Annotated in this window: 65 protein-coding genes and 1 pseudogene (2 of these 66 running past the window's edge); 18 read left to right on the top strand and 48 right to left on the bottom strand. The window is 53.0% G+C overall.

Features of this window, described 5'->3' with window-relative positions; translation table 11 throughout:
• Window positions 1-330, top strand: partial view of a pyrimidine (deoxy)nucleoside triphosphate diphosphatase gene (locus NWV12_RS08745; RefSeq protein ID WP_033145251.1) — the 3' portion only. 87 nt of this gene lie to the left of the window's left edge; 330 of the gene's 417 nt are visible here — the last part of the coding sequence; its start codon lies off the left edge, out of view; the stop codon is at window positions 328-330.
• Here NWV12_RS08745 and NWV12_RS08740 read toward each other — a convergent pair.
• Entirely contained in the window at window positions 290-568 is a 279-nt protein-coding gene (locus NWV12_RS08740) for a DUF1496 domain-containing protein (RefSeq protein WP_029742006.1), read from the bottom strand. The genes NWV12_RS08745 and NWV12_RS08740 overlap by 41 nt on opposite strands.
• Before the next feature lie 228 nt (window positions 569-796).
• Between NWV12_RS08740 and gdhA the strand changes: the two genes are divergently transcribed.
• Complete coding sequence (gene gdhA / locus NWV12_RS08735; RefSeq protein ID WP_048979437.1) at window positions 797-2140, top strand: NADP-specific glutamate dehydrogenase; 1344 nt, start codon at window positions 797-799, stop codon at window positions 2138-2140.
• Window positions 2141-2268: 128 nt separating this feature from the next.
• Here the strand turns inward: gdhA and NWV12_RS08730 are convergent, their stop codons facing one another.
• The 3 genes from NWV12_RS08730 to NWV12_RS08720 form a co-directional block, all read right to left on the bottom strand.
• Window positions 2269-4182: a DNA topoisomerase III gene (locus NWV12_RS08730; protein WP_048979435.1), complete on the bottom strand. Its 1914-nt coding sequence runs from the start codon at window positions 4180-4182 to the stop codon at window positions 2269-2271.
• A gap of 4 nt (window positions 4183-4186) precedes the next feature.
• Window positions 4187-5230 (bottom strand): selenide, water dikinase SelD, encoded by a 1044-nt coding sequence (gene selD / locus NWV12_RS08725; RefSeq protein ID WP_048979433.1) that lies wholly within the window; start codon window positions 5228-5230, stop codon window positions 4187-4189.
• 115 nt (window positions 5231-5345) lie between these two features.
• Complete coding sequence (locus NWV12_RS08720) at window positions 5346-5897, bottom strand: NAD(P)H nitroreductase (protein ID WP_048979432.1); 552 nt, start codon at window positions 5895-5897, stop codon at window positions 5346-5348.
• Window positions 5898-6064: 167 nt separating this feature from the next.
• Between NWV12_RS08720 and sppA the strand changes: the two genes are divergently transcribed.
• The 3 genes from sppA to pncA all read left to right on the top strand — a co-directional run bounded on the left by sppA (window position 6065) and on the right by pncA (window position 9652).
• The gene (gene sppA / locus NWV12_RS08715) at window positions 6065-7921 is read left to right on the top strand and encodes a signal peptide peptidase SppA (protein ID WP_039262030.1); all 1857 of its coding nucleotides are present in this window, start codon (window positions 6065-6067) and stop codon (window positions 7919-7921) included.
• Between the two features lie 63 nt (window positions 7922-7984).
• Window positions 7985-9001 carry an asparaginase gene (gene ansA / locus NWV12_RS08710; RefSeq protein WP_008500705.1) on the top strand — a complete coding sequence of 339 codons (1017 nt, stop codon included), beginning with the start codon at window positions 7985-7987 and terminating at the stop codon, window positions 8999-9001.
• Window positions 9002-9010: 9 nt separating this feature from the next.
• Window positions 9011-9652, top strand: a complete 642-nt coding sequence (gene pncA, locus NWV12_RS08705) for a bifunctional nicotinamidase/pyrazinamidase (RefSeq protein WP_048979430.1) — start codon at window positions 9011-9013, stop codon at window positions 9650-9652.
• Between the two features lie 45 nt (window positions 9653-9697).
• On the opposite strand, the gene NWV12_RS08700 is transcribed toward pncA, so the two are convergent.
• Both NWV12_RS08700 and msrB read right to left on the bottom strand, forming a co-directional pair.
• Window positions 9698-9976, bottom strand: a complete 279-nt coding sequence (locus NWV12_RS08700; protein ID WP_048979428.1) for a YeaC family protein — start codon at window positions 9974-9976, stop codon at window positions 9698-9700.
• 41 nt (window positions 9977-10017) lie between these two features.
• Window positions 10018-10431, bottom strand: a complete 414-nt coding sequence (gene msrB / locus NWV12_RS08695; RefSeq protein ID WP_008500710.1) for a peptide-methionine (R)-S-oxide reductase MsrB — start codon at window positions 10429-10431, stop codon at window positions 10018-10020.
• A gap of 339 nt (window positions 10432-10770) precedes the next feature.
• On the opposite strand from msrB, the gene gapA reads away from it, so the two are divergent.
• Together gapA and NWV12_RS08685 are read left to right on the top strand one after the other, a co-directional pair.
• On the top strand, window positions 10771-11766 hold the full coding sequence (gapA, locus tag NWV12_RS08690) for a glyceraldehyde-3-phosphate dehydrogenase (RefSeq protein ID WP_023311257.1): 996 nt from the start codon (window positions 10771-10773) through the stop codon (window positions 11764-11766).
• Between the two features lie 73 nt (window positions 11767-11839).
• Entirely contained in the window at window positions 11840-12724 is an 885-nt protein-coding gene (locus NWV12_RS08685) for a D-hexose-6-phosphate mutarotase (protein WP_048979427.1), read from the top strand.
• 78 nt (window positions 12725-12802) lie between these two features.
• Here the strand turns inward: NWV12_RS08685 and NWV12_RS08680 are convergent, their stop codons facing one another.
• Complete coding sequence (locus NWV12_RS08680; protein ID WP_048979424.1) at window positions 12803-13549, bottom strand: MipA/OmpV family protein; 747 nt, start codon at window positions 13547-13549, stop codon at window positions 12803-12805.
• Between the two features lie 431 nt (window positions 13550-13980).
• Between NWV12_RS08680 and yeaG the strand changes: the two genes are divergently transcribed.
• Window positions 13981-15915, top strand: a complete 1935-nt coding sequence (gene yeaG / locus NWV12_RS08675; RefSeq protein WP_008500713.1) for a protein kinase YeaG — start codon at window positions 13981-13983, stop codon at window positions 15913-15915.
• Between the two features lie 75 nt (window positions 15916-15990).
• Window positions 15991-17274 (top strand): YeaH/YhbH family protein, encoded by a 1284-nt coding sequence (locus tag NWV12_RS08670; RefSeq protein WP_059445231.1) that lies wholly within the window; start codon window positions 15991-15993, stop codon window positions 17272-17274.
• A gap of 559 nt (window positions 17275-17833) precedes the next feature.
• Here NWV12_RS08670 and NWV12_RS08665 read toward each other — a convergent pair.
• Both NWV12_RS08665 and NWV12_RS08660 read right to left on the bottom strand, forming a co-directional pair.
• Complete coding sequence (locus NWV12_RS08665) at window positions 17834-18154, bottom strand: hypothetical protein (RefSeq protein WP_063618145.1); 321 nt, start codon at window positions 18152-18154, stop codon at window positions 17834-17836.
• Window positions 18154-18393, bottom strand: a complete 240-nt coding sequence (locus tag NWV12_RS08660; protein ID WP_101744511.1) for a hypothetical protein — start codon at window positions 18391-18393, stop codon at window positions 18154-18156. The genes NWV12_RS08665 and NWV12_RS08660 overlap by 1 nt, the downstream gene beginning before the upstream one ends.
• Before the next feature lie 88 nt (window positions 18394-18481).
• On the opposite strand from NWV12_RS08660, the gene NWV12_RS08655 reads away from it, so the two are divergent.
• Window positions 18482-18748, top strand: a complete 267-nt coding sequence (locus tag NWV12_RS08655; RefSeq protein ID WP_101744510.1) for a DinI family protein — start codon at window positions 18482-18484, stop codon at window positions 18746-18748.
• 95 nt (window positions 18749-18843) lie between these two features.
• Here the strand turns inward: NWV12_RS08655 and NWV12_RS08650 are convergent, their stop codons facing one another.
• The 24 genes from NWV12_RS08650 to NWV12_RS08535 all read right to left on the bottom strand — a co-directional run bounded on the left by NWV12_RS08650 (window position 18844) and on the right by NWV12_RS08535 (window position 40235).
• Complete coding sequence (locus tag NWV12_RS08650) at window positions 18844-20148, bottom strand: phage tail protein (RefSeq protein ID WP_101744509.1); 1305 nt, start codon at window positions 20146-20148, stop codon at window positions 18844-18846.
• A gap of 47 nt (window positions 20149-20195) precedes the next feature.
• A complete protein-coding gene (locus NWV12_RS08645) occupies window positions 20196-21149 on the bottom strand; it encodes a DUF6453 family protein (RefSeq protein ID WP_101744508.1) in 954 nt (317 codons plus the stop codon).
• A gap of 2 nt (window positions 21150-21151) precedes the next feature.
• The gene (locus NWV12_RS08640; RefSeq protein WP_101744507.1) at window positions 21152-23860 is read right to left on the bottom strand and encodes a DUF1983 domain-containing protein; all 2709 of its coding nucleotides are present in this window, start codon (window positions 23858-23860) and stop codon (window positions 21152-21154) included.
• The gene (locus NWV12_RS08635) at window positions 23860-24258 is read right to left on the bottom strand and encodes a DUF6950 family protein (protein ID WP_045337533.1); all 399 of its coding nucleotides are present in this window, start codon (window positions 24256-24258) and stop codon (window positions 23860-23862) included. The genes NWV12_RS08640 and NWV12_RS08635 overlap by 1 nt, the downstream gene beginning before the upstream one ends.
• Window positions 24259-24264: 6 nt before the next feature.
• On the bottom strand, window positions 24265-24849 hold the full coding sequence (locus tag NWV12_RS08630) for a hypothetical protein (RefSeq protein WP_063144001.1): 585 nt from the start codon (window positions 24847-24849) through the stop codon (window positions 24265-24267).
• Window positions 24849-25442: a hypothetical protein gene (locus NWV12_RS08625; protein WP_101744506.1), complete on the bottom strand. Its 594-nt coding sequence runs from the start codon at window positions 25440-25442 to the stop codon at window positions 24849-24851. The genes NWV12_RS08630 and NWV12_RS08625 overlap by 1 nt, the downstream gene beginning before the upstream one ends.
• A gap of 13 nt (window positions 25443-25455) precedes the next feature.
• Entirely contained in the window at window positions 25456-28716 is a 3261-nt protein-coding gene (locus tag NWV12_RS08620; protein WP_101744505.1) for a phage tail tape measure protein, read from the bottom strand.
• A 41-nt stretch (window positions 28717-28757) separates the two neighbouring features.
• Window positions 28758-29099, bottom strand: a complete 342-nt coding sequence (locus NWV12_RS08615; RefSeq protein ID WP_101744504.1) for a hypothetical protein — start codon at window positions 29097-29099, stop codon at window positions 28758-28760.
• A 72-nt stretch (window positions 29100-29171) separates the two neighbouring features.
• Window positions 29172-29435, bottom strand: a complete 264-nt coding sequence (locus NWV12_RS08610) for a DUF4035 domain-containing protein (protein WP_101744710.1) — start codon at window positions 29433-29435, stop codon at window positions 29172-29174.
• Between the two features lie 23 nt (window positions 29436-29458).
• Window positions 29459-29860, bottom strand: a complete 402-nt coding sequence (locus tag NWV12_RS08605) for a phage tail assembly chaperone (RefSeq protein ID WP_063144004.1) — start codon at window positions 29858-29860, stop codon at window positions 29459-29461.
• 54 nt (window positions 29861-29914) lie between these two features.
• Window positions 29915-30385 (bottom strand): phage tail tube protein, encoded by a 471-nt coding sequence (locus NWV12_RS08600; RefSeq protein ID WP_000202242.1) that lies wholly within the window; start codon window positions 30383-30385, stop codon window positions 29915-29917.
• 53 nt (window positions 30386-30438) lie between these two features.
• Entirely contained in the window at window positions 30439-30786 is a 348-nt protein-coding gene (locus NWV12_RS08595) for a DUF3168 domain-containing protein (RefSeq protein WP_101744503.1), read from the bottom strand.
• Complete coding sequence (locus NWV12_RS08590; RefSeq protein ID WP_101744502.1) at window positions 30783-31232, bottom strand: HK97-gp10 family putative phage morphogenesis protein; 450 nt, start codon at window positions 31230-31232, stop codon at window positions 30783-30785. The genes NWV12_RS08595 and NWV12_RS08590 overlap by 4 nt, the downstream gene beginning before the upstream one ends.
• Window positions 31229-31567, bottom strand: a complete 339-nt coding sequence (locus tag NWV12_RS08585) for a phage head closure protein (protein ID WP_028019706.1) — start codon at window positions 31565-31567, stop codon at window positions 31229-31231. Before NWV12_RS08585 ends, NWV12_RS08590 begins: the two co-directional genes overlap by 4 nt.
• Window positions 31568-31575: 8 nt before the next feature.
• Entirely contained in the window at window positions 31576-31902 is a 327-nt protein-coding gene (locus NWV12_RS08580) for a head-tail connector protein (RefSeq protein WP_101744501.1), read from the bottom strand.
• Complete coding sequence (locus NWV12_RS08575; RefSeq protein WP_158641725.1) at window positions 31902-32150, bottom strand: hypothetical protein; 249 nt, start codon at window positions 32148-32150, stop codon at window positions 31902-31904. Before NWV12_RS08575 ends, NWV12_RS08580 begins: the two co-directional genes overlap by 1 nt.
• A 40-nt stretch (window positions 32151-32190) precedes the next feature.
• A complete protein-coding gene (locus tag NWV12_RS08570; RefSeq protein ID WP_101744500.1) occupies window positions 32191-33402 on the bottom strand; it encodes a phage major capsid protein in 1212 nt (403 codons plus the stop codon).
• Between the two features lie 9 nt (window positions 33403-33411).
• Entirely contained in the window at window positions 33412-34260 is an 849-nt protein-coding gene (locus tag NWV12_RS08565; RefSeq protein ID WP_077064164.1) for a head maturation protease, ClpP-related, read from the bottom strand.
• A gap of 13 nt (window positions 34261-34273) precedes the next feature.
• Entirely contained in the window at window positions 34274-35578 is a 1305-nt protein-coding gene (locus NWV12_RS08560) for a phage portal protein (protein ID WP_101744499.1), read from the bottom strand.
• Entirely contained in the window at window positions 35578-37320 is a 1743-nt protein-coding gene (locus NWV12_RS08555) for a terminase large subunit (RefSeq protein ID WP_101744498.1), read from the bottom strand. The genes NWV12_RS08560 and NWV12_RS08555 overlap by 1 nt, the downstream gene beginning before the upstream one ends.
• Complete coding sequence (locus tag NWV12_RS08550) at window positions 37274-37738, bottom strand: phage terminase small subunit P27 family (RefSeq protein WP_063666291.1); 465 nt, start codon at window positions 37736-37738, stop codon at window positions 37274-37276. Before NWV12_RS08550 ends, NWV12_RS08555 begins: the two co-directional genes overlap by 47 nt.
• Before the next feature lie 126 nt (window positions 37739-37864).
• Entirely contained in the window at window positions 37865-38209 is a 345-nt protein-coding gene (locus NWV12_RS08545) for an HNH endonuclease signature motif containing protein (protein WP_101744497.1), read from the bottom strand.
• Window positions 38206-38796 (bottom strand): hypothetical protein, encoded by a 591-nt coding sequence (locus NWV12_RS08540; protein ID WP_101744496.1) that lies wholly within the window; start codon window positions 38794-38796, stop codon window positions 38206-38208. Before NWV12_RS08540 ends, NWV12_RS08545 begins: the two co-directional genes overlap by 4 nt.
• Entirely contained in the window at window positions 38778-40235 is a 1458-nt protein-coding gene (locus NWV12_RS08535; RefSeq protein ID WP_101744495.1) for a glycosyltransferase family 2 protein, read from the bottom strand. The genes NWV12_RS08540 and NWV12_RS08535 overlap by 19 nt, the downstream gene beginning before the upstream one ends.
• A 50-nt stretch (window positions 40236-40285) precedes the next feature.
• Here NWV12_RS08535 and NWV12_RS08530 point away from each other — a divergent pair, with 50 nt between their 5' ends.
• Window positions 40286-40798: a hypothetical protein gene (locus NWV12_RS08530; RefSeq protein ID WP_101744494.1), complete on the top strand. Its 513-nt coding sequence runs from the start codon at window positions 40286-40288 to the stop codon at window positions 40796-40798.
• A gap of 176 nt (window positions 40799-40974) precedes the next feature.
• Here the strand turns inward: NWV12_RS08530 and NWV12_RS08525 are convergent, their stop codons facing one another.
• The 4 genes from NWV12_RS08525 to NWV12_RS08510 are packed head-to-tail and all read right to left on the bottom strand — an operon-like array spanning window position 40975 to window position 42550.
• Window positions 40975-41250 carry a hypothetical protein gene (locus NWV12_RS08525; protein ID WP_101744493.1) on the bottom strand — a complete coding sequence of 92 codons (276 nt, stop codon included), beginning with the start codon at window positions 41248-41250 and terminating at the stop codon, window positions 40975-40977.
• 7 nt (window positions 41251-41257) lie between these two features.
• Window positions 41258-41887: a glycoside hydrolase family 19 protein gene (locus NWV12_RS08520; RefSeq protein WP_101744492.1), complete on the bottom strand. Its 630-nt coding sequence runs from the start codon at window positions 41885-41887 to the stop codon at window positions 41258-41260.
• A complete protein-coding gene (locus NWV12_RS08515; protein ID WP_063161553.1) occupies window positions 41887-42168 on the bottom strand; it encodes a phage holin family protein in 282 nt (93 codons plus the stop codon). Before NWV12_RS08515 ends, NWV12_RS08520 begins: the two co-directional genes overlap by 1 nt.
• Entirely contained in the window at window positions 42155-42550 is a 396-nt protein-coding gene (locus tag NWV12_RS08510; protein WP_022648767.1) for a phage holin family protein, read from the bottom strand. The genes NWV12_RS08515 and NWV12_RS08510 overlap by 14 nt, the downstream gene beginning before the upstream one ends.
• 244 nt (window positions 42551-42794) lie before the next feature.
• Between NWV12_RS08510 and NWV12_RS08505 the strand changes: the two genes are divergently transcribed.
• Together NWV12_RS08505 and NWV12_RS08500 are read left to right on the top strand one after the other, a co-directional pair.
• Window positions 42795-43658: a hypothetical protein gene (locus NWV12_RS08505; protein WP_101744708.1), complete on the top strand. Its 864-nt coding sequence runs from the start codon at window positions 42795-42797 to the stop codon at window positions 43656-43658.
• Between the two features lie 262 nt (window positions 43659-43920).
• Window positions 43921-44334, top strand: a complete 414-nt coding sequence (locus NWV12_RS08500; protein ID WP_158641724.1) for a hypothetical protein — start codon at window positions 43921-43923, stop codon at window positions 44332-44334.
• 19 nt (window positions 44335-44353) lie between these two features.
• On the opposite strand, the gene NWV12_RS08495 is transcribed toward NWV12_RS08500, so the two are convergent.
• The 11 genes from NWV12_RS08495 to NWV12_RS08445 form a co-directional block, all read right to left on the bottom strand.
• Complete coding sequence (locus NWV12_RS08495; RefSeq protein ID WP_101744707.1) at window positions 44354-44716, bottom strand: antiterminator Q family protein; 363 nt, start codon at window positions 44714-44716, stop codon at window positions 44354-44356.
• 14 nt (window positions 44717-44730) lie between these two features.
• Window positions 44731-45720: a DUF968 domain-containing protein gene (locus NWV12_RS08490; protein ID WP_101744490.1), complete on the bottom strand. Its 990-nt coding sequence runs from the start codon at window positions 45718-45720 to the stop codon at window positions 44731-44733.
• Window positions 45717-46106, bottom strand: coding sequence for a RusA family crossover junction endodeoxyribonuclease (locus NWV12_RS08485; RefSeq protein WP_016063600.1), 390 nt, complete (start codon window positions 46104-46106; stop codon window positions 45717-45719). The genes NWV12_RS08490 and NWV12_RS08485 overlap by 4 nt, the downstream gene beginning before the upstream one ends.
• A complete protein-coding gene (locus tag NWV12_RS08480; protein ID WP_101744489.1) occupies window positions 46103-46423 on the bottom strand; it encodes a LexA family transcriptional regulator in 321 nt (106 codons plus the stop codon). The genes NWV12_RS08485 and NWV12_RS08480 overlap by 4 nt, the downstream gene beginning before the upstream one ends.
• Complete coding sequence (locus NWV12_RS08475) at window positions 46420-46668, bottom strand: hypothetical protein (protein ID WP_101744488.1); 249 nt, start codon at window positions 46666-46668, stop codon at window positions 46420-46422. Before NWV12_RS08475 ends, NWV12_RS08480 begins: the two co-directional genes overlap by 4 nt.
• Window positions 46665-47324: an MT-A70 family methyltransferase gene (locus NWV12_RS08470; protein WP_101744487.1), complete on the bottom strand. Its 660-nt coding sequence runs from the start codon at window positions 47322-47324 to the stop codon at window positions 46665-46667. Before NWV12_RS08470 ends, NWV12_RS08475 begins: the two co-directional genes overlap by 4 nt.
• Window positions 47324-47818, bottom strand: coding sequence for a hypothetical protein (locus NWV12_RS08465; RefSeq protein WP_101744486.1), 495 nt, complete (start codon window positions 47816-47818; stop codon window positions 47324-47326). Before NWV12_RS08465 ends, NWV12_RS08470 begins: the two co-directional genes overlap by 1 nt.
• The gene (locus NWV12_RS08460) at window positions 47815-48741 is read right to left on the bottom strand and encodes a conserved phage C-terminal domain-containing protein (RefSeq protein WP_101744485.1); all 927 of its coding nucleotides are present in this window, start codon (window positions 48739-48741) and stop codon (window positions 47815-47817) included. The genes NWV12_RS08465 and NWV12_RS08460 overlap by 4 nt, the downstream gene beginning before the upstream one ends.
• Window positions 48698-48910: a DUF4222 domain-containing protein gene (locus tag NWV12_RS08455; RefSeq protein WP_073961580.1), complete on the bottom strand. Its 213-nt coding sequence runs from the start codon at window positions 48908-48910 to the stop codon at window positions 48698-48700. Before NWV12_RS08455 ends, NWV12_RS08460 begins: the two co-directional genes overlap by 44 nt.
• A 240-nt stretch (window positions 48911-49150) precedes the next feature.
• On the bottom strand, window positions 49151-49621 hold the full coding sequence (locus tag NWV12_RS08450) for a YmfL family putative regulatory protein (protein WP_101744484.1): 471 nt from the start codon (window positions 49619-49621) through the stop codon (window positions 49151-49153).
• Window positions 49622-49662: 41 nt separating this feature from the next.
• Window positions 49663-49881 (bottom strand): Cro/CI family transcriptional regulator, encoded by a 219-nt coding sequence (locus NWV12_RS08445; protein WP_023337114.1) that lies wholly within the window; start codon window positions 49879-49881, stop codon window positions 49663-49665.
• A 98-nt stretch (window positions 49882-49979) separates the two neighbouring features.
• Between NWV12_RS08445 and NWV12_RS08440 the strand changes: the two genes are divergently transcribed.
• The 5 genes and pseudogenes from NWV12_RS08440 to NWV12_RS08420 form a co-directional block, all read left to right on the top strand.
• A complete protein-coding gene (locus NWV12_RS08440; protein WP_032624446.1) occupies window positions 49980-50699 on the top strand; it encodes a LexA family transcriptional regulator in 720 nt (239 codons plus the stop codon).
• A gap of 1051 nt (window positions 50700-51750) precedes the next feature.
• Window positions 51751-52110, top strand: coding sequence for a hypothetical protein (locus NWV12_RS08435; protein WP_101744481.1), 360 nt, complete (start codon window positions 51751-51753; stop codon window positions 52108-52110).
• Window positions 52110-52937 carry a chromosome partitioning protein ParB gene (locus NWV12_RS08430; RefSeq protein ID WP_101744480.1) on the top strand — a complete coding sequence of 276 codons (828 nt, stop codon included), beginning with the start codon at window positions 52110-52112 and terminating at the stop codon, window positions 52935-52937. The genes NWV12_RS08435 and NWV12_RS08430 overlap by 1 nt, the downstream gene beginning before the upstream one ends.
• Window positions 52934-53404 (top strand): hypothetical protein, encoded by a 471-nt coding sequence (locus NWV12_RS08425; RefSeq protein ID WP_101744479.1) that lies wholly within the window; start codon window positions 52934-52936, stop codon window positions 53402-53404. Before NWV12_RS08430 ends, NWV12_RS08425 begins: the two co-directional genes overlap by 4 nt.
• 136 nt (window positions 53405-53540) lie before the next feature.
• Window positions 53541-53753 (top strand): annotated as a pseudogene (locus NWV12_RS08420) (ead/Ea22-like family protein) (its annotated part continues 219 nt past the right edge of the window); the annotation flags it as partial.

Raw genomic sequence — 53753 nt, 5'->3', positions numbered from 1 at the left:
CCGGGAATGTGGGAATTTGCAGGCGGTAAAGTCGAGGCCGGAGAAACCCAGCCAGAAGCGCTTATCCGCGAGCTGCGTGAAGAGTTGGGCATTGACGCCCTGCCGGGGCAATACGTGGCAAGCCACCAGCGGGAAGTCTCCCAGCGGTTGATTAACCTGCATGCCTGGCACGTTCCTGCTTTTCGCGGCGAGCTCACGGCGCACTACCACAGCGCGCTCGCGTGGTGTACGCCGGAAGAGGCGTTTGGCTACGCCTTAGCCCCGGCGGATATTCCGCTGCTGGAAGCCTTTATTGTTTTACGCGACGCCAGACCAGCGGGTTCGTGCTGATGGCGCGCTCGTCGCGCTGGCACTGCAGCAGAATGCCGTCCGCTTTCACAACGGCCCCTTCCGAGTAGTTCTGATTCTGATAGATACAGCACTGATTACAGGGCTGCACCGTTTGATTCTGGCCGCTGGAGCTAAACACTTCCGGCGGTACATTCACTTCCACGTCCGGGAGAATGGGGTTGGCCTGCACGCCTGCAGTAAAGATCAGACATAACGCGGTGAGTAGATAACGTTTCATAGACACATCTTCCAGTAGTTCCTTGATAATGACTATAACGGTAAACCAGAGCCGAACCTTTAATTTATCTCTTCATCGCTTTTAGTTATGACGCCCGCCCTCTCATTAATTTCCCTTTCGTCATAAATTTCTGCTTGCCTCACAAAGCGGTACGGGTGGTATAGTCAAAAAAACAACACAAATCGCATAAGTAATAAACATAAAATACGATAAGAGGTTCTTATATCTATGGATCAGACACGCTCTCTGGAAAGTTTCCTTGCCCATGTTCAGCAGCGCGACCCGCACCAAAGCGAGTTCGCGCAGGCCGTGCGTGAAGTTATGACCACCCTGTGGCCCTTCCTTGAACAAAACCCGCGTTATCGCCAGATGTCTCTGCTTGAACGCCTGGTCGAGCCAGAGCGCGTGATCCAGTTCCGCGTGACGTGGGTTGACGATCGCAACCAGGTACAGGTTAACCGCGCGTGGCGCGTTCAGTTTAACTCGGCGATTGGCCCGTTTAAGGGCGGCATGCGTTTTCATCCGTCCGTGAACCTGTCGATTCTGAAATTCCTCGGCTTCGAGCAGACCTTTAAAAACGCCCTCACCACGCTACCGATGGGCGGCGGGAAAGGCGGCAGCGATTTCGACCCGAAAGGCAAAAGCGAAGGCGAAGTGATGCGCTTCTGCCAGGCGCTGATGACCGAACTCTACCGTCACCTCGGCCCGGATACCGACGTTCCTGCAGGTGATATCGGCGTGGGCGGACGTGAAGTGGGCTTTATGGCCGGGATGATGAAAAAGCTCTCCAACAACAGCGCCTGCGTGTTTACCGGCAAGGGTCTGTCGTTTGGCGGCAGCCTGATCCGCCCGGAAGCGACAGGATACGGCCTGGTTTACTTCACCGAGGCGATGCTCAAGCGTCACGGTTTAGGCTTTGAAGGCATGCGCGTCGCGGTGTCCGGCTCCGGTAACGTGGCGCAGTATGCGATTGAGAAAGCGATGCAGTTTGGCGCTCGCGTGGTGACCGCCTCTGACTCCAGCGGCACGGTGGTGGATGAAGCAGGCTTCACGGCAGAGAAGCTGGCGCGCCTGTGTGAAATCAAAGCCAGCCGCGACGGTCGCGTGGCGGATTATGCCCGGGAGCTTGGCCTGACCTATCTGGAAGGGAAACAGCCGTGGGGCGTTCCGGTGGATATCGCCCTGCCGTGCGCCACGCAGAACGAGCTGGATGCAGACGCCGCGCGTACCCTGATTAGCAACGGCGTAAAAGCGGTGGCCGAAGGGGCGAATATGCCGACCACCATCGACGCGACGGATCTATTCCTGGAAGCGGGCGTGCTGTTTGCGCCGGGCAAGGCCGCTAACGCGGGCGGCGTGGCGACCTCCGGCCTCGAGATGGCGCAAAACGCCGCGCGTCTCGGCTGGAAGGCGGAGAAAGTGGATGCGCGCCTGCACCACATCATGCTGGATATTCACCATGCCTGCGTGGAGTACGGCGGCGAGGCGTCGCAAACCAACTACGTGCGCGGGGCGAATATCGCCGGGTTCGTGAAGGTGGCGGATGCGATGATTGGTCAGGGTGTGATTTAAGGTTTATCGCGTGCGGCCGGATGCCCTCACCCCGGCCCTCTCCCACAGGGAGAGGGAGAAAACCGGGCGTATCAGGCCGCAGAGCTGCTTTTCGCCGGGTAGCGGCTGCGCCTTACCCGACCTACGGTTTAAGAGGCTGCCGCGCTCTTTTTCTTCTTGAACGGTTTCTTCGCGCCGCTACCGGGCGCAACCATCCCTCTGAACGTTTTCACCGGCGTGCTGCGCGCCTGATCGATTAGCTGATAAAGCGTCCCGACCAGCGGCTGCATAAAGTCCTGATAGCGGCACTGCTTCTCGCTGATCTGCGTCAGCACCGATTCCCAGTGCGCGGTCATGTCCGGCCTCGCGGCCAGCTCCGGCAGAGAATGAATCAGCGCCCGGCCCGGTTCCGTTGAGTGGATGTAGCGTCCCTTTTTCTCCAGGAAGCCGCGCTTAAAGAGCAGCTCGATGATCCCCGCTCGCGTCGCTTCCGTCCCCAGACCGTCGGTGGCGCGCAGGATCTTCTTCAGATCTTTATCCTGAACGAACCGGGCGATCCCGGTCATCGCCGACAGCAGCGTCGCATCGGTGAAATGGCGCGGCGGCTGGGTCTGACGTTCAACCACTTCGCCCTTCTCGCACAGCAGTTCGTCATCTTTAGCGACCACCGGCAGCGGCGTGCCGTCGTTCTCTTCGTCGCGCTCTTTATTCCCCAGCAGCGTGCGCCAGCCCGCTTCCGCAAGGAAACGCGCTTTAGCGATAAACTTGCCTTTGGCAATCTCAAGCTCAATCACGCACTTACGGAATACCGCGTCCGGGCAGAACTGCATCAGGTACTGACGGGCGATCAGGTTATAGACCTTCGCTTCGTTCTCGGTCAGGTTGACGTTGCTGGCGCGCGCCGTCGGGATAATCGCGTGGTGGGCATCGACTTTTTTGTCGTCCCAGCAGCGGTTATGGGTGTCCGGATTCACCGCCGGCTGCGGGAGCAGATCCGGCGCGTGGACGCTGATGGCGTTCATCACCGAATGGCGTCCGGCAAAGTGCTCTTCCGGCAGATAGCGGCTGTCCGAACGCGGATAGGTGATGAGCTTATGGGTTTCGTAGAGCTTCTGGCAGATGTCCAGCACGTTCTGCGCGCTGAGGCCAAACTTTTTGGCCGCCTCAATCTGAAGTGCAGAAAGCGAGAACGGCAGCGGCGCGGGTTCTGATTCCCGTTTATCGTTATAGCTGGTGACGATAGCCGGCTGGCCGGTAATGCGGTTAACCACATGATCCGCCAGAGGACGATGGAGCAGACGCCCCTCTTCATCCTGATACGATTCACAGGCATCGCTAGGCTGCCAGACGGCGGTAAAGCGTTCGTCCTTAGGCGTGACGATATGCGCTTTCACCTCAAAGAAATCTTTGGCGACGAAGTTCTCAATCTCTTCGTCACGACGCACGACCAGCCCCAGCACCGGCGTCTGCACGCGCCCCACGGAAAGCACGCCTTGATAGCCCGCGTTGCGCCCAAGAATGGTGTAGGCGCGGGTCATGTTGATGCCGTACAGCCAGTCGGCACGCGCACGCGCCAGCGCGGAAACGCACAGCGGAATAAACTCGCTGTTGGCGCGCAGGCGCGAAATCGCCCGCTCGACGGCCTGCGGGTTGAGGTCGTTAATCAGGCAGCGCTGCACCTGCTGGCGCTTTTCCGGCGCCAGCTCCAGGTAGTCCAGCACCTCATCCACCAGCAGCTGTCCTTCCCTGTCCGGGTCACCCGCGTGCACGATTTCAGCGGCGTCATGCAGGAAGCGCTTAATCACGTTGAGCTGTTTGGTGACCGAAGGTCGGGGCTGCAGGCGCCATTTTTCCGGCACGATGGGCAGATCGTTTAAATTCCAGCGGGCGTAGCGGCTGTCGTAGACATCCGGCTGCGCCTGCTCAAGCAGGTGACCAATACACCAGGTGACCACCTGCCCGTTACCGCATTCGATAAAGCCGTCGCCTTTGCGATGCGGTTTAGGCAGCACATCGGCAATGGCACGGGCCAGGCTCGGCTTTTCGGCAATAAACAACCGCATCGAATTAACGGATCTCAATCATCGGTCGGCCACCGCGCGCGGTCACCAGCTCGCCGATCGCCGTCAGGGTGATGCCAAACTCGGCGGCAGTGGCCTGAACCTCGGCTTCAGATTCCGGCGTCACCGCCAGCAGCAGGCCGCCGGAGGTTTGCGGATCGCACAGCAGGTTGCGCCACTCCTCGGGCATTTCGCCCATCAGGTGACCGTAGCTGGCGAAGTTGCGCTGGGTACCGCCCGGGACCGCGCCCTGAGCAATATACTCCTCCACGCCCGGCAGCTTCGGCACGTCCTGATACCAGACCTGTGCCTGCACGCCCGCGCCCTGACACACTTCAGAGAGGTGCCCCAGCAGACCAAAACCGGTGACGTCGGTCATCGCCTTCACGCCGTCGATATTGGCAAACGCCGCACCGGCGAGGTTCATCTGGCACATGACTTCGGTTGCCAGGCCTTTGTGCTCCGGTTTCAGCAGGGATTTTTTCTCGGCTGTGGTCAGCACGCCAATGCCCAGCGGCTTGGTGAGGAACAGTTTGCAGCCCGCCTGCGCGGTGCTGTTGCGCTTCACGCGTGCGGTCGGCACTACGCCGGTAACGGCCAGGCCAAAGATAGGCTCCGGCGCATCAATAGAGTGACCACCGGCCAGCGCAATCCCCGCCTGCTGGCAGGCAAAACGTCCGCCATCAATCACCTCGCGGGCCACTTCCGGCGGGATGGTGTTGATCGGCCAGCCCAGAATGGCAATCGCCATGATCGGCTTACCGCCCATCGCGAAGATATCGCTGATGGCGTTGGTGGCCGCAATGCGCCCGAAGTCGAACGGGTTGTCGACAATCGGCATAAAGAAGTCGGTAGTACTGATAATGCTGGTGCCGTTACCTAAGTCATAAACTGCAGCATCGTCACGCGTTTCATTGCCGACAAGCAGGTTCGGGTCGACAAACTTCGCCTGTTCACTGTGCAGGATGGTCTCCAGCACTTTCGGGGAAATTTTACAACCGCAACCGGCTCCGTGGCTGTACTGCGTTAAACGAATGGTTTGCTCGCTCATGGACGTCTCCTGTCATCTCAATCGCGCTATGGTAGCGCTCATTCCATAAAGAGGTAAGTATGACTGTCTGAATTCTGCGGCAGATGCTCAGAATCCAGACAGTTTAGGTGCGTTATCAGAAATGGCTGACGAAAAGCGTGGTGTCCGGAATGCTGATGGTGCTGGAGGCTTTAAGCTGCGGGGTGCCGAGATAGAGGAAACCGACAATTTTGTCATGCTCACCGCAGCCAAAAACGTCACGGACCGCCGGGCTTTCGGTCAGCGCACCGGTACGCCAGATACCGTTAAAGCCCTGCGCGACGGCGGCCATTTGCATCGCCATGACCGCACAGCCTGCGGACATTTCCTGTTCCCAGACCGGCACCTTATGGTCAGCCTGGCATTTCGCCACGACGGCGATAATCATCGGGGCGCGGAACGGGGCATTGCGCGCCTTGTCGATACCTTTCTCATCCTGCCCGGCGGCAACCGCGCCCTGCTCCAGCAGCTGGCTGAAACGATCGCGGCCTTCGCCTTCAATCACAAAGAAGTGCCACGGCTGCAGCGTGCCGTGATCGGGGGCACGCATGCCGGCACGCAGAATGTTCTCCAGCTGCTCGCCTGCCGGGGCAGGTTCGGCCAGACGGGAAGCGCTACGGCGGTTAACAAGCAGTTCGAGTGCGTCCATTGGTTAACTCCTTTCTTGAAATTTACTCACAAAATTAACACGACGGCAGATTTTGTTACAGCCTGGCAGGCGATTCCTGCTGACAAGTGGCGGTTGGGTCATTACGATAACCCAACATTACCGTCCAGTGGCGACGGAAACAGTCATTTTCTGGTTAGGGAGAATACATGCGAACCCTTTGGCGAATCATTGCCGGTTTCTTTAAATGGACGTGGCGACTGCTCAACTTCGTCCGCAACCTGGTGATGAACATCTTCTTCATCCTGCTGGTTCTGGTTTGCGCGGGCATCTGGATGCATATCAGCAACGCGAATCAGGCGCAGCATTCGACTCGCGGGGCCCTGTTACTCGATATCACCGGCGTTATCGTTGATAAACCGTCCGCCAGCAACCGTCTGGGGGCAATCAGCCGCCAGCTGTTTGGCGCGACATCAGACCGTCTGCAGGAAAACTCCCTGTTCGATATCGTCGATACCATCCGCCAGGCCAAAGACGACCGTAACATCACCGGGATCGTGCTGGATCTGAAAGATTTCGCCGGAGGCGATCAGCCTTCAATGCAGTACATCGGTAAAGCGCTGCGCGAATTCCGCGACAGCGGCAAGCCGGTGATTGCCGTGGGCGACAGCTACAGCCAGGGGCAATATTATCTGGCGAGCTTCGCCAATAAAATCTGGCTCTCCCCGCAGGGGACGGTGGATCTGCACGGTTTTGCCACCAACGGCCTGTACTACAAATCCCTGCTCGACAAACTGAAGGTCACCACCCACGTATTCCGCGTCGGCACGTATAAATCAGCCGTCGAGCCGTTTATCCGCGACGACATGTCTCCGGCCGCCCGTGAAGCGGACAGCCGCTGGATTGGCGAGCTGTGGCAGAACTATCTGGGCACCGTTGCCGCTAACCGCCAGATTACGCCTGAGCAGGCGTTCCCCGGCGCGCAGGGCGTGCTGGATGGCCTGCGTAAGGTTGACGGTGATACCGCGAAATATGCGCTGGATAACAAACTGGTTGATGCCCTGGGCACCAGCGCCGAGATTGAAAAATCCCTGAGCAAGCAGTTTGGCTGGAGCAAAGAGGACAAAAATTACAGCGCCATCAGCATGTATGATTACTCGGCGAAAAAGCCGGATGACAGCGGTGACAGCGTCGCGGTGGTGTTTGCCAACGGCGCCATCATGGACGGCCAGGAGACGCCGGGGAACGTGGGCGGCGATACTACCGCGTCACAAATCCGCGATGCTCGTCTGGATCCGAAAGTTAAAGCGATTGTCCTGCGGGTGAACAGCCCTGGCGGCAGCGTCAGCGCCTCCGAGGTGATCCGCGCTGAACTTGCCGCGGCGCGTGCCGCCGGCAAGCCGGTGGTTGTATCAATGGGCGGAATGGCCGCCTCCGGGGGTTACTGGATCTCAACGCCAGCCAACTACATCGTGGCCAACCCAAGCACGCTGACCGGTTCGATTGGCATCTTCGGGGTGATCAACACCGTGGAAAACAGCCTGGATTCTCTGGGCGTGCATACCGATGGCGTGGCCACCTCTCCGCTGGCGGATGTGTCGGTGACCAAATCCCTGCCGCCGGAAGTCTCTGAGATGATGCAGCTCAGCATTGAGAACGGCTATAAGCGCTTTATCACCCTGGTGGCGGACTCGCGTAAAAAGACGCCAGAGCAGATCGACCAGATTGCGCAAGGCCACGTCTGGACCGGCCAGGATGCCAAGAGCAACGGTCTGGTGGACAGCCTGGGCGACTTCGATGACGCGGTGAAGAAAGCCGCCGAGCTGGCGAAGCTCAAGCAGTGGCATATCGAGTATTACCAGGACGAGCCGTCGTTCTTCGATATGGTCATGGACAGCATGTCCGGCTCTGTACGCGCCATGCTGCCGGAGGCGATGCAGGCTTACCTGCCTGCGCCGGTCGCCACGGCGGCGAAAGCGATGAAGGCGGAAAGCGATAAGCTCGCGGCCTTTAACGATCCACAGAGTCGTTACGCGTTTTGCCTGACCTGCGCTAACGTCCGTTAAAAACCGTCCCCTCTTCCCGCGAAGAGGGGATTTTTTTCTTTTGAAGAACAAGAACTCACTACCATGCAGAAGAAATCGATTTATGTAGCCTACACTGGCGGTACCATCGGTATGCAGCGCTCTGAAAACGGCTATATTCCTGTCTCCGGCCACCTTCAGCGTCAGCTTGCGCTGATGCCGGAATTCCACCGTCCGGAAATGCCTGACTTCACCATCCACGAATACGAGCCGCTGATGGACTCCTCCGACATGACGCCGGAAGACTGGCAGCATATCGCGGATGACATTAAAGCCCATTACGACCAGTACGACGGCTTCGTGATCCTGCACGGAACCGACACCATGGCGTTTACCGCCTCGGCGCTCTCCTTCATGCTGGAGAACCTGAGCAAGCCGGTTATCGTCACCGGGTCGCAAATCCCGCTGGCGGAGCTGCGCTCGGACGGGCAGATCAACCTGCTGAACTCCCTCTACGTGGCGGCGAATTACCCGATCAACGAAGTGTCGCTGTTCTTCAATAACCGTCTGTATCGCGGCAACCGTACCACCAAAGCCCATGCTGACGGTTTTGACGCCTTCGCCTCCCCTAACCTGCAGCCGCTGCTGGAGGCCGGGATTCATATCCGTCGTCTGGGCACTCCGCCTGCGCCGAACACCGCCGGCGAGCTGATCGTGCATCCGATCACTCCGCAGCCGATTGGCGTGGTCACTATCTACCCGGGTATTTCTGCCGACGTGGTGCGTAACTTCCTGCGCCAGCCGGTGAAAGCGCTGATTCTGCGCTCCTATGGCGTCGGCAACGCGCCGCAGAACGGCGAATTCCTGAAAGAGCTTCAGGAAGCCAGCGAGCGCGGAATTGTGGTCGTGAACCTGACCCAGTGTATGTCCGGAAAGGTCAACATGGGTGGCTATGCCACCGGCAACGCGCTGGCGCATGCGGGAGTTATCAGCGGCTTCGATATGACCGTTGAGGCAACGCTGACTAAACTTCACTATTTACTGAGTCAGGATCTGGACATTCAGTCCATTCGCAGCGCGATGATGCAAAACCTGCGCGGCGAGCTGACCCCGGACGAATAAGGAGTGCTCATGAAGCAACGCGCCCTGCTACTGGTCGATTTGCAAAATGATTTCTGCGCGGGCGGTGCGCTGGCCGTCGCCGAAGGTGACAGCACCGTTGACGTGGCAAACACGCTGATTGACTGGAGCAAAGCCCGCGGTGAAGCGGTTGTCGCAAGCCAGGACTGGCATCCGGCGAACCACGGCAGCTTTGCCAGCCAGCACGACGTCGAGCCTTTCACTCAGGGGGAACTCGACGGGCTGGCGCAAACCTTCTGGCCGGATCACTGCGTACAGCAGACGGAAGGCGCGGAACTGCATCCGCTTCTGAATCAGAAAGTCATCGACGCGGTGTTCCATAAAGGTGAAAACCCGGCTATCGACAGCTATAGCGCGTTTTTTGATAACGGGCATCGCCAGAAAACGGCGCTGGACGCGTGGTTACGCCACCATGAAATCACGGAGCTGATCGTGCTGGGCCTGGCGACGGATTACTGCGTGAAGTTTACCGTGCTGGACGCGCTCCAGTTGGGGTATACCGTCAGCGTCATCACCGACGGCTGCCGCGGGGTAAACATTCACCCGCAGGACAGCGCTCAGGCGTTTATGGATATGGCTGCGGAAGGCGCAACGCTGTATACGCTCGAAGACTGGCTGGAAACGCAGGCGTAGTCTTTTACGCCCTCTCCCTGTGGGAGAGGGTATCAACCTGCACCGTTATTGCATTTTCATCGTCGCAATCGGCTTCGGCGCGATGCCAAAGTCTTCTTTCAGCTCGCGCTTGCTCTTCATGACCATCTGGCCTTTGGTGTCGATCGTCATGTGCTGCGCGTCGGTGTTATTGCGCGCCTGCCACAGCATCACCAGCTGCAAACTGTTTTCTTTTTGCTCCGGCGTCAGCGCAACGCCGTCGGGCCATTTTCCCAGTTCTACGGCGGTCACCAGACGCTGATAAATCTCCGGCGTCATGCCGCTAATTATGTCATCAATATTCACTCTCGCGCCCTTTCAAAGGAATAATTTGCTGAATCGTTTTTTCAACCCTTAATCTGGTCACCGTTTTCATCATCGGTGAAGCTCATTGAGGCTGAATTTACGCAGAAACGCTCGCCCGTAGGCTGGGGGCCATCCGGGAAGACGTGCCCAAGGTGCGCATCGCAGTTGCCGCAGCGAATTTCCGTACGCACCATACCGTGCGACGAGTCGGTCAGGTAGCGGATGGCCTCATCGCTCACCGGCTCGTAGAAACTCGGCCAGCCGCAGCCAGAATCAAATTTCGTTTGTGAATTAAACAGGGGCGCATCACAGACCAGGCAGTGGTAGACGCCGTCTCGCTTGTTGTGCAGTAAACGCCCGGTGAACGGCGGTTCCGTTCCGTGATTCTGCGTCACGTAAAACTGCATTTCTGTGAGGTTTTTTTTCAAATCGTCAGGGTTACGTTGGTTCGACATATGCTTACATCTCGCTGTAGAAACAGACATCTTTAACCCGGATTCTAACAAAACATTAACACCCTTGCGTGCACTTTTGATCTAAACTTATGTGTCGCGAATAAGCGGTCAGGCAATTGTGATCACGTTCACATTTTTATCCTGAGAGGACTTTAAAATCCCGGCTCAGCCCCCATATGGGTGCAAGCTCAAAGGGAAAGTGAGGCGAGTCAGTCGCACAAACGTTAGTCACAGGATTGATTTGTCGCAATGATTGACACGATTCCGCTTGACGCTGCGTAAGGTTTTTGTAATTTTACAGGCAACCTTTTATTCACTAACAAATAGCTGGTGGAATATATGACTATCAAAGTAGGTATCAACGGTTTTGGCCGTATCGGCCGTATTGTTTTCCGTGCTGCTCAGAAACGTTCTGACATCGAAATCGTTGGTATCAACGATCTCCTGGACGCTGAATACATGGCGTACATGCTGAAGTACGACTCAACTCACGGTCGTTTCGACGGCACCGTTGAAGTGAAAGACGGCCACCTGGTTGTTAATGGCAAAACCATCCGCGTTACTGCTGAAAAAGACCCAGCTAACCTGAAATGGAACGAAATCGGTGTTGACGTTGTTGCTGAAGCAACCGGTATCTTCCTGACCGACGAAACTGCGCGTAAACACATCACTGCGGGTGCGAAGAAAGTTGTTCTGACTGGTCCTTCCAAAGACAACACCCCAATGTTCGTTCGTGGTGCAAACTTCGAAACTTACGCTGGCCAGGATATCGTGTCTAACGCATCCTGCACCACCAACTGCCTGGCACCACTGGCTAAAGTTATCAACGACAACTTCGGCATCATCGAAGGTCTGATGACTACCGTTCACGCGACTACCGCTACTCAGAAAACCGTTGATGGCCCGTCTCACAAAGACTGGCGCGGCGGCCGTGGCGCGGCTCAGAACATCATCCCATCCTCTACCGGTGCTGCTAAAGCTGTAGGTAAAGTACTGCCAGAACTGAATGGCAAACTGACTGGTATGGCGTTCCGCGTTCCAACTCCTAACGTATCCGTTGTTGACCTGACCGTTCGTCTGGAAAAAGCTGCTTCTTATGAAGAAATTAAGAAAGCAATCAAAGCTGCTTCCGAAGGCGCAATGAAAGGCGTTCTGGGCTACACCGAAGACGACGTTGTATCTACCGATTTCAACGGCGAAATCTGCACTTCAGTATTCGATGCTAAAGCAGGTATCGCACTGAACGACAACTTCGTGAAACTGGTTTCCTGGTACGACAACGAAACTGGCTACTCTAACAAAGTACTGGACCTGATCGCTCACATCTCCAAATAAGTTGAGATGAGTGTTTGATCCAAAAAGGCGACTTCGGTCGCCTTTTTTTATTTATAAGACAGAGGATTGCTTAATGACTAATAAAATTTTTGCACTTCCGGTAGTCGAACAACTTACCCCTGTGCTCTCCCGCCGTCAGATTGACGGTGCTGATGTCATCGTCGTTGACCACCCACGCGTAAAAGCCTCCGTAGCGCTCAACGGCGCCCACCTGCTCTCCTGGAAACCGGAAGGCGAAGCAGAAGGCTTATGGCTGAGCGATGCGACCTCCTTCAAAAAAGGGGCCGCAATCCGCGGTGGCGTACCGATCTGCTGGCCGTGGTTCGGCCCGTCCGCACAGCCGGGTTTGCCGTCTCACGGTTTTGCCCGCAGCCAGCAGTGGACGCTGAAAGCGCATAACGAAGATGACAACGGCGCAGTGCTGACCTTTGAGCTGCAGGCTAATGATGAAACCCGCACCCTCTGGCCGCACGATTTCACCCTGTATGCCCGCTTCAAGCTGGGTAAAACCTGTGAAATCGAACTGGAAGCTCACGGCGAGTTCGAAACCACCTCTGCCCTGCACACCTATTTCAACGTGGGTGATATCAGCGCCGTGAAGGTGAGCGGCCTCGGCGATACCTATATCGACAAAGTGGATAACGCGAAAGAAGGCAAACTGAGCGACGGCGTTCAGGCATTCCCTGACCGTACCGACCGCGTTTACCTGCACCCGGAAGCGTGCAGCGTGATCCACGACGGCGCCCTGAACCGCGGCATTGAAGTGGTCCATCATCATCACAGCGACGTGGTGGGCTGGAACCCGGGCCCTGCGCTGTCCGTCAGCATGGCCGACATGACGGATGATGGCTACAAAACGTTTGTCTGCGTGGAAACCGCTTGCGTGAGCAACCCGCAAAAAGCGAGTGAGGAAAAACCGTCTCGTTTAGGGCAGACGATTCGCATTGTTAAGCGATAAATTCACTGCACCACGCTAAAGCAAACGGGGCGCAAGCGCCCCGTTTTGATGCATAGATTGCACTAAATTAATGCACAATCAGAACTTGTAGCTCACACCCACAGAGAAGATGCCTGCCCAGGACTTATCGACCATCGGGCTATCCTTCACTTCGTCGCTCAGACGCTCATAGCGGCCGGTACCGTACACGCTCCAGTCGCCAAGGAAGTTGTAGCTCGCGGTCAGCTCCAGGTAAGGATCCCAGCCGTCATCTGCACTGTAGCTTTTCAGACCACTACGGCGGGACTCGCTTTTAGAGACGCCGTAGTAGTAGTCGTTGTAGTTCTCGCTGTTGTACTGCACACCGATACCCGGCGTCAGCGTGAGCCCACCGTTGGTATAGCGGTACAACCACGCCAGATCCCAGATAAAGCCGTTGCTGTTATCCAGCGTGTCACCCGCCAGTGCCGTACGCAGGAAGCCATACTCGGTGTTATGTACATAAGAAAGCCCGGCCATCATAGTGCTTTTACGCTTGTCGAGCTGGCGAAGCGCATGGCTGTCGCTGTCACCCGGCTTGAAGTGCGTTGGGTCGTAGTAGGCCATGATGGAGAGCTTATCGGCCTTATCGTTCCAGAGATAGTAGCCGCCGCCGAGCCCGCGGAACCAGACGTTGTCGCCTTCATAGGTGATAACGGGAACAGGATAAACATCACGGTCATACTGTTTATACGGGCTGTTAATGACGCCAACACCCGCGCCAACCGTCCACTGACTTTCCGCCTGCGCGGTGTTCACTGCGGTCGCGGCAAGGATGCCTAATGCCAGAAGTTTGAGTTTGGTCACAATCCATTCTTTCCTGTAGTCAAATAATCAGCGGATGAAGTGTAACCGCCATTCCCGTACATCCCAAAATTTTTTGCCTGCTAATCAGTCTGATTAACCCGTTATTTTTAACTTTTCAGATGACAACACGCTTTCATTTATATGACCACTGAATGAAAAACGTGCATTTGTCTTATAACGACAGTGGAAATTTTTGGATGAGTTATTGATATGTCATTGAAAGTAGATTTTCTGGGCATGCAAGTTTTGCAAATGCCATCTACGCTTTAATTTAAGAAGAGTTTTCCTGAACACCCTGCGGTTCTTAGCGTCTGACCTGGCACACAGGTTGCTGCTCTGGCAGTGAGGTGCGAGAGATTCTCTTCCGGGAGCCTCCACTACTCATACGAACGGCTCTTATCCTGTGCTAAAAAACGAAAGGACGGCATGCCATGAATATATTCGATCACTATCGCCAGCGCTATGAAGCTGCCAAGGACGAAGAGTTCACACTGCAGGAGTTTCTTACCATCTGTCGGCAAGATCGCAGTGCCTATGCCAATGCGGCAGAACGGCTATTGATGGCCATTGGTGAGCCAAACATGGTTGACACTGCCCTGGAGCCTCGGCTTTCCCGTCTCTTTTCGAATCGGGTGGTCGCCCGATATCCGGCGTTTGAAGAGTTCTATGGTATGGAAGATGCCATCGAACAGATTGTCTCCTATCTGAAGCATGCCGCTCAGGGTCTGGAAGAGAAGAAACAGATCCTCTATTTACTCGGCCCGGTGGGGGGCGGTAAATCCTCGCTGGCTGAACGCCTGAAGTCGCTGATGCAGCGCGTTCCTATTTATGTGCTGAGCGCCAACGGTGAACGCAGCCCGGTGAACGACCATCCGCTGTGCCTGTTCAATCCGCAGGAAGACGCGCAGATTCTGGATAAAGAGTATGGCATCCCGCGTCGCTACCTCGGCACCATCATGTCGCCGTGGGCGGCAAAACGCCTGCACGAGTTTGGTGGCGACATCACCAAATTCCGCGTGGTGAAGGTCTGGCCGTCTATCCTTGAGCAAATCGCCATCGCCAAAACAGAACCGGGTGATGAGAACAACCAGGATATCTCGGCGCTGGTGGGTAAAGTCGATATCCGTAAGCTGGAAAACTTCGCGCAAAACGATCCGGATGCCTACGGTTACTCAGGCGCGCTGTGCCGTGCGAACCAGGGGATTATGGAATTCGTCGAGATGTTTAAAGCACCGATTAAAGTGCTGCATCCTCTGCTGACGGCTACCCAGGAAGGCAACTACAACGGGACGGAAGGTATCTCCGCCCTGCCGTTTAACGGGATTATTCTCGCCCACTCGAACGAATCTGAATGGGTGACCTTCCGTAATAACAAAAACAATGAGGCCTTCCTTGACCGCGTGTACATCGTCAAGGTGCCTTATTGCCTGCGGATCTCCGAAGAGATCAAAATTTACGAGAAACTGCTTAACCACAGCGAGCTGGTGCACGCTCCTTGCGCACCGGGAACGCTGGAAACACTGTCGCGCTTCTCCATCCTTTCGCGTCTGAAAGAGCCGGAAAACTCCAGCATCTATTCGAAAATGCGCGTCTATGACGGTGAAAGCCTGAAAGATACCGACCCGAAAGCGAAGTCGTATCAGGAATACCGCGACTATGCCGGGGTTGATGAGGGGATGAACGGTCTGTCCACGCGCTTCGCGTTTAAGATCCTCTCCCGCGTCTTTAACTTCGACCATGCGGAAGTGGCGGCCAACCCGGTTCATCTGTTCTACGTGCTGGAGCAGCAAATCGAACGCGAGCAGTTCCCGCAGGAGCAGGCTGAACGCTACCTTGAGTTCCTCAAAGGTTACCTGATCCCGAAATACGCCGAGTTCATTGGCAAAGAGATCCAGACGGCCTACCTGGAATCCTATTCAGAATACGGGCAGAACATTTTCGACCGTTATGTCACCTATGCTGACTTCTGGATCCAGGATCAGGAGTACCGGGACCCGGATACCGGCCAGCTGTTTGACCGTGAATCCCTGAACGCGGAGCTGGAAAAAATCGAGAAGCCTGCCGGGATCAGCAACCCGAAAGACTTCCGTAACGAGATTGTGAACTTCGTCCTGCGCGCCAGAGCGCATAACAACGGGCGCAATCCGAACTGGACCAGCTACGAGAAACTGCGCACGGTCATTGAGAAGAAAATGTTCTCCAATACCGAAGAGCTGCTGCCGGTGATCTCGTTTAACGCCAAAACCTCAACCGATGAGCAGAAAAAGCACGATGACTTTGTCGACCGTATGATGGAAAAAGGCTACACCCGCAAGCAGGTCCGCCTGCTCTGCGAATGGTATCTGCGCGTGCGTAAATCGTCTTAAAAACAAGTGCCCGGTAGCGGTTAGCGCTGACCGGGCCTACAAAATGCAAGTTGGCAAATGCAGTACGGGGGGTATATGACCTGGTTTATTGACCGGCGTCTTAACGGCAAAAACAAGAGCACGGTGAACCGCCAGCGCTTCTTGCGTCGTTATAAAGCGCAAATTAAACAGTCTATCTCCGAGGCCATCAACAAACGCTCGGTGACCGACGTCGACAGCGGCGAGTCTGTCTCCATCCCCACCGATGACATCAGCGAACCGATGTTTCATCAGGGGCGAGGCGGCCTGCGCCATCGCGTACATCCAGGTAATGACCACTTCGTTCAGAACGACAGAATTGAGCGTCCTCAGGGCGGCGGCGGTGGTTCAGGAAGCGGTCAGGGACAGGCCAGCCAGGACGGTGAAGGTCAGGACGAATTTGTCTTCCAGATTTCGAAAGACGAATATCTCGACCTGCTGTTTGAAGACCTGGCGCTGCCGAATCTGAAAAAGAATCAGCATCGTCAGCTTAATGAATACAAAACCCATCGCGCGGGCTATACCGCCAACGGCGTGCCCGCCAATATCAGCGTCGTGCGTTCGTTGCAGAATTCGCTGGCGCGACGAACGGCCATGACGGCGGGCAAACGGCGCGAACTGCGCGAGCTGGAGAGCAGCCTGAAGGTCGTGGAAAACACGGAACCGGCGCAACTGCTGGAAGAGGAGCGTCTGCGTAAAGAGATTGCGGAACTAAGAGCGAAGATCGAACGGGTACCGTTTATCGACACCTTCGACCTGCGCTACAAGAATTACGAAAAACGCCCTGAGCCCTCCAGCCAGGCGGTGATGTTCTGTCTGATGGACGTTTCCGGCTCGATGGACCAGGCCACGAAGGATATGGCGAAGCGTTTTTATATTCTGCTCTACCTGTTCCTGAGCAGAACCTATAAGAACGTGGAGGTGGTCTATATTCGTCACCATACTCAGGCGAAAGAAGTAGATGAACATGAGTTTTTCTACTCGCAGGAGACCGGCGGGACCATCGTGTCAAGCGCTCTGAAGCTGATGGATGAAGTGGTCAAAGAGCGTTACGACCCGGCGCAGTGGAACATTTATGCCGCGCAGGCGTCCGATGGCGACAACTGGGCCGACGACTCACCGCTGTGTCACGAGATTCTGGCGAAGAAAATTCTGCCGGTGGTGCGTTACTACAGCTATATCGAAATTACCCGTCGCGCGCACCAGACCCTGTGGCGGGAGTATGAACATCTGCAAGCAATGTTCGATAATTTTGCCATGCAGCATATCCGTGACCAGGATGATATTTATCCGGTGTTCAGGGAGCTGTTCCACAAGCAAAGCACATCAACAGCAAATTAAATCATTAAAATCAGCCAGTTAACTATGTTTTCCTGGCTGATTTTCTTTAATGCTCGTTAGAAATTTTAATGCTATTTTTCATTAACTTATGTTTCGTTTTGGGGAATGACTTTTTAAGTTGCAATTGATATGAACACGACATATGCTCATTCGTGAGTGGACTTAGCCAGTGTTACCATAACGCTCAATTTTGCGGTGCTTTTCATCCTTGCCCTTTCACTGACATCACTACTTAGATACGTAGGTATTAAAGCCAGCGATTACAGTAATAAGGAGCCGCTTATGATGAATTTCCCCAGAAAGTCTTTACGATTTGCTTCATGTGTAATAGAAACCGTATGGGCGGGGATTATAAGTGCTATTGTTGGGTTATACGCTGGCGGTACTGCCGCTAAGTCTATTTAAATCAAGCGTCGCTGTAATGGGGTGTCGGGGGTCGGAGGTTCAAATCCTCTTGTGCCGACCAAAATTACATTTAAAACCAGCCTATTACGGCTGGTTTTTGTTTAAGCAAAATCATGATGGCGAAACGATGGTGAAATGATGGTTGAACCCTACTTTAAATTGCCGGGCAATCATCGTTACCCACCCTGTTAAGACTATGTGTTAGCACGCCAAAAACCTCTACGTCATCCAGCGCATCACCTTCTATCGCTTCACCATCTTCAGTTATCAATGCCGCCCCGTATAGCTTTGCAAACTCGTTCCTGTTATCCATTCTTACCAGTAGCGTATCTCCCTGCTCTGGCCTCATGGAAACGTTAATGACAGCCCAGCCGCATGATGTTTCTATTACCCTGCAGTTTCCATCAATTCCGCATAAAAGATCTATGGTTAACCGCTGTTCCTGGTAATCCATAGCAGGTGAAGGAAAGCCCATCAGAACACCCTCCCCATGTTACGCAGAATCCAGTATCGGTTCTCGCTGCCGTTTGTTGTCTTATCGGCGAAGTCGGGCTGGTACCGCTCAATCCATGAATTTGCATCTACCTGGCTGAAATGCCAGTGCCTCTCCTGTAGTTCAGCGATGAATTTGTCTGTATGCAGGCAGAGATAGCCCTTCTGGTTTTGCTGTATGGCTGCAATAAAAGCAGCACGAATATCCGGTTGACGAGGCATTAACGTACCCTCACTCGCTTATTTACTGTATATATATACAGTAGTATTTTTAGATTCACAGATCAAGTCAGCATGAGGATGGAGAGTGATGTTCGTTGAACTGGTTTATGACAAGCGTAATGTTGAGGGTCTCGAAGGGGCCAGAGAGATCATTCTGGCCGAGCTGACGAAGCGCGTGCACCAGATTTTCCCTGATGCCGAAGTGAAGGTGAAGTCGATGCAGGCAAACGGCCTAAATAGCGATGCAAGCAAAAGCGATCGGAAAAAACTGAACCGCATGCTGGAGGAAATGTTTGAAGAGTCAGATATGTGGTTGGTTTCAGAGTTCCCGACTGTTCGCCAGGTTGGCCTTTAAATCTTGTTCGAATAATATTCCCGGCGTTTGCTCGGGCATGAACACTGAGCAATCTACCGCCGCTCATTCTTACACAAAATGGACGGCGGTTTTTCTTAAGATCCCTGTTCCTGCTTTAAAGCCACTTCCGTTTGTTTCTGATTCCAGATGCTACTCGCTGGCATTTCTACACGAACGCTGACGAACTGATCATCCGGGATATCAACTGGCTCGCCATCTGCTAATCCAGCACGCTCATTCCTGGCAAATGCTGGCGCTGAAGGATGTTCGCGGTGATAGGTTTTTACCAGCACAGAACCGTCTGCGTTAACCTCATAGTCCAGCCATATAAGCGGTTGCTTATTCCTGTCAGTAGGAATCTCAAACCCTCCGTCAATACCGCCCCATGCAGCGTCAGAATTGAGCGCCTGACATCCCTCAATGTAGTATTGCCCCACATCCAGACGTGTGACTCTTACCCCTTCTGATTCATCGTTAGTTTCATATCGCCCATCACCATAAACGTTGACTACTGGAGATGCTGATTTAATGAAACCGTTCGAATCGACAGTTGTATTCGATGTGTCCCTTACAAATGCGATTGGGTACCAGGTATTGTTGTTTGGGTTATACGTTGCGTAGGCAAGTGCATTTTTACCCGGGAACATTTGTGAGTTATAGCACCCGTAGAGCTGCATCCTTGCAGCATTATCGAAAGATGTGATGTCCAGAAAAGCGCCGATAGGACCATAGCCCTGCTGTCCTGTTATAAATGCTGATGTGTTTTTAAATGATATTGACGTAGGGTCCATTCCTGAGCCAAATCTATATGGCAGGGATCTAATGGTTTGCAGATTTGTTGCTGCATCAAAAGATGTTGTTGCCCCTGTGCCACCCTGCGCTACAGATAACGCAGTAGTGAGTCCGCGGAGCGAAGTGATATCGTTGTTTGCACCTTTTGCCGCCTTGCCTGAGAGCGATGTGGTAATGCTATCTATCGATTCGTTAATGCTATTTAGCGATGATGTAATGCTATTCCAAGCTGGGCCCGTCCATGTCGTTCCATCCGGCAGAGTTACCGTTACATTTCCGGTTCCAGAAAAAATGCTTTGCCAGTTCTGTTTGTCGTAATTCAGTCCTCGCAGCGCTTCAGCACTTTGCGCCACCAGTGCAGCAGTGACCATGTTCAGCGCCACGCGGGGGACGGCTGACCAGGCCGCTCCGGATTGTGTCGGCCCGGTAAAGTTACTGACCAGCGTCAGTTGGGTATTACTCTCGACTGATTTCACTGGCAGCGTATAAGGCACTCCACCCACAGTTGAGACAATGAAGTCCCCCGCAGAAAGCTCAGTTGTGAAAACAGTTCCGGAACCGCCAACAATAGCGGACCCGTTTGTCAGGGTTATGGTTCCTGCTGACATAGTGGACTCCTGAATTCTGATAATAAAAAACCCGCCGGAGCGGGTTGTCAGTAAATTGCATCTATGATGGGAATGGATAGGCTTGTCAGCCTTCGCCCTACGACACTGTACTGCGATGTCCATGAAGCGGCATTTCTTCCCCTTCCGGCACGCACCAGATTGCCGCTGCGGATCAGTCCAGCCCATTTCAGGTAGTCCCAGCCAGTGTAAACTTCACTGTTATAGCCATAACGGCCGAGCAGTATCATGCGATCGCCGATGTCGGTATTCCCCCATGATGGCGCGTAGGTCTGGTTCCGGTAGACAAACGGCCGGCGCGTGGTGGAGAACACGCAGACACCACCCTTAATGATATTCAGGCCTCTCCCCGGAGTCGGGCTTACGCCACTGGCAAAAATAGCGATCTGCATGGTAACGGTCGCATCCTGATCGAGGCCTGCATGGTCGATTGTCGCAATAATATTCGAACCGTCGAATTCGATGGTGACGTTATCAGCACTCCATTTTGCAAACACCATATAGCGGTCGCGTGAGATATTTGTCGTCGGTGTAGCCCAGCTCCCGGTGAAAGTGACAGTGCCGCGCCAGACGCAGTAGCCAGACATCGTGGCATCGGTGATTGAGAGAAAATCCGTGCTGTCCTGAATCAGAAGCCCTCTTCCGGATGAGGCAGGGAGTATTTGCCAGATAGATGCGTCAAAGGTTTTTGCGCGCCCCCAGTTATCACTCCACCAGGTATTCATGGTGATGGTGTTACCTGATAAGGTAAATCCATCCAGCATGCCGATCGTGGGAATGAGGTTTGTACCCCTGTTAAGTTTGTAAACGGTATTACGCGGGATAACGACGATCTGGCTGCCATCAACCCGCTGATTTATCGTGTACTGGTTAACATCCCATGCTTCGCTGACGTTCTGGCAAAACGAAGGGCAGCGGAGCCCGGCAGTTATTTCCATTGCCGGGCCGCCATCGGCGTAGGTAATACGCAATCCTTTTGGCATAGTTACCACTCTCCAAGAACAATCAGGTTACCGCCGCCGAGATCAATTTTTACGCCCTTTCCGTCAATGGTGACGCCATTACCGTTCCCGGTGAACGCGAAATTACCGCTGGCGGCATACAGCGCGCCGTGTAGCTCGCAGTTACCTGATTTATCAATGTTCCAGCCTGCGCCGCCGGCACCAGCGACATAGTTTGTTGATCGGATGTAATTCCCAATCTTCGCGTTAGTAATGCTGCCATCCTGGATAAAGGCATCACGGATGAACACCTGACCGTTATAGACAAAAAATGCAGCCTGGTAATTTCCCGGATCGCTTCCCGAGTAGATACCAAACTGATCGGCAGCAAAGACCACTGTAGATTTATAGGTACCGCCGGATGGCTCAATCGACATACCAAAACCAGTGTTGTATTTAACGCCATTACGAACTATCCCAAGGTTCAGCGTATACGATGCCTTTGCGGTTCCATCACTGTTCACCTCTGCCGTCATTTTCTGGTTAACCGCTGCGGTTAAATCCCCGACCTGCGCCTGAACGTACTCTGACAAGTCAGCAAGAGCGTGATCTACTTCAGCCACTGTCGTTTTAACAACCAGAACATCAGCGCGCACTTCGCCTAATTGCTGGTACTGATGTTCAACCGTACCGTGATTAGCCAGGGCATTCTGCATGGCAGCTTCAAGATTGGTGTCCACACCTTCCGAGATATTTTTAAAAGCATCAGAATCCCGAACAGAATCATCAATGATGTCGATGAGTTCACCGGTATCGGTCTGGCAAAGCGCAGCCACCTCGACGAAAGCAGACGCACCGAACGCGTTGATGGTTCTGATATACCAGTAATAGGTATGCCCGTTTTTCAGGTTATGGCTGGTCCATGTCGTGCCCATTCCCGCGCGCGTGGCTCCGGCCTCCACGGTCGCCGTATCTGTGTTGGCAAGCGGCTGCTCCCCCGACGTCCAGAAATCGAACTGGGTGGAGACGTTCGTCACCGCTGCGAGGCGGGGAATGAGCATCACGGCAAAAAATGCCTGCTCAACCGTAACACCCGACGGCGGAGGTGGTGCCTCAATGCTGAATTCAAGATATGCCTCAGGAGACGCCGCGCCCATCTGATTAACGGCGGTGACGTGGGCTGTGTATGTATCCTGCAGCAGACCGGTTAATCGCGTGAACGAGCCGGGAACCTGGGCTGTGAGCACCGGCTGGCCATTCCTGCGAATGACAACCTGGTTATAGACAAACTGCCCGATGTTCTGCCAGGAGAGAACCCCCTGCACCACCTGACCAATTTCCTCTACGGTGTACTTCAGATTCTGAGGCTGAGCTACCCCACCAGGGGGAAGCTGGGTAAACGGTGGGCGATCGATGGGTTTACCGATGGCGTCCCCCCACACGTCAGCAGTTTCCTGCTTCAGTGTGATCTGCACGCCGTTCTGCACGCCAAATTTCCAGTCTGTCACGCGCATCTCAACGTTAACGATCCCAAGAGAGGGAAAATTAACTTTTACGTACATACCGGGGCGGTACCGGTACCCACTGAGGTTCAGCGTGAGATTCATTGTGCGGGAAATACGGGTCCGCTTGAGCTTGATGTCTGCCAGGCGCTGGGCCTGAAATTCAGACGTAACGAAACGCAGCTTGAGATCCTGCGATATCTCCACGCCATCTTCGGTTACCCACTCGCTCACAGATACTGAGGGGAAATCTGCTTCAGAATATGTCTGTTTAGGATCGACAAACGTACCGCTGATGGTGTTAACGCGCTCTGACTGCGACACCTCAGGCATGATCTCTATATCACCGGCCAGCTGACTCTCGGTAATAACTTCGGTTGCGGGGCCATAATACGCGCCAACGAGGATGCCATGTTTACCGGCGATGTAGGTTGGCTCTGCTGCGCCAGCTGTCAGCATCGCCTCAAGAATGCTCGCTTTATTTTCGCTGAGGTCAAATTCCCCGTTCAGCGTGTAACGCTTTTCCGCCGTGCCGTCGCCGTTAGTCACCAGCTCGTCGCAGATGTTGGCTGCCTCCTGAAACTGATCCCAGTTAATATCAGCATCAGCGACTTTCAGGTAACTCCGGTAATAGTCCAGCACACACAGCGCCAGATTGTTGCTGTACTCCGTGCGCCCGGTGCGCGGGTCGTATACTTTCCGGCCCGTCTTCTCAACCTTCACGTTCGGGATGCCGGACGGGAATTTCTCAGCATTGTATTTCAGAGACAGACGCAGCCAGGAAATCCCCTTGCCGATCATGTCATCTTTCCACGACGGGCAATTTGCCAGCATGAAAGGATCTGCTGTCTGGCGGTCGATATGCACTTCATACGTAGCGCTCTCACCATAGGAGCCGATATCGTCATCGCCCAGGTAAATGGTGCCCGTGCCTGATATTGGGTGTCCCGCCAGAGTAATGGCAAGGTGAACCCATTCACCATCAGTCTGCTCGCCAGACTGTTCTTCAGCGAAAAACAGAGTGCCTGCAGATACGGTCCTGCCATAAACAACCGTTTTAGGGCTGGCAGCCGCGCGCAGCACCTGCTTACGTTCTGCAGTGTCCCGGTAAGACCCCAGTGATGGCTTCTTCGTCATCATCTGTGTGGCGACCTGAGCGGCAATGGTGATTGCCATTGCGATAGCGTAGGCTCCATTGGCTGCCGCAGCGCCAGCGGCTACCGTCGCGATGATAGGGATTGCAGCAGGCATCAGCGAACCCTCCACGTACTCAGGGGCTTAATCCGAAGGCAAACCAGCCCCGTTTCTCCAGGCACCCACACTGCACCACCGTAAATTACCCCGGCGCATCGGGTACCCGCGTTTTCCACTACCGCGATATCTCCACGCTGAGCCATCTTCACTGGAACTTCATCGAGGTATTTAGCCAGCACCTTTTCAAGTGAGCCGCCGCCGCGCAGCAGCGCCTTTTTTGCGCCCGTTTCGCTGTCGTAGGTCCCGCGCCAGCCGTCGGCGAAATTATCCCCGGTCATCGCTTCCGCACAGTCTGCCGCAAACAGGCAGCAGTCATGTTCGCCCCATAAAAAAGGCCGCTTTTCAGCGGCCCTTATCACGGCGATTAATCTGTTATGCCAGTCTGGATGCTTCATGCTTCCTCACGAATAGGTAAACCCTGGCGCATCTTTTTTGCTGCCCCAGTAAATTGAACGTTCTGCCATCTGCGCGACGTAACGAAATATGCGGTCGCCTGGCTGGGTGGCCTGGTGTGACTCGTCGGTGTAGCGGTCCGGGAACGGTCGCTGCCAGTCCTCAAAAATATTACTGACGGTGTACTGCAGGGCATTCGTTTCACCCGCCGTTGCCCCGGTGCCGGAAACCTTCCCCTTAAAAATCAGGTCTGCAACCTGAACGACGCCGTTATCATCCATCGCCACCAGATACAGCTCCGCTGGCCTTCCCACACAGCGCTCATTTAGCGTTTTAGCAAACAGCGACATATCCAGCCCTGATAGCGTCATCCTGAGCTGCGTCGGGCTTGTTGTGTTGGTTTCACCTACATCGTCGATGGCGCCCATTGTTCCCATGCCGTAATAGACATAACCGCCCAGCACCAGCGTGCCAGTACCGGAATGCACGTAGGCAGTACCGGACTCAAACTGGACATTGGCCGCCAGCACGGCGGTAACCCTGTCGCGGGAAAGCCAGTCCACCATCGAATCAGAAAACGGGGAATACAGCATCAGAAAGCCTCCTCAAACTCCAGCGTATAGCTGGTAAAAACGCCCGGCACGCGATTACCCGCCCCCTGCTGGTTATCCTTCAGCTTGAAAATGCCGTATGGCTTAGCGACTTCGATTTTTCCGTTAGCCGGGGGAGAGGCGCGCAGCATAGGCGCAAAAGGAATAACGGCTGTTCCTGCAGCTGTGCTGGTCACATCAGCGGTGACCATCTTCAGCTCGTCATTAACGGTAAAATAATCACCGGTGCGTAGTACCAGTGTGCCGGGTGTCCAGCCCTTACTGCCGAGCTGCGTACCGGTCTGGTTTGCGTCAGAAACCACCGGATTTCCGGCTGGCATTCTGCCCCCCCGCCCCCAGTCTCTGATCTTCACCCTGCCATATTCACCATCCAGATCGGCCACCAGCGCATCGATGCGCCGGGATTTATCGTCTGTAAGGTTGCTAAACGTCAGGGAGCAGATCCAGCGGGTGCCGGGGAAGCGGACGGTCTGTGATGCACCATTAAACGGGGAACGAAATGTTTTTGTGTTACTTTCCGGCCGCCACGTCAGCGACGCCGGACATACATCTTCAGGCCATTCAAGCGCAGCCATAGTCACTCCTTAGTTAAACGCCAAGCATCCTCCTGGCCTGACCGTTGGTCTGAAAATCACTCAGCATGTCCTGACGCGCTTTTTTAGCACCATCTGCAGCTCCCTGACGCGCAGCCTCCTGCATGGCACGATTAAGCGCGGCGTCACCGTTACCAGAAACATTGATATGCTGGATGATATGGATTTCACCACCTCCACCACCAGCAGCTGTAGTGCCGACCATCCTGACGCCAAGAGTGCCATTCGGTGTCCTGGTTAGTGGCATCACAGCCTCGGGGCCAGCTTCACCCATCAATCCATCACCTTTGGCAAATTTGAACATCGTCGGGCTGGAAATGATCGAATTACTGAAATGGCTAAGATTTGGGGAATCAAAGACGCCGCCTTTGGCAAACTTCAGTCCGCTGGCCGCGCCGGAATATGCGCCTGATGGAGTACTTCCTGCAGAGGTTGCATCCCCCCCACCAAAAAGACCTCCAAGAGAGCCGAACAGTCCCCCGCCTCCTGCAGACTTCAACGAATTGACCAACATTGCGTTGAGGATAATTTTTTGCATAGAAGCCAGTACCGATTTCGACCAATCCTCCCAGTCAACTTTATTGCCTGATAAAGCATCGGAAATATTTCCGATAAGACCTGTCATTGAGTTGTTCACAAGGTCTGCTGTCTGAGAGGAATAATCAGAAGCGGTATCAAACCAGTTTTTAAATCCCTTCTCGGCGCCAGCAGTCCAGTCAGCCTCAGAAGCAGCGATTGCTTTATATTTTTTGTCCAGCGCATCGAGAGCCGCCGCACGCTGTGCGATTGCTTCGGTACCGCCGTCAGTTTTGGCGAAAACACGGTCAATCTGCTGCGTTTCATCGAACCGGCTGCGCTGGCGATCGCTCATTCCTCTGGTTTCACTTGTCAGCGTTGCCTCGTCCCTGAACTTCCTGGTCGCTTCAGTTAAATCCTTCAGGGCATCAGCCTGTTCGCGCTGCTTGCGCACGTTCTCATCAGCCTTTTGGGTCCACTTTGCAAGTTCTGTAGACGATGCCTGAATAGCCCTGCGCTGCTCATCCGTCCATTTAGTGCCTGCCTGATGGGAAGCTGCATAAAGATCTGAGGCCTTTTCTCCCTCCGTTGCCCGCACGCGCTGCACATCAATAGCCACGCTCAGATCGGCCATCTTACGGGAATACTGCTCGGCGGTGCTGGCCGCTTCGCGCTCGGCTTTACTCTGCGCATTCGAAGCAGCCGTGGAGGTCTTTTTGGCCTCTGCTGCTGCCGCATCCTTTTTGGCTGCCTGATCCTTGTTGTAGATGTACTGGGTGTAAAGAGCCCCCGTCAGCTTCAGATCTTCTGCTTCATAGACGTGCTGCTGATGGAGTTTTTCTAAGCCGCTGAGGCTGGCCAGCTCGTTATCGCGACGTGATCGCTCAAGCGCGGTTTGCTGCTGAGGTGTTGCGTTCGCCAGAGAGACAACTGGCCCGGCATACTGTGGTGGCTTGGCGCCAGCAGTCGCTGACATCGAGCGGTTTAACAGGTCATACGCACCTTTCAGGATTGAAACGGCACCAGCCTGCTCAATAGCCTTTTGCGTTGCCTTATCGCTGGCATCGTTAACCAGCTTCTGCGTTTGCTCAACCTTTGACGCTGCCTGTTCCCGCTGGTACTCCAGCTGGTTCAGCTTGTCGGTAAGTTCAACGTTTTTAGCCGTGATATCGGCCTGATCCATGAAGGTATTGATTTGAGTCAGCGTCGGGTGGCGGTTGTAGTCCTGCTGGATTTGGTCAACTGCCTTCAGGCTGTCTTTCACTTTCGCAATTTGTGAATCGAGAGCTGCCAGGTCCTGCATTTGTGCCTGTAAAGATGTGCGGGCATCCGCAGCAGTAGAACGCAGCCCCAGCACTGACATCTGCTGTAGCTTACCGTTTATTTCATCCAGATTATTGGCAAAGCCAACCGCCTCCTTGTGCACCTGCTGGGTGTGCTGATACAAACCATACATCGCCGCACCGGCGCCAATAATTACCCCCGGCCAACCACCAAGAAGACTCAGTACATTACCACCCAACCTAGACATCACTGAGGCTGTATTGGTGAGATTATTAAGGGCTGAAGTTCTTCCGGCTAATGCTTTATCGAGGGAGGCCTGGGTAGCTGCTAGTTTTCGTTCAGCTACAATCTGCTCTTCAATACTGGTCGCTGCCGCTCGTGCTTTCTGCGCACGGTAAACTGCCTCTCGGCCAATCGCCACGCTAACCTGAGCACCGCGAACCTGTGCCTGAGCCAACTCTATCTCTGCTGCAGTATTGGACAACACCGCCCGGGTGGATTGCGCTATGCTGCCAACCATATTCCCAAAATAACGAGTCAGGCCAACACCAACCAGAATACCGGCTGTATTTGCCACATCATCGATGTTATTCGCCAGGCCATCCAGCACGCCGGAAAGCGTTGATGAAGCGCCGACGGCATCGTTCGCCCCGCCTACCCAAGCGAGGAAGGCGTTTTGCACTTTCTGTGCAGATCCGCTGACGGAAGCCGGGAGAGTATCGAACTCTTTGCGCAGTATCTCAACGTTCGTCAGCAGTGGGACAATTTTGTCAGTCGTCAGTTCGCCGTTGTTGGCCATATTACGCAGGCCACCTACAGTGGTACCCAGCCCATCAGCCAGCAGTTTCGCCAGGCGGCCGCCGTTCTCCATAATGGAGTTAAATTCTTCTCCTCGCAGAACGCCGGAGCCCAGCGCCTGACTTAGCTGTGTGATAACAGAACTCGCCTCCTCCGTACTGGCGCCAGACAGCTTCAGCGAGGTTGCAACGGTTTCCGTCACTTTTGCGACGTCAGCAGAAGCGTAACCAGCATCACGCAGGGACTGTGCAATTCGGCTGTAAAGGTTGCTGTTCGCTTCGAGGGATGTTCCAGTGCGCTGGCTGATCTCCATCAGCACGCGCTGTGATTCCACGTAATCATCGCTGGAAGAAGAAGCCAGGCGAAGACGTCCATTCAGCTGGTTCCATGTGTCGGCAAACGCGATCAGCTGATGCGTGGCAAATGCACCAGCCCACGCACCGGCAAGCCCGGCAGCAGAAGATCGCACGGTTGCAAGCTGAGAATTCAGGTCAGCCAAAGAACGCTGAGTTTCACGCGTGGCCGCTGCAGCTTTTTTCCCGCCTTGTTCCATAGTGCGGTAGTAATCGGTTCCCATGCGGGACGCTCTGGCGATCTCAGACTGGAAAGAAGTTGAGTTCGCCGAAATTTTGATGATTAATTCACGCAGGGTCGCCATACGAAGCCTATAAAAAAAAGCCCCGAAGGGCTTTATTTATTTTACTGGCATATGCTATTGAAATTAACCTCACCTTTATCATCTTTCTCGTCAATTATTTTGACTGGACTATTATCAACAACTTTATCGTCTTTAACAGTCAGGTGAACGTAATAATTTCTATTTCCAACATAGCCGCCATATGAGTTTTTTGCATTAACAGTCCCACAGACATATCCAACACCATCGCCAAACTGGCGATAGAATGAATTAAATTTAGCGCTCTCTGGATCTTTTAGCGATTGCTTGACTAAAGACTCGCCAAATTTAATCATTTCTTCATCGCTGGGTTTGCATGCGGTTATAAATAAAGACAAACAAATAACAAAAAGATACTTAAACATTTTCTAAATTCCCTATGAGCTTAAAAAATCACTCATAGGGTAGCCCATGAAAATGAAAAATGGCAGATTAAGTTACAATCCAGACATCCATTCCTCCAGCTTGCTGATCTCCCTGTCTTCTTCCTGCTCACCCCATTTCAGCATCACGTCAGGGATAGTGAATTTCCCGCCCTGAGAGTTCAGCATTGCAACGGAGATCTGCGCCGCCTGTGCATCGGCACGCCAGTCTCCCACAGGACTGATACGGTCGAACTCGATCCACATTTTGAGCTCACTGGCGGTCATGGTCTGGCGCAGCTCGTGAAGAGTGCGCCCCATCCGGAGCGCCAGCGACATCATGAAGAAGGTCAGCGGCTGCTTTACGGCTTTCCCGCTTCTTCCTGACTCATCCCGAGGTTGAGGGCCTGAGCCAGCAGGCGCGCATGCACAGGACCATAAATTTTAGATACCTGCTCTTGATCTTCATCGCTGAATACGCGCTCGCCGTTTTCATCCAGCAGAACGTCAATAAACAGAACCACATCAGCCTCTTTGTTACGCAGAAACTTTTCCGCCTCCGTCAGCGTCGGTGCCTCTTCGCCCTCGGCGAGCTGGGGATTAACGATCTCCCGGAATTTCACCCAGGCATCGCCAGAGGGTTCACGCAGCGTTACCTTTGCGCCATCCCATTCAGGGACCGTGATACCTTCTTTGGTGCGATAGGCTTTTGATGCTGTAAGCGCCACGTTGCGTAATGAATTCTGTGATGTTTTTTGCGGCATTTCATTTTTCTCTTGTTACATGATCGGAGGGATAAAAAAAGCGGCCGAAGCCGCTCAGGAACCAGACGCGTAGATGCGTTTCGGTTTGCCGCGTACACGCAGAGAATAGGTAGCGCCAACAACGGAAGAGGTTGCGGCAGACCATGAGCTCTGGCGTACCTCCACCAGCACGTAGAAACCGTTGCCAGACGGGAATACCACGCGCAGCGCGCGCAGTTCGTCATTTTCGTAAGCGGTCTGCAGTGCCTCCTGTGCTGCTTCATCGCCAACCCAGTTACGGGTAATGCTCATTTCAGCAGGCGCGGCGAGGCCGTTGGTTTGCTCCTGTTCAGTTGAGCACAGCGTGGTTACGTCGATATCCCCTTTCTGCCCGCCGGTGAAGGTGATCTCCTTTGTTGCACAGGCTGCTTCCAGCCAGGTAACACCAGCCCCCGGGAAACCTGAGGCGTTAAAATCCTCGGCGGTTACGGGTGCGTCGGAGACGGCAAAGGTCATCCCCTTTGTGACTTCATACTTACTGGTCATGGTTTCTCCAGTTAAAAAAAGACCGCCGGAGCGGTCTGTTATGGTGGGTAAAGTTAAACGGTTACCTGAAATTCGAGCGTTGCCCGGTGATAGCGCAGATCAGGCTCATAGCCCGGCGTTTTCACAATGCTTTCCGGCTTCAGCGCCTGCAGAGCATCAAGCGCCATATTCCTGATCGTGCGCGCTTCAGCGATGGTGCTGGAATAGACATCAACCTGCACAGAAACGGCAGATTCAGCCTGACCGCAAAGAACGTCTGCGGCCACGTCGGTAATAATCGAGAAAATTACCCAGGGCGGAGAGACTGAAGGCTTCCCGTCACTGCCGAGCGGCGCAACGTAGGGATAAACCTGCCCTCCGGCCAGCGGCGCCAGCAGAGGATAGAGATCGTCTTCCGTCATTTGCTTAACGCCTCGTCAATGGCCTGGTTCATGCGCTTGATTGCGACCTCCGTCGCCTGCTCCTGGCGTACATCGAACGCGGGGCGAATGAAAGGGTGCGGCGGCATGTTAACGGTACCCATTTCGACGAATCGCCAGTAAAAGGCGTTTCTCGGGTTGTTCGCCTTCATCGTGTTATCGCTGTTCCCGGTGCGCTGGTTAACACCACGAATGTGGACACCGGAAGAAATTTCCCCACGGCGTCGGCTTTTTTGGGTCACCACCACCACGTTTTTTTTCAGTTTCCCGGTACGCACCGGAGCGCGGGCGATCACTTCTTCCTTAAGCACTTCGGCACCGGCGCGCGTGGCATCACGCAGAACCTTGTTGTTTTCAGCGCGGCTGAGCGACTCAAGGTCTTTTGCGATGTCATTTAAACCGGAAAAGTCGAGGCTCGTTTCAATCATTTTTCGGCCCCCTGCTTACATAAAATTTCGAAAAGAACACCACGAGAATCAGGTATTGGTGGACCAACAATATTTAAAACAGCCCCCTTAAACGGGCCAGTTTCAACCCTTATCCTGGAGGCAGCAGTGATATCACGGCGAAATCGTGTCCACACCCTGATAGTAGCGATGGCGGTTTCAGCCCCTGCCGCTACCAGTTCACGTCCACTAATTCCTTTTACTTCGGCCCATGTCTCCGAGCCGTCATGCCATGATTCAACGGGCTGCCCGGAGCTATCCCTTTCCGAAGAAAGGTTCTGTACGGTGATTCTGTCTCTGAGTCTCCCGGCCTGCATAACACCTCCTACAACCCATAGATTCGGTACGGCTGCAGTAGCGCTTCCACAGCAAATGGGATATCTGATGTTATGTTCCCGATATTTACCGCCTCTCGGTTTGCATACCAGTGACCGATAAGGAGTAACATCGCCGCCTTCACATCGTCTTTAAGGAGAATCGAATCAGGGTCCTCTGCGTATCCAGGGCTGCTTTCAGTGTCATAGAGCGTTCGCCTTGTCCATGTCTGTACATATTGCGCAGCCGCCCCTATGTATATCTTCAGCAGAGCATCATCGCCGGTAAAATCGGTATCAATGCGGCAGTGCTGTTTCACCACATCAAGGTCGACCATTATTTTTTCGCCTTCTTGTCCGCTTTTACTTCCGGCTGTTCCTGCTGCTGTTCCTGCTGCTGTTCCTGCTGCTGTTCCTGCTGCTGTTCCTGCTGCTGTTCCTGCTCTGCAGGATTATCTGATTCATCGAGCATCGCATAACCTTTTTTAATGAGTTCACGCCCGTGCTGTTCCAGAGTTTCCAGCGGAAGCCCTTCAGTAACGACGGTACCGCCGAAATAAATCGGTTTGAGTGCGATTAGTTTCATTTTCCCACCTGTAAAAGCGGCCCGAAGGCCGCAGTGTTTATCAGCTACCAGCGCCAGTGCTGAATGAACCGTACACGAACGCTTCAGGGCGTTTGACGGCCAGCGCCAGACGTTCCTCGCAACGGATGGTGATCATGTTTTTCTCGAAGTCGTCGGCGTTCTCCGTGGAGATAACAACGTTCGCATCTTCGCGGTCGAAGATTTGCGCGCCAGCGTTGAAAGCACCAGTCAGGAATTTACCCTGGAAGGCTGCCGCTTCGGTTGCAACAACTGGCAGGCCCCACAGAGTCGGTCCAGTCAGCGCCGCAGGGTTAGCCAGGATGTAGCGGCCCAGGCTGTCTTTGGTCAGCTCGATACGTGCCCAGTCAATGAAGTGAAGGACGTGGCCAGATGCAGGGAAGCGCGCCAGCTGCGCCTGCAGCATTGCCAGACGGAGATCGTCAATACCGCTCTGCTGTTCAACAGTAAACGCTGGGTTAAACGCTGACGCCTGAGGAACGATGCCATGCAGATGCACACCGGTACCGTCACCGAAGAGAATTTCCTGCTCTTCTGCGTACTTCAGACCGTAGCGCATTTCTGCATCAACTGTTGACTGCAACTGTGCGAAGTCATCCAGGATCTGCTTGGATGCTTTGAACAGGTGAGCGATAGTGCTTACACCAGTGATTTTCGGCGTAAACTCAATGTCGCTGTATGGTTTCTGCGTATTCTCAGGAACCACTTTCGCGTTGTTGGTAAAGCCTGTCTGCTGCACCCAGAAAATAGCCGGAGAGGAAGTGCGGCCAGGCGCTATCAGATCGCGAATGAACAGGCGCTGTTTTGGAGCCGTATCAATTCCAGGAATTCGCTGGGGTTCGACAACACCATCAGGCACATCCGCAGAAGTCAGTGCGGCCTTAACCGGGATACTGATACGCTTGCCACCTTCCACGCCGGAGGCAAAGGTTTTCAGCGCTTCAGCGGAGATCACCTGCTGGCCGATTGATTCCACAACATGTTTCGCGTTTGCCAGCGGCATCTGGGCGACATGTTGCTCCAGTTCGCCCATTGCTGCCTTCAGTGTTTTTTCTGCTTCGCGAAGGGCGTTGAACTCAGAAGCCATTTTATCAACGGCTGCCTTTGTTTCTTCTGACAGCCTGCCGGATTTCTGCGCCTCCTGGAGCGCGTCTTCTGCTTTCTTGTTGAACTTGCCGGTTGCCTCTTCAATGCTGGCAGTGACTTTTTTCAGAATATCGTTTACTTCAGACATAAAGGGTCCTTATTTGACTAACGCCGCCAGGGCGTTTTCAAGTGAATTGATGGTTTCAGGTTTGATGTCTTCGGCAGCGCCCGGCGTACCGTCGTGAGTGGTGACAGCGCCAGGCATGCCACCGGATAAGGCTTTAATGAGTTTTCTGCGCTCAGAGCGCGGGGTATTGGTCTTGGCCAGTAGGGCATCGAGTTTCCGAAGCGCTGCTGCTGGCGATTCGTCGCCGTCGCTGACCGCATCAGCAGAAAGCAAACTGTCTGCCAGTCCCTTCGCCACAGCATCACTGCCACCGATATAGCTTTCCGCGTCCATCAGCTTCTGTACAGCGGCCATATCAAGGCCGGAACGTGCCGCGTAGATATCAGCCATTGCGGTATCGAATGGCTCCAGTGACTGTGCCAGTTCAGCAAAGTCATGGCGGTTTCCCATCGCGTATACCCAGCAGTTGTGGATCATCAGGAAGGCACCGCGGCCAATCTGAATATCATCCCCGGCCATCGCAATTATCGAGGCGGCACTGGCGGCAATGCCCAGCACCTTTACAGTTACACGGCCTTCGTACTCGCGGAGAAGGTTATAAATAGCCAGACCTTCGAACATGTCCCCTCCAGGCGAGTTGATATTCACCGTAACGTCGGCACCGTTCATCGCCCGAAGCGCACCGGCAATTCGTTTAGCTGTTACCCCTTCGCCCCAGTAGTCCTGCCCGATAACATCAAAAACAGAAATGCTGTTATCGTCGGTGCCCGCCGCTTTGATCCCACCGTCCCAGCGGTCCAGTGCAGACGGTAATGTTTCACAGGTAACGCGCGCGCAGGGGCGACCCGCCGGTGCTACCGGAAGTTGTTTTTTGCTCATCAGGAAAGTGCTCCTAAGCGGCCTGTTTCAGCGGAGATTGTTCAAAGGAAATGTCGGGGAATACGTGGTTATGCAGCTCTCGCAGGGCAACGGCCTGAACTGCAGGGTTGCTGCTTTCGAGATTTTTCAGTTGCGTCAGGTTGAGCTGAACGGTGTAAATGTCGCCCCCTTCAATCGGCGGCATGTTCTCAAGACGACGAACGTCATTGCGGGACATCCAACCATTCTGAAGCGCGCTCGTATAGTAAGCGGCACGGCCCGCGCTGTCGGCGCGCAGCAAACCTTCAACGGAGAATTCTGCGAAAACCTCATCATCGCTGTCCAGCAAGCACCGGCCAATCTCCTGCTCGATATTCACCAGCAGCGGGCGAAGAGTGTGGGTCAGGAAAAGGAGGTTCATTCCTTCCAGGCTCGATGCCCAGCTGCTTTGTTTCGTGGTGTGACCAACCATGAAAGGCGGTACGCGAAACCAGCGGCAAATCTCTTCAATGCTGAAAGATCGGCTTTCAAGAAGCTGCGCCGCCTCAGGATTCATTGTGACGTTCTGGTACGTCAGTTTGTTTTCCAGCACCATCAGTTTTCCGGCGTTTTTTGAACCGATAAATGCCTGAAGATTCTGGCGCAGACGGTCACGCTGTTCTTTCGTCAACGCATTTTCTGAGGACAGAAAGCCAGTGCTCTGGAGACCATTCTCAAAGATTTTCGCAGCCGCTTCATCCACCGACATAGCCGCGCCAAAAACATCAACACCTGCCATCGTCGGCATCATGCCGCAGACACCATCCAGACCAAATCCGCGGATGTGCATCATATTTTTGACCGGGATAATGCGTTCCGTTCCGTCCTCGGTGTATTTGTATTGCAGCGTACCGCCAGAGAGTCTCTTCACTACCATGTTTTGTGGAAGCAAGGGCACCAGCGATACCAGGCGGTTTGCGATGAACTTCTTCTCTACGAAGGCGTTCCCGCGCAGACAGATACTGGCGACAACCATCAACATAAAACGTGATGGCGTCATTTCTGAATTAGGACGACGGCACAGCACCGAATATGCAGGATGGTCTGCAGCAGCCTTTCGCGAACCATCAGGCTGGCGCACGTATATTTTCAACGGGAGTGTCGAAATCGACTCGCTTAACAGCCTGACACACGCCCAGACGGCAGAGAGTTTTATCGCTTTATCAGCGGTGACTGTCTTGCCACTGCTGCTGGTGCCATACCATTCGCGCCAGAATTCACCTGTCGTAAGACTGATTGGCACGCCCAGCCAGTTTAACAGGGCGCTTTTCACACGCCCGGGTTGCTTGTTCTTAGCCATCAGATACCCACTATGATCGGTTCGTCAAAAAAGCCCTCAATATCTTTGTCATCCTCTTCATCCCCTTCAGCTGCGCCAACTGCCATAGCGCCAGAAACAACGCCATCAATACGGCCATTACTTCTGCGCTTGCTGAATACCCGGTTACCGTTTTTATCCTCTTCAATAACGGCGTTCGCCGCACACCAGCGCAGGCAGGGATTAAGAACAATGCTGATCCGCTTTTCCATAATCAGTTGCTCGAAAAGCTCAATGGAATGCGGCATCCACAAACCTGATTCAGACGATTTACCAAACCCCTGCCCGTGCGGTACGAGAGGAACCGTGACACCTTCGTCATCCAGCTCAGGGGTCAGGTAGTCAATGTGATAGCGGTCGAAAGCGACTTTTCGTATATCAAACATCGCAGCCAGTTCAGCCATACGCTTTGCGACAAAGCCGTAGTCAATGGCCGTACCGGGAGGCGCATGGATATGACCATCACGCTCCCACACATCGTAAGGAACCCGGTCAACGCGAGCGCGATCATATAAAGTATCTTTCGGGGCCCAGAACTCTGTCAGCATTACGCTGATGTCAGGAAAATAAAGAGAAAGTGATGTAAGGTCCCGCTTGCCAGATAAATCCAGCCCGCCATAGCAGGTTTTCCCCCGTAACTGCTCAATACTGATGTCCTTTTCACAGGCCATCCAAATATCGCCGCTGATCCACGGGTTCTCTGCATCCACCCACTGACAGAAGTTCAGTCGGCGAACCAGGCTTTCTTTCGCAGGCATGCCGCGGGCATCTTCTACCTGCTCGCGCAAATAGTCAGGCTGAAAGGTATGTCCCATGGAGGGATTTGCTTTACCCCAGCATGATTCATCTTTAAAGGGATCGTCGCCTTCATCCAGTGAACAGATAAAGGCAAAAAAAGCATCATTCTCGCGCTGACCTGCAGCAACCTTCTGTCCGTACTGGTGGTAGTCGTAACAGACGCTGGTTTTATCGTGCCCGCTGTTGGTAATCATAAAAATCAACGCCTGCCGCCGACCTTTAGTCCCGGCACGCATCATTTCTACCGCGCGGTTATCTTTATGCTCGTGAATCTCATCTATGAGGGCGCAGTGAGGACGAGGCCCAGACTGACCATCATCAGAGCTGATAGGCCTGAAGAAAGAACCGTTTTGAAGAAACGCCAGGTTCCACTCTTTTCCGGCACCTCCTGACTTCTGAATTCTGGACAGAAGCGCAGGTGACTGATCAACCATGGCCACCGCATCCCGAAAGAGGATCATGGCCTGGTCTTTTTTCGTCGCAGCAGCGTATACCTCTGCACGAGGTTCTTTGTCAGCTGTCATGCAGTAAAGGCCAACCCCTGCCGCCATCGGCGATTTACCAGAGCCCTTCCCGGATTCTACATACACCGTACGGAAACGACGCGTACCGTTTTCACGCTTCCAGCCGAAAACAGAGCCGACAATAAAACATTGCCAGGGCAAGAGGATAAATGGCTCACCTTCATGCTCACCACCATTCAGTTTCAATACCTGAGCAAAAAAGTTGATAGCCCGTGTAACCGATTCAACATCCCAGGTCAGTCCACGCTTTTTGCCCTCTTCTAAATCACGCAAATGGCGCTGGCAGGCATTACGAATATCAGGACCGGCTATTACCTTCCCCGAAGTAACATCCATTGCATACTGTGTTGCAGGATCAACCGAAGAACTGGTTGAGCGGGTCTTCTTCTTTTTCTCCACCATCAACTTTCACCTTCGTTCTGGCGGCCGGAGTGAGACCGAATTCAACCAGGTAGCTTTTAAATCTACGATCAGCATCGGCAAGCATGGCAACCGCTGGATTTGCTTTAATCAAAAATCCTCCTTCAGTCTGCACGGTGTATGTTCGCCCCTCATCGGTGATCGTGAGGCGCAGCTGCAGAATGTCGGCGTAAATATCACATAGACGTTCGAGCGCCAGCGTATCGGCAATGGTCAAAATCCCCATGCCGTCGAGTAGCACAGTTAGCTTTCCCCAGGCTACCTTTCCCCAGTCAGAGAGGTGCTCGGGTGGACTCGGGATTTCTCGCGCCGGTGTGGGCTCTTTGTCGTTGAGTTTGCGTTTGCCCGGGTTGCCGGTTACCACTTTCAGGTGGGTCGGTTTCGGGCGTCGTCCTGCCATCGGAACCTCCCGGAAAAAAACTTTTCATTTCGCGGTTGTGCACAAAAAGGATGGGCGGCGGTCATTCAGAGGCAAGGTGCTGAACTCTTTCCCCGCCCTCCCCCAACGCCTTCAAAATGAGAAACGTTATCGTTTGAACCAGTGCGACGTTGGGTCGAGTGGGATGCCGCTCTCGTCACAGCCGATGATGGTGCCTCTCTTCTCCATCCTCTGCTTAGTTGAGTCATGGTGCAGCTTGCACAGGCCCTGCCAGTTACTGCGGCTCCAGAAGAGCTTCTGAGCTTTGCTTATGGCGGTCGCATCGCGAGAACGAAGCGCCTCTTTCAGTTTGTGGGGGGTGATGTGGTCAACTACCGTTGCCGCAGCCACCCTTCCCTGCTCCTGACACATCACACAGAGTGGATGGGCGCGAAGGAAGACCAGGCGCTCTCTGTCCCATTTGCTGCCGTAGATACGTGGTTCTTTATTCACGCAAGCCTCCACGCCCGTCGGCGTTCTGTACGTGGCGCTGAGTCAGGGTGACGTTCAACAGGTTCACCATCTGCATGATCCACCAGCGAGTAACACGGATAAACCACAGCGCCGCCATAGGCATCACCAACGGCATAATCAGCTGGCTTGCTGCTATCCCATCGAGAAAGGACTCGTTCAATATGCTGAGGGGGTACGCTATAGCAAACGCCGTGTATCAGCCGCTGCTGCGTGATGTAATCAGCCTGAGTCTTATCAGCAACAATCAGCCGCTCGGCTATCTGCATTTGATACTGCGGCGGTCGGCCGGTGCCGAGATAAAAGCTCAGCATGTAATCAGGGAAGCGCACCAGCCATTCAGTTACCTTATCGGTGAAGCCCTGCACAGGAAGCGCGTCGTCTTCCAACACCACTACCCGGTAAGATTGCTCAGCAGCCCATTCGATAGCGCGACGATGATTCCAGTTCGCACCGTGATCCCCTTCATCGATAAGCAGGTGTGCGCCGAGTTCGCCTGCCAGAAATGCAGCTGAGGCAAAGCGGGAATGATGACCAACCACAACAAACTTCACTTGTGTTTCCACCATGCGGCCTCCTTACCGATACCATCAGTTTTGAAAACGGTATGTACCAGAGGGCCGGTGACCAGCCTGTCAGCGAATGCCTGCGCGACAATGCCAAAAGCGATCATGTCACCTACCGCAGCGCCATCCTGTTCTTTCTTCCAGAAGCGATAACTCTCTATCCGGTAGTAAAGGCGAATAATGCCGTGGGCGAACGCCATAACATCAGCGCGAGTACCTCCCAGCAGTCCAGCGTTAAGCATCACATCGCCGCGGTGAGCTTCAATGAACTCCTGATAGATACGCTCAGGATGATTCTGCTTCGCCCAGGTGTCGGCGTAGGTCTTCGGTTCAGAACCGACGTAAACACTACCGGGCTGCATTTCTTCCCACGGTGCGCGGAGCATTTCGACATCGGTACCATCGGTACACCAGACGAACCGGTATTCAGGATGGTCTCGCAGATGCTGCCAGATGTGCAGCCAGCGCCGGAAGTAGACATTCATCTTCACGTCAGGGACGCGATACAGCTCAACGTCTGCCGGTGCCGCCTGCAGTTCATCCACCAGCGCGATACGGCCACAATTTCGAAGCGAGGCAGCCCACTTGGTCAGCATGTCAGGTGCGGCCACCATTTTCGTGCCGCGCTGCGGGTCTGGCTGGCTGGTAAGCAGCGTTGTTATTACCACGTCGCGCTGAGATCTATATTCGGCATAGCCTGTATATCCTGAATCTCGGCGCTGCCCGTAAATCACAGCGTTTTTCTTATCGAGCGCCTCACGTTCAGGCCTCGGTATACTGCGTGCGCCTTCTTCGTACTCGTCCATTGAGTGAATCAGCTTTTCAGAGCCAACTACATCAGCAAACGCCCATGACGTTAAGCCAGCGTTATAAATCCGAAGCGCCAAATCAGGATGCTCATACATGCCCCGGCCATACACCGGATCGAACCCGCCCACCTTCTTGATGGCGCTGCGGTGGTAGTACAACATCACGCCACGCTGCCCGGTGTAAGCAATATGCTTATTATCCCGGTACAGAACGGTCATATCGTTAATTTTTCGCGGGCCAGCCAGATCGAGAAACTGATAAGCCAGGTGCAGTTCTGGTGATTCGATATACGGCAGGTGCCAGTTATCGGTGATGGGCCAGGCATCATCATCCCACAGGAATAGATGCTCGCACCCAGCATCCATCAGGGCTGACAGGCTGGCGTTCTTCGATGCAACAATGCCGAGCGATGTTTCATGACGAAGCAGCTGCACGCCGTCGGGAACTACCGCTGCAGGTTTAGAGCCATCATCTACAACCACCACCAGCGCACCGGCTGGCAGGTGCTTCATGTGCTGTTCAAGCGCTCGTTTCAAAACGTCGGCGCGCTGATGTGTCGTTATTGCAATCCCGATCCGCGATGAAATTGCGCTGGCAGGTGCATACGGGACACCATCAATAGTGACCTGCATAGTTAACGTCTCTCATGTATGATTAAACTCTTTTCAACTAGGGGGTGCTTATGGAAATATCAACCGTAAACCAACTGATAGCCGCTGGTGCTGGTCTAATTGGTGCTTTTATTGGTGCAGGAATTTCCGGGTGGATAAATCATCGAATAAGTAATGATAACCACAAAAGGGAATTAAAGTCCTACCAGGCTGGGTTCGTTGCAGAGGTCCAAGCCTTACAATCAATTATTGCTGAACGTGGCTATTTAAAATCATTTCAGGATTTCGCTCAACACCCTGACATTTTGGCAGGGGGTAAAGTTACTTATGAAATATTAATACCTGATAATTACGCCAGATTTTATAATGCAAACTTAAACAAAGTCGGCTTGATAGGGCCAGAGCTTTCGTCGAAACTTATTCAATATCATCAGCTATTGCAAGCTATAGTCCAAGATTTGCAACCAGATGCAGCCCCTATGAAATATGGCTTTGACAAGGATGTTCTAGACGAAACAATCCGCATATTCTCTAAAGCTTTGCGTATCGGAGATGAAATTCTAAAAGAAAATAAATACAAGTAACTTAATTGAACCCTATTAATCCATTTAGAAACTCATGGATGAGTTCCCATTAATTTCGGCTACAGTTTTTTTTCCATGCCTTGTTATGCGCCAGGATGTCTTTCTTCGTCTGGCGGTCCATAACGTCGATGTCGTGATCAGTCAGGTAGATTGGCTTTACCCAGTCACAGGCGGTATCAACCACCACCGGGACGCTTCCACGTGTCACGCAGCTCGCGATCAACATCGTCATCAGGCATGCGGTTAACAGTCTGCTGTACATTGCTGGCCTCTTTCGTTGTCTCTACCCGGCGTTCGGCTACTGCTTCAGTGGCTGCGGCCTTTTCTTCGGTGCGCTGCAGGTCTGCTTTGGCTTCCGCTTTGCTGGTGCCGCGAATATGGCCCAGGCCGAAAGCGCAAGCAATGGCAGCTATCACCGCAGCCGCCAGTCCGATTATCGTTTCAATACCCATAGTTGCCTCACACCAGCACTGATTTCGCAAGGTTATAACGACGCCGACGGTCATCAAGACCATTACGCCCGCCATTGATAAGCAGTGTCACGCGCTCCACGTCGCCGGAATGGAGCAGGCATCCATGAGAGACGTAGAACCATGCAGCGGAGCGCGCAGCGTATTCATCTCGTTCCAGCAGTTCTGGATACGAAACCAGATCCAGCTTGAGCGCCATGCCGCAGCTTCGATAGTTGCTAAGGCCGGTGATTTGCTTCAGGCCCCGGCCGCGATATTTCCAGCCATCACCAGCAGTCTGGTTGCCAAGATTCTTTTTGCCCCACTCGCCGCCGTAAACCAGATTAGCTATCGCTTTCTGATTTGCCGGTTGCGTTGCCGTTCTGCCCAGGGCGGCGGCCTGCTGGGCGGTGATGCGGTGACTACCGAATGTTGGTACCAGTCTGTCTGCGGCATAGTTCAGGCTTTCCACCAGCGTTGTATACCCGCCGGACTCATGCCCAATCTGCGCGATAAACATGGCCTGATCTACCGGCTTGGTAATGCCGAACTCTTTCATCGCATCGCTTACTGGCTGAAACCAGCGCGCAGCTAACTCGGCGCTTTGCCCAGCCGCCTTTTGAAATTGTGATTGGTTCATTAGTGCCTCAGTGCATCAACCAGGCGCGCCACGTTACCCCGAGCCCAGAGAATGGCAGCACATATCAGGACGTTGACCAGCACCACAAACCAGTGGGATTCATGGTACAAGCCGAACAGGTAACGGAAAGGGACGCTGGCGTATACCAGCACCGTGAAATAAGCCATCAGCGATATCAGAGGGCGATGTCTCGCCCCGCCGCGCTGGTAGAACATCAGTGCAATAACGATAACAGCAGAGATAATTGCGTTTGCCATCGCACTCGGATCACTTGTTACCATTGCTGGCCCCTCCACCACGTAAACGCGAGAGAATTCCAAACAGGCTACCCAAATCCTGACTGTTGACGAACGTCAGCAGCTTAATAGCAATAGCGGCTACGATTACCGCGCCCAGCGCATCAAGTGGCCTGTCGCTATACCCCGTCCATTTGGAGAAGTAAGAGCCAAGCAGTGGAGCGCCAATAACGCCGAAGATGAATGAGGTGATGAAGTAGCCAACCAGCTTAAGGCGGCTGATATTAACCGCGGTAGCGACGTAGAACACCGCGCCAGCGAATGCACCAAACACCACACCGTAATCTATGCCAGTTGCCAGGCCGAACATGCTGGCCCCCATCAGACCACCAGCCGCTACCGTAGTGCCAGAAACAGGATCGGACATTTAGCCCCCTCTTATTGCCGTGAGTCCTCTCAGAACGAGGGGAAACAAAAAAGGCCGCCCGTAGGCAGCCTCTAAAATTGACAAAACCCCGACGAGGCGAGGCTTAGGAATCGTTTTAAGTCCGTGGCGTAGAAACCACTCTTAACACAGTAAATGATAAAATGCGGACCGCGTTAGTGATTTTTTCTTCATAGCAAGTTAATTTAATGCAATCAGATTGGGATTAAAAAAATACGAGGCAAAATTGGATAGCTCTACCACTTTTAAAGTCTATTACGATGCTTTGGATGAAGAATTGTCGAAGCATAAGATCGATGCCAAGACGCTTAGTTTATCTATTGGCTCAATGGCCGATCTTATCTCTAAAGCTGACCGAAATCTTAATGATGGCCAAGAAACAGTCAAACTAATGGTAACTGCGCCTGCCGCACCAGGTTCGATAGGCGTAGTGTATTCCATGCTTGAATTAGTACCGCATGCAGTTAACGTTGCAAAAGTGATTGGATTGACTATGGCTGGCGGAGCTATTGCCGGTGGTTCTGCGCTTTCCTTGATAAGACAGCTAGGAAGCAGAAAAGTAATCTCTATTACCCGAAGAGTGGATACAGATGAAGCTGTTCTAGAACTTGATGGAGAAGAGATTGTTTGTAACGAGGCTGTAGCAAAATTGGTTACCGATCCTGAAATTCGTCAAGCTTTAGTCAACGTGGTACGAGCACCTCTTGATGGTAAAGAGCGCCCGATTTTCAAAGTCACTGATGAAAACGGAGAAGAGGTCATTCGTTTAGAAGGTGAGGAAACTGAAGAAGTAAAACCATTACCTCGTGGAACTTTGCTCGAAAAAGAGGTTTCCGTTAATGAAGTTAACGTCAAATTTATCCAAGTCAATTTTGAAGGTAACAAAGGATGGAGAATCGAACATCTAGGAGAGGAACACTCTGTGAGCCTTGATGATGATGCATTCCTTGCTCAAGTCCAGGCAGCTAGAGTCCAATTCTCGAAAGAAGATCTTTATGTTGTTGATTTAGAAACAACAAAAACATTTACTGCACGAGCCGTCACAAACCGTTATGCTATCAAGAAGGTAAAAAACAAACGGCCAGCCTAGACAGATAAAAATGATAAACCAGCAGATTTTAGAACTTGCGATGTGGATAGGGGTGATAATGGCCTCCCCAATCCTTTTTCGCTTTTCATATGCTGCATCTGCACTAGTGTGGCGGAGGCTTTTCCCTGTCCGCAGATTTGAAATTGTTTACCTAGATAAAGTCACAAAGACTGAACGCTCGGTAACAATTACTATGCCAAAAGCAAAAGGCAAAACAATCGTTCAGTTGATAGAAGAAGCAACCAAGGATGGTGTTAAGTAAATGTCAGAAGACAAAAAATCCTCCGGCCCCGTTACTTCTACTCTATCTACCGGAGGGATTGGCATCATTTTATCCGGTTTAGTGGCCTATTTTGTACCTGATACAAAATCAGATACTGCAAAGTTACTCTACCTTTTCATTCCTTTGTTATCTGCAGTTTTAACATATCTAATGTGTTGGGTGATCGCACGTCACGGTTTAGAATCTCCAGAAGATGCTGCAAAAAGGAAGCAGTACCTTCGAGATCTTGCAACAATAGACTCTCAATTAGCTTCAGTTCATACAACCCCGGAGTTTAGGGAAAAGCTACTTCGTGCAAGGGAAATGACTGTAGAATTAATGATTAGCATTGGCAAAAACAGTACAGCAAATATACCAACTCTCCCGGCTCAAGAAGAGAAAGGCAACGCCTGATTGCCTTTCTCTGCTGTTTTTAATCCATCTCCAGCTTAACATCCAGCATACTAAGGCAGCCGTCTATAAATCCTTCTGCCATCTGGATCTCTATGCGTATTAGTTTCTCATCCTTTTTTCTTGCTTTAGCGATTTTCCGCTTTGAGATGCCATAGAGATAGTGTGCGACCAAGAGCGAATGTTCATAGGGCTTGCGTTTTTGAAGCCGAGCTAAACAGCCCTCGATAATTAGGGCATCGTCATCAGTACATGACAGGCGGGATTTGCTTGTTGGGGGAAGAAGCCCTTTGAAACCAGCGGCTATTGATGAGTAATCAACACCGGAACTATCACTCGCAGCCCAACCACCCCAGCGCTCTAAAACCATCTGAATGTCACGCATGTTTTCTCCACTATTCATGCTAATACGCCGATTTCCAGCGCACGATCTAAAAACCGAAACAGCAGCACCAACTGGTCTCCGTGCTTCGCTTCAAATGCCACAGGATCAGCGTGCAACTCATCGTGATGCGCTCTGCACAGCGGTATCACAAACAGGTCATGCGCTTTGGTACCCATTCCACCCTGCCCGTGGCCTATCAGGTGGTGGGGGTCGTCTGCCGGGTTATTGCAGCAACTGCACTTCTGCGACTTAACCCAGCGGGTGTACTTATCGTTCTCCCAGCGGCGGCGCTTTGGCTTCAGCATGAAAGATTCCGGTGATTCAGGATCGACCTTCACCGAGACTATCTTCTTAACTTTCTCCTGGAGGATTTCAGTCGCCGGTAATGAAGGAACAATGTCACTTTCCCGCATTACTGAGCTGTGCGATTCAGGCTTAATCCTGAGGGCTTTATTGGCCACTGATTCAGGAATAAGTTCGGCCAGATCGTTACGTACCATCCACCAGCAGAACTCCGGCAACGTCAGGGTATGGTCTGCAGTAAAGCCCAGCATAATATTCACCCTTTCGAGCAGCCATTTTACCAGGTTCTGCATGGCAATTCCTGCCAGTCTTTCAGTTGTTTGTTCACGTAACTGGTTATCACATCCCCAACAAAGGCGAATGCTTCCGGGTGTGTGCCGCATTACCGTAAAGTCCTTTGAATGCCAGTCATTGTGGGGCCACTGACATTCGAATTTACGCTCCAGCCAGGCATCAAGACTGCTAATCCCACCAGCACGATGAATAACCCGCTCGTTCAGGAAAAGCTCCTGCATGCTGACATCATCTGTCAGTGGCTGGTGAGCTTCAGGAATCAGCCCAGATGGCAGATGCTGGATAGCTTCAGATGGCGTTTCAATAACCACCCTGCCGCGACGAAACAACCACAGCAACTCATTTCCTGGCCGGAACAGCACCACCCCGGACATTGGCGCAACTTCAGGTGTCAGTATGGCTCTCACCCTATTCCCCCTACAGATGGTTGATGTTTAGTGATCGCTATTTCAACTCTGCCACCCGGAACTTTAGGGCCCCACTCCACCAGCATTCGCTGAACCTGACTATCATCCTCCCAGATACCAGCGTGAGTAAGTGCGTCAAACAGAGCCTTGTTGTAATTGTCGATGTCGCGGCGGCGTGCATCCGGCGGAAAGAGAAGGATCTCCACCGCAGCTGGTGATGATGATGGTTTTGGAAGGCAACGCAGCTGCTCAATAATCGCTGCGCATGCCGCACTCTGATATGCCCTGCCTTTCTCACTGATAAGATGGCGGCCTTTTAACGGCCCCTTGTTCGGGGCTCGCCAGTAGGTGTTTACGCTAGGCGGGAACGGGAGCACCAGTTTCATAAACTCACTCCCTGTTTTTTCAGCCATTCAACAGCGTTATCTCTTGCCTTGTCTCCACCGGATAAAAGGTCTCTAACGATCGATACCGGATCTGCAACCCATTCAGTTTTGACGACGGTAATGCCCCTGGCAACGCCAGGAGCAATGGAGAGGTATCCCTTTTTCTTAAGCGCCTTCACATGCTCAGCAGCAGCGTTCTGCGATGAGCAACCAATGAGTTCAGCAAGCTCTATCAAAGTTGGTGGGAAGCCAACCTTTTCAATGTGAACCTTAATAGCTTCATACACTTCACTTTGACGCGGCGTTAACTCGTTCATGAGTCCTCCCCAATACGGCCCTTGTAGCGGCCAAAGCGACCGTTAAGCCGCCCGATGATGCTGTAGAACATCATTAGGCTTACCCCCATAGGCTTAACCTTCTCGTGATATTCCTTAAGGATCGGCGTTGCTATTGAGTTCCAACCTGCTGATGGATTATCAGTGATGGCTTTCTTAAGCGCGGTGCTGCATTGACGAGCAACATCACGAACGGCGTTATCCTGCTCGGTTGATAGTTTTATCATGCTGCATGCTCCCGGTTATTTGTGACCGGAACAGCAACGCCGGGAATCAATTCAACCGCAGATGATTCGGCCTGATTACCCCAGTGGTCCCAGCCATGCGCGCCACAACGGCTGAAGAGTTCGATTCGCGGGACATCACCATAGAGCTTCTCCAGACGGAAACGCGCCTCTGCAGGTTTTTGGCTGTGCTCACCGAGTGGGCTGTAGATAACCTGCTTAATGCTGGCGCACTGGCGTTCAAGTCCATTTCCCCTGGTGGCTATCAGCAGGTCTTCCGTATTGGCTCGGGTGTAGTTTCCGCCGTTCATGCGGGTCTGCTCGTTAAGCAGGTCTAGGAAGTCGTAAAAGTCCTCTACTCCACCAGCCTGAAGCACTTTGTTGATGTGCTGCTCTGCCAGCTGGTTGAACTTCACCCACGTAAAGCCCTTCATCGTGCGGACCTTAAAGCCCCAGGCTTCAGCCAGTTCGATAGCCTCGCGGGTGTGCGTGCCGGTGAACCACATAGCCAGAACAGCATCATCAGCAGCAAGGTCCCAGACCGGAAGACGCTTCATGTCGATAAGCTTCATCGTGCCGTAGTGATTCGTGGCAGCGCCATTGCTGACGGTGTTGCCATATTCCCAGGCTGGGTCAGCGTAAATCAGTGAATATTTCATCAGACGTTCCTCGCTCGGCCAGCCAGACACCAGCCATCGCCGGTGGTTTTAACCCTCGGCACCATACTCAGGCAGCGCTTACGCTCCTTGAGAATTTTGGCGCGCATGGTTTCGTTCTTTGAGCGATTGAATGCCTCCATCAGAACGGTAGCTGCACGCAGATAAAGCCCCTTGTCAGATAGCTCTTTAGCCTTGTCCATCATCGCAATGACAGCTGGGTTCGGTGCGGCTTCCTGCTTTGGCTCAGGTATTACTTCTCCTTTCTCAACCGGCATCCGTGGGATGATCGGACCAATAGGACCTTCCGGCGCTTTTGCGTAGTAACGAAAGTTGTGACGTTCTCCTTTGCGCTCAGCGCGGTTAAGCATGACCAGGCGGCATACCGCACGCTGAACACTGTGCAATGCGTACTCCGGCAGTGCTGCGGCGATCTGCTTGTTCGTCAGTCCGGGGTTATTGGCCACGAACAGCTGGATTGTTTTGAGAAAGCTCATGAGTTCGCTCCTCTGAAACCGTTGGGGACTTTGCTGTAGTCTGTGTTCTGGAAGCTGGAACGGAAAACGCCATCTTCTCGGGCCCACTCACCGTTGATACGAGGTGGACGCCCAGCTTTGGCCCAGCTGTTAGCTGACTTCAGGTAGCCAGGGAACTTGGTTGGCTGGAAAAGAGTCTGGGGGCGAAGGTAAGCCGACATCGTGAGGTCTTCACTCCACTTTGCGTTGCAGTAATCCACCACCAGCGATAACTCTTCAACGGTGTAGCCCTCCCCGATTCGGGCACGAATGTTTTGCAGGGAGGTTGTTGAAACCTGATAACGCGAACTGGTCACCTGGTTCAGATGGTTTAAAACCTGTTTAGCCTGATCGGTGATCAACACATCACCGTCTGGTTGCGACGCAACCGGACAAATAGGTTTTTTAATATCTGTAGTATTCTCTGTTGTATTCTCTGTAAGAACATCAGTGCATTTTGACCTGATGAGAGCGGTTCGTTTTGACCCGTTGGAGCGTTCCACTTTGACCTCTTCCATCGGTTCATTTTGACCTGATGGAAGAGTGCATTTTGAACTCTTCGATTTTGTCACTTTGACCTCATCTAAAAGTTCGCTTTCGTAGTTGATCGTGTAGTAGTTCGTCATGTCGCGCTGAGACTTGTTCAGTTGCTCAACTTTGAGCACGCCGAGGTTCTTCAGGCGGGTAAACGTGCGCTTCAGCGTAGACTCAGACCAGAAAGGGAACTGCTCCAGCCACTGCTCGTTGGTGTTGTAAATCCAGCGCACGCCGTCACGCTCCAGTCCGGAGGTGGTTTCTTTAAGCCAGTAGTTAACCTGCTGCAACGCAATGGCCTCGTTCAGGCCAATGCTGTACGCAAGATCAGGGTTTATCACTATTGGCCGGGATGGCATCAACAGGCTCATGGTCGTCCTTTAACTCTGTAAATTTACGCTGGAATTGCTCAAGAGGGCTGAAGCACTCATGATCGTACCCTTCGCGAAGGTATATAACGCGTCGAGTCTGTGGCTCCCATCGGATGACACGGACCGGGACGCCGTAGTGATCTTTGAATCGCCGGTTAACTTCAGCCATTCCTCACGCCCCTTCTCGTTCATCTGAGCAAATGCCTCTACCATCGCGTTCTCAGGCTGGTAGTTGTTCACGCCAGCCTGGTCGTTTAATCTCTCCACATAGCCGAATGGGGAGTCTTTTCCAACCAGTGGAAGGCATCTGAATTGCTTCGCTGGTCTCAATCGGTTTAAACTGTTCATGCGTTAGTTTCTCCACTGAATACGACACGCCAAGACGCCCGGAGCTGCACACTCGCGGGCGTCACTTTTTTTGGCTTTGCTTACGGCTAAACAGCGCGACAATCGCGCGGATTTCTTCTTCACGAGCTGCCAGGTGACGGCGGTGATACTCGTTAATTTCGTCCGCTTCATGGGGTTCTATCACTCCGTCTTCCAGTGCTTTCTGAATAACGGTATCGACGCGTCCGCGAGCAGCTGATGTACGCATAGCACGATCAAACAAGTCGACACGGTCCAGGTCTTCCAGATGCGGTACGTCCACCAGCAGTGCACCGCGACGACGAGCGAAGTAATCAGCCAGGAGAGACGTATTTGAAATGTCTTCCATCGCTTCCAGCTCGTTCACTTCGAAGAACCGGCAGCCGTTCTTCTCGTAAAGGTTGTTATTGAACTGCGTCACTGACATGCCGAGAGCACCGGCCATAGCCTCACGGCCACCCGGGTACGCTTTGCACATCGTTTTCACTACTTCTTTCAGGCTTGGCTCTACCATGTTGTTTTTCCTTTGGTAGTTACGAAAAGCTGGTTGCTGGGTTACGGTGTTACTGCAACGTCAGGATCAACAGGTTTGTTTTTGTTAGGGAATGGTCGAACTTCCTCGGCTTCAATTTTCCCGTCTTCGTTTACCAGGATATTTACCCGGCGATTACGCTTGAGGGCTTTACTGATGGCGCTTTGGTATACCCCAAGAGCCTCAGCGGTTTTGGCCTGACCGTTTTCCAAAACATATTCAGAGAGCGGAATAATCTTCATTGGTTTTCCTCGTGGTTTGCACATAAGGAGTATCACTGTTAGTGATAAATATGTCAACACTAGCGGTGATTGGTGATTATGCCGTGCGGTGATAAATTATGAGAATGAAAAAGAAACCATTGACCGCCGAACAAATCGCCGATGCCAACAGGCTGAAAGCTATCTTTGAGTCCAAGAAAAAAGCGCTGGGGCTCTCACAGGAGACTTTGGCTGAACAAATGGGGATGGGGCAAAGTGGCGTTGCGCAGTTACTGAACGGCACAAACGCTATCAACGCTACTCATGCCGCACAGTTCGCTAAAATTCTCGGAGTAAAAGTCGATGATTTCAGCCCATCCCTTGCAGCTGAAATTTCAGCTATGTTTGAGGCGATTGCGAACGGAAGAAATCAATCCTCTGTGTATGAGTACCCGCTGTTAACCGAAGTGCAAGCGGGTTCATTTTGCCCAGTTAATTCATACACAGAACGTGACGCGAAGGAATGGGTTTCAACCACTGTTAAAGCCAGTGATTCTGCCTTTTGGCTTGAGGTATCAGGCCATTCAATGACTGCTCCTCCGGGAGTAAAGCCAAGCTTTCCTGAGGGTATGCTCATACTCATAGATCCAGAACAGGACGTTGAGCCTGGTGATTTTTGCGTAGCTGGTATATTCAACGATTCAGAGGTCACTTTTAAAAAATTTGTGCGTGAAGACGGGAAGCCCTGGCTCGAACCTCTAAACCCCAGCCCTCGCTATCAGGCCATTGAATGTAATGAGAATTGCAGGATAATAGGCAAAGTAGTTAAGGCCCAATGGCCTGAAACCATCTTCGAATAAGGAGCCAATCGGCTCCTTTTTTTTGCATCTTTTTTCATCTTACTAATCATAAAGTTAACACTAGACGTGATATTTTTATCACTACAGGTGTTGACCATTTAATTACTATTGGTGATACTCATTATGCGCCGGGGTGATGATGTTTAAGACCATCGGTAGGTTAACAGTACGGTATATGGCACATGTGCCGCAGCGGTCCGGGGATTCCTTAGACAGTATCCCGATCCAGCGGGTAGCCGGAATGTGCAAGCCAGTTGTGTACGACAGCCAGAGACGTTTCACCAGCGTGGCGATCAGGTGTGACACCTCGGAAGAGACGAGGCCATAACCAAAAGAGCGCTGGCATGCAAAAAACATCTCGCAGCCGTTGATGTACCAAAAGCCAGGATGGAACAGCAGAACGCGGTAGTGCTCTTTTTGATGTGGTAACCCGTAGTAGCTGTACCAGATGCTGTGTGTAGTCTTGGCGGTCGGCAGTTGTGAATGTCCTTAATGTCGACCGCCCATTTTCACAACTGAAAGCGCGTTCAGCGTTCAACTTGAGAGGCCGTAGTCGTTAAATCAACTCAGGAGAACGCGCTCCCAATTGTGGAGAAGCTAACTGGCGGTGGCAGCCGCCCGTTTCACTAAGTGCCCAGGTTGGGTGCTTACTAAAACGAACCCCCTTTATTTTTTGTCGCCGATTGGCGAGGGATTCGTGCAACCAAAATTCAGCGGATATTTCCACTGGAGGAACGATGAACCACCTCGAATTTATAGAGAAAAACGTGCGGGAACAGCTTATTAAGCAAGGCTTTTCCTCTTCGGTGGCTCAGGGGGGGGGCGTGGCAAGCGATTGATTTATATAAGCGCATGTCACAAGCCAGTAAGAAAGGCGCGATTTTCGATGATGTGATGAGGCATGCGAAAGCCTGGGCAGATAAACAGGTTTCAAAAGCTGAAGTTACCCGGAGAAAACGCACCTCACCCAAAGACCAAGGCGGCCTCTTCTAAGTTGTAAGGCCAAGAATTCAGCGCTGTGCAGAGCGCATATAACACGGAGAAACTATCCATGACGAACACACAGAACGTCACCGAGTTACAACCACGCATGACCAGAGAGCAGCTTATTGACGCAGCTCGTAAGGCCGCCCCTCTCCTCCCTGCCGCTTACGGCTGGATGGTTAACGAACTGGCTACACGCCTCGATGTTACCAGCGTTGCGCTGTGTGAAGCGTTAGCGCAGCGTAAGGAACTGGCTGAGCAGAACGCTACCCTGCGTGAGGAAGTTGCCAACTGGGCCAAAGAGTGCGACCGCATCGAAGAGCGCCACACCAAAACGTCTACCAACATGCACCTGCTGGAAGCTCAGCGAGAACTCCGTGAGCTGCCTCGTGTCGTCATTTCCCTGAATAACGAGGTTTCTCTCTGATGGCTAACTCATTCAAGCAAATGACCAAGGCCGGTGTAATTAAGCGCACCGATACCGGGATGTTTATCGCTCTTTCGGATATCCACGTTCGCGAAGGTTTCAACAAGCGTGAAGACGACGAGCGCACACGCCAGGCTGATGATGACCTCTTCAACTACCTGATGAACGGTGGATCAGTTCCACCGCTGGAAGTTATCGCCCGTGATGAAGGTGGCGTGTGGGTTGTTGAAGGTCACCGCCGTCGTCGCTGCTATGCACGCTGTGCTGAAGCTGGCAAGCCAGTAGACCGCATCCACATCATGCCGTTTAACGGTAACGATGTTCAGCGCCTGGCGCGCATCATGACAAGTAACAACCAGCTGCCGCTCTCAGATATGGAACAGGCAGCTGTTATTCAGGAGCTTTATAACGCTTTCAACCAGTCCACCAGCGAGATCGCAAAACTGGTCAACAAATCTGTGCCGACTGTTGAAAAACTTCTGCTACTAAGCACTGCTAACCACGACGTACAGCGGGAAGTCAAGTCCGGCACCGTGTCAGTAGATGTAGCTGTGGACCGCGTAAAAGAGTTCGGCGAAAAGGCCGGTGAGGTTCTTCAGAAGGATAGAGCTTCTGCTGCTGCCAAAGGTAAGAAGAAAGTCACCCGCAGCGTTATAGCTCCGGAAATTAGCGTTAAGAAAGCGCGTCGCCTTGTAGAGCTGATCAGCATGGCGGGTATAAGCGACACAGGAGTTATCTCTCTCGAAGGTTTGGTGCATGCAGAAGTCGTGGAAATTATCGACGAGCACAAAGCTATAGCCGCTCAGCGTCATGGAGCAACATCATGATTACCGAAAAAAATAATGTCTTTTATTGCGACTGCGGATTTTCGTTTGAGAGAGGTCGCAGTGGTGCGCACGATTGCGGGAGTGGTCTGCGCAAGAAGCTTGCTGAGTCTGAAGCCAGATGCGCGGCGCTGGCTGCGGAGAATGCGGGGCTCGCTGCGGAATTGCAGTCAGTTAAAGCCATGAATGATTGTCTGTCTGAAGAGCTTCGCGGATATGAGTCTGACGGCGCTTTTGAGGGCCCGAAAATGCACCTGCTGTGGTGGCAATGCGAAACGCCAAATCACGACGCTTTCCTGGCTGAAGTGCGGGCTAGTGAGCTTGATAGCCTGGCTGGCGTTGCTGAGACCATGCTAGTCAAGTTTGCAAACCAGGGAGCATCTGAAATCCCAGAGGCTAAAAGTTGGGAACTGGTTCGCAGGCAAGCCAGCCATCGCGCTACCCAGCTTCGCAAAGGAGTGCAGTCATGAGCAAGAAAGCTGATGTCACTGAACTCCCACCAAACATTAGTTGTGGCGTCCGTCGGCGCTGGCACGCTCAACGCGGGCAACGAAATGGTCGAGGTGGGAGATACCAGCGCCTTCCGTCACGACACAATTTAAGAAAATGGATTGCAAAGCGCTTGATTGCAGAAGTTTTAGCGGAGGCCGCCCAATGAGCAACATCGACAAACGCGCATTACGTGAAGCGGCGGAGAAGGCATTAAATGCGCGAGCACGACTGGCTTTGATGGAATCAGTATTTGACGATGATGGTGATGATGTCAAACCAGAAGCGCAGGAGGATATCAGTATATGCGTCTTATTCAATGAACTGACA

This window comes from Enterobacter sp. Crenshaw (assembly GCF_024734705.1).
In the GTDB taxonomy this organism is placed as follows: Bacteria; Pseudomonadota; Gammaproteobacteria; order Enterobacterales; family Enterobacteriaceae; genus Enterobacter; species Enterobacter asburiae_B.
Note: the sequence above shows the minus strand (reverse complement) of the source record. Positions and strands in the feature narration are given on the sequence as shown.

What these genes read in the sequence shown, in the direction of transcription:
- NWV12_RS08740 (WP_029742006.1), bottom strand. Translation starts at nt 568, where the DNA reads ATGAAACGTTATCTACTCACCGCGTTATGTCTGATCTTTACTGCAGGC.
- gdhA (WP_048979437.1), top strand. Translation starts at nt 797, where the DNA reads ATGGATCAGACACGCTCTCTGGAAAGTTTCCTTGCCCATGTTCAGCAG.
- NWV12_RS08730 (WP_048979435.1), bottom strand. Translation starts at nt 4,182, where the DNA reads ATGCGGTTGTTTATTGCCGAAAAGCCGAGCCTGGCCCGTGCCATTGCC.
- selD (WP_048979433.1), bottom strand. Translation starts at nt 5,230, where the DNA reads ATGAGCGAGCAAACCATTCGTTTAACGCAGTACAGCCACGGAGCCGGT.
- NWV12_RS08720 (WP_048979432.1), bottom strand. Translation starts at nt 5,897, where the DNA reads ATGGACGCACTCGAACTGCTTGTTAACCGCCGTAGCGCTTCCCGTCTG.
- sppA (WP_039262030.1), top strand. Translation starts at nt 6,065, where the DNA reads ATGCGAACCCTTTGGCGAATCATTGCCGGTTTCTTTAAATGGACGTGG.
- ansA (WP_008500705.1), top strand. Translation starts at nt 7,985, where the DNA reads ATGCAGAAGAAATCGATTTATGTAGCCTACACTGGCGGTACCATCGGT.
- pncA (WP_048979430.1), top strand. Translation starts at nt 9,011, where the DNA reads ATGAAGCAACGCGCCCTGCTACTGGTCGATTTGCAAAATGATTTCTGC.
- msrB (WP_008500710.1), bottom strand. Translation starts at nt 10,431, where the DNA reads ATGTCGAACCAACGTAACCCTGACGATTTGAAAAAAAACCTCACAGAA.
- gapA (WP_023311257.1), top strand. Translation starts at nt 10,771, where the DNA reads ATGACTATCAAAGTAGGTATCAACGGTTTTGGCCGTATCGGCCGTATT.
- NWV12_RS08685 (WP_048979427.1), top strand. Translation starts at nt 11,840, where the DNA reads ATGACTAATAAAATTTTTGCACTTCCGGTAGTCGAACAACTTACCCCT.
- yeaG (WP_008500713.1), top strand. Translation starts at nt 13,981, where the DNA reads ATGAATATATTCGATCACTATCGCCAGCGCTATGAAGCTGCCAAGGAC.
- NWV12_RS08670 (WP_059445231.1), top strand. Translation starts at nt 15,991, where the DNA reads ATGACCTGGTTTATTGACCGGCGTCTTAACGGCAAAAACAAGAGCACG.
- NWV12_RS08665 (WP_063618145.1), bottom strand. Translation starts at nt 18,154, where the DNA reads ATGGGCTTTCCTTCACCTGCTATGGATTACCAGGAACAGCGGTTAACC.
- NWV12_RS08660 (WP_101744511.1), bottom strand. Translation starts at nt 18,393, where the DNA reads ATGCCTCGTCAACCGGATATTCGTGCTGCTTTTATTGCAGCCATACAG.
- NWV12_RS08655 (WP_101744510.1), top strand. Translation starts at nt 18,482, where the DNA reads ATGTTCGTTGAACTGGTTTATGACAAGCGTAATGTTGAGGGTCTCGAA.
- NWV12_RS08650 (WP_101744509.1), bottom strand. Translation starts at nt 20,148, where the DNA reads ATGTCAGCAGGAACCATAACCCTGACAAACGGGTCCGCTATTGTTGGC.
- NWV12_RS08645 (WP_101744508.1), bottom strand. Translation starts at nt 21,149, where the DNA reads ATGCCAAAAGGATTGCGTATTACCTACGCCGATGGCGGCCCGGCAATG.
- NWV12_RS08640 (WP_101744507.1), bottom strand. Translation starts at nt 23,860, where the DNA reads ATGCCTGCTGCAATCCCTATCATCGCGACGGTAGCCGCTGGCGCTGCG.
- NWV12_RS08635 (WP_045337533.1), bottom strand. Translation starts at nt 24,258, where the DNA reads ATGAAGCATCCAGACTGGCATAACAGATTAATCGCCGTGATAAGGGCC.
- NWV12_RS08630 (WP_063144001.1), bottom strand. Translation starts at nt 24,849, where the DNA reads ATGCTGTATTCCCCGTTTTCTGATTCGATGGTGGACTGGCTTTCCCGC.
- NWV12_RS08625 (WP_101744506.1), bottom strand. Translation starts at nt 25,442, where the DNA reads ATGGCTGCGCTTGAATGGCCTGAAGATGTATGTCCGGCGTCGCTGACG.
- NWV12_RS08620 (WP_101744505.1), bottom strand. Translation starts at nt 28,716, where the DNA reads ATGGCGACCCTGCGTGAATTAATCATCAAAATTTCGGCGAACTCAACT.
- NWV12_RS08615 (WP_101744504.1), bottom strand. Translation starts at nt 29,099, where the DNA reads ATGTTTAAGTATCTTTTTGTTATTTGTTTGTCTTTATTTATAACCGCA.
- NWV12_RS08610 (WP_101744710.1), bottom strand. Translation starts at nt 29,435, where the DNA reads ATGTCGCTGGCGCTCCGGATGGGGCGCACTCTTCACGAGCTGCGCCAG.
- NWV12_RS08605 (WP_063144004.1), bottom strand. Translation starts at nt 29,860, where the DNA reads ATGCCGCAAAAAACATCACAGAATTCATTACGCAACGTGGCGCTTACA.
- NWV12_RS08600 (WP_000202242.1), bottom strand. Translation starts at nt 30,385, where the DNA reads ATGACCAGTAAGTATGAAGTCACAAAGGGGATGACCTTTGCCGTCTCC.
- NWV12_RS08595 (WP_101744503.1), bottom strand. Translation starts at nt 30,786, where the DNA reads ATGACGGAAGACGATCTCTATCCTCTGCTGGCGCCGCTGGCCGGAGGG.
- NWV12_RS08590 (WP_101744502.1), bottom strand. Translation starts at nt 31,232, where the DNA reads ATGATTGAAACGAGCCTCGACTTTTCCGGTTTAAATGACATCGCAAAA.
- NWV12_RS08585 (WP_028019706.1), bottom strand. Translation starts at nt 31,567, where the DNA reads ATGCAGGCCGGGAGACTCAGAGACAGAATCACCGTACAGAACCTTTCT.
- NWV12_RS08580 (WP_101744501.1), bottom strand. Translation starts at nt 31,902, where the DNA reads ATGGTCGACCTTGATGTGGTGAAACAGCACTGCCGCATTGATACCGAT.
- NWV12_RS08575 (WP_158641725.1), bottom strand. Translation starts at nt 32,150, where the DNA reads ATGAAACTAATCGCACTCAAACCGATTTATTTCGGCGGTACCGTCGTT.
- NWV12_RS08570 (WP_101744500.1), bottom strand. Translation starts at nt 33,402, where the DNA reads ATGTCTGAAGTAAACGATATTCTGAAAAAAGTCACTGCCAGCATTGAA.
- NWV12_RS08565 (WP_077064164.1), bottom strand. Translation starts at nt 34,260, where the DNA reads ATGAGCAAAAAACAACTTCCGGTAGCACCGGCGGGTCGCCCCTGCGCG.
- NWV12_RS08560 (WP_101744499.1), bottom strand. Translation starts at nt 35,578, where the DNA reads ATGGCTAAGAACAAGCAACCCGGGCGTGTGAAAAGCGCCCTGTTAAAC.
- NWV12_RS08555 (WP_101744498.1), bottom strand. Translation starts at nt 37,320, where the DNA reads ATGGTGGAGAAAAAGAAGAAGACCCGCTCAACCAGTTCTTCGGTTGAT.
- NWV12_RS08550 (WP_063666291.1), bottom strand. Translation starts at nt 37,738, where the DNA reads ATGGCAGGACGACGCCCGAAACCGACCCACCTGAAAGTGGTAACCGGC.
- NWV12_RS08540 (WP_101744496.1), bottom strand. Translation starts at nt 38,796, where the DNA reads ATGGTGGAAACACAAGTGAAGTTTGTTGTGGTTGGTCATCATTCCCGC.
- NWV12_RS08535 (WP_101744495.1), bottom strand. Translation starts at nt 40,235, where the DNA reads ATGCAGGTCACTATTGATGGTGTCCCGTATGCACCTGCCAGCGCAATT.
- NWV12_RS08530 (WP_101744494.1), top strand. Translation starts at nt 40,286, where the DNA reads ATGGAAATATCAACCGTAAACCAACTGATAGCCGCTGGTGCTGGTCTA.
- NWV12_RS08525 (WP_101744493.1), bottom strand. Translation starts at nt 41,250, where the DNA reads ATGGGTATTGAAACGATAATCGGACTGGCGGCTGCGGTGATAGCTGCC.
- NWV12_RS08520 (WP_101744492.1), bottom strand. Translation starts at nt 41,887, where the DNA reads ATGAACCAATCACAATTTCAAAAGGCGGCTGGGCAAAGCGCCGAGTTA.
- NWV12_RS08515 (WP_063161553.1), bottom strand. Translation starts at nt 42,168, where the DNA reads ATGGTAACAAGTGATCCGAGTGCGATGGCAAACGCAATTATCTCTGCT.
- NWV12_RS08510 (WP_022648767.1), bottom strand. Translation starts at nt 42,550, where the DNA reads ATGTCCGATCCTGTTTCTGGCACTACGGTAGCGGCTGGTGGTCTGATG.
- NWV12_RS08500 (WP_158641724.1), top strand. Translation starts at nt 43,921, where the DNA reads ATGTCAGAAGACAAAAAATCCTCCGGCCCCGTTACTTCTACTCTATCT.
- NWV12_RS08495 (WP_101744707.1), bottom strand. Translation starts at nt 44,716, where the DNA reads ATGCGTGACATTCAGATGGTTTTAGAGCGCTGGGGTGGTTGGGCTGCG.
- NWV12_RS08485 (WP_016063600.1), bottom strand. Translation starts at nt 46,106, where the DNA reads ATGAAACTGGTGCTCCCGTTCCCGCCTAGCGTAAACACCTACTGGCGA.
- NWV12_RS08480 (WP_101744489.1), bottom strand. Translation starts at nt 46,423, where the DNA reads ATGAACGAGTTAACGCCGCGTCAAAGTGAAGTGTATGAAGCTATTAAG.
- NWV12_RS08475 (WP_101744488.1), bottom strand. Translation starts at nt 46,668, where the DNA reads ATGATAAAACTATCAACCGAGCAGGATAACGCCGTTCGTGATGTTGCT.
- NWV12_RS08470 (WP_101744487.1), bottom strand. Translation starts at nt 47,324, where the DNA reads ATGAAATATTCACTGATTTACGCTGACCCAGCCTGGGAATATGGCAAC.
- NWV12_RS08465 (WP_101744486.1), bottom strand. Translation starts at nt 47,818, where the DNA reads ATGAGCTTTCTCAAAACAATCCAGCTGTTCGTGGCCAATAACCCCGGA.
- NWV12_RS08460 (WP_101744485.1), bottom strand. Translation starts at nt 48,741, where the DNA reads ATGAGCCTGTTGATGCCATCCCGGCCAATAGTGATAAACCCTGATCTT.
- NWV12_RS08455 (WP_073961580.1), bottom strand. Translation starts at nt 48,910, where the DNA reads ATGGCTGAAGTTAACCGGCGATTCAAAGATCACTACGGCGTCCCGGTC.
- NWV12_RS08450 (WP_101744484.1), bottom strand. Translation starts at nt 49,621, where the DNA reads ATGGTAGAGCCAAGCCTGAAAGAAGTAGTGAAAACGATGTGCAAAGCG.
- NWV12_RS08445 (WP_023337114.1), bottom strand. Translation starts at nt 49,881, where the DNA reads ATGAAGATTATTCCGCTCTCTGAATATGTTTTGGAAAACGGTCAGGCC.
- NWV12_RS08440 (WP_032624446.1), top strand. Translation starts at nt 49,980, where the DNA reads ATGAGAATGAAAAAGAAACCATTGACCGCCGAACAAATCGCCGATGCC.
- NWV12_RS08435 (WP_101744481.1), top strand. Translation starts at nt 51,751, where the DNA reads ATGACGAACACACAGAACGTCACCGAGTTACAACCACGCATGACCAGA.
- NWV12_RS08430 (WP_101744480.1), top strand. Translation starts at nt 52,110, where the DNA reads ATGGCTAACTCATTCAAGCAAATGACCAAGGCCGGTGTAATTAAGCGC.
- NWV12_RS08425 (WP_101744479.1), top strand. Translation starts at nt 52,934, where the DNA reads ATGATTACCGAAAAAAATAATGTCTTTTATTGCGACTGCGGATTTTCG.